This window comes from Megasphaera sp. UBA4382 (assembly GCF_002391155.1).
Taxonomy (GTDB): domain Bacteria; phylum Bacillota; class Negativicutes; order Veillonellales; family Megasphaeraceae; genus Megasphaera; species Megasphaera hexanoica.
In genome coordinates this window covers 1-57,671 of the sequence record NZ_DGRS01000064.1, presented here as the reverse complement: position 1 = coordinate 57,671, position 57,671 = coordinate 1, and the positions used below count along the sequence as shown (strand labels likewise).

Genomic DNA, 57,671 nt, shown 5'->3' with positions numbered 1-57,671 from the left:
AGACGCTGGCCTTTTTCATTGCACGTGCAGCAGGGGATAAGGCCCAGGTCGATTGTATGGGCGGCCATGACAGGACAGGTCGTATCCGGTGCCAGTATGCCATAGCGCCCGGGCTTCAGGTCGGACAGAGAGCGGATCTGCCGGACTTCCATCTTTCCCAAGGAAATACAATAGGGTACGCCGACTTCTTTTCCGTCGGAGAGCATCTGCGCAATCAGCGGCAGTGTCTGGATTTCTGATGGCGTACCGGCATAACAGAAAATACGCCGGGCCTGTCCGTATTCCGGCAGAGACAGTACATACTGGCGGATAGCGGCATCAGATTTCTGGCAATAGTCTTTTGGTAGTTGTGCCACCCGTTCTTTTACCTGCCGTCTGAGAGCCTTTTTTTCTTCACTCACGGTTCTTATCATGATGGGTTCCTCCTGTGCATTTTATATTCTATATAATATAGGATATCATATTTTTTCCGGAATACCGGCCAATCATTCCACATGTTCCCGCAGTTTTAGTATAAAAAATATTTTTTTCCCGTTCCGTTGCATATACAACGACATTTTTTTGTTTTTTCACTTATACTATAAGAGCAGTCAGGAACTGCCGCAATCAAGATTTTAATTTAGTATTGTATTTGAATAGATACTCAGGAGGTAATGATGATGGAAAATCAGATGTTTTGCTTTCAATGTGAACAAACGGCGCGGGGTACGGGATGTACCGGTTGTGCTGGTGTCTGTGGTAAATCCGCTGCCGAAGCGGGTCTGCAGGATGCTCTGACGGGCGCTCTCGTCGGTCTGGCACGTACCTGTCAGACTGCCGCTCCTACAGCCAAGACGTACCGTGCCATTCTCGAAGGCCTGTTCACGACGATCACTAACGTCAACTTCAACACGACGACGACCCAGGCCATGATTGATAAAATCCATGCGGAAGCCGCTGCCCTTTCGTCTACTCCCGCAGCTGACTACGACATGAACCAGATGTGGAACGCCGATGAAGATATCCGTTCCCTCAAATCCCTCATCCTGTTCGGCATGCGCGGCATGGCTGCTTATGCTTACCACGCTCTCATGCTCGGCAAATCGAGTGAAGAAGTCGATTCCTTCTTCGTCAAAGGCTTGTCGGCCATCGGCGAAGACTGGGGCATGGACGAACTCCTTCCGATTGTCATGGAAACAGGTAAAGTCAACCTGACCTGCATGGCCCTCCTCGACGAAGCCAACACGACGACTTATGGCACACCGGTTCCGACAACGGTTCCCCTGACCGTAGAAAAAGGCCCGTTCATCGTCGTCACCGGCCACGACCTGAAAGACCTGGAACTCCTCCTCAAACAGACCGAAGGCAAAGGCATCAATATTTACACTCACGGTGAAATGCTCCCGGCCCATGCATATCCGGAACTAAAAAAATACAAACACCTCAAAGGCAACTTCGGTACGGCCTGGCAGAATCAGCAGAAAGAATTCGACGGCGTTCCCGGCGCATTCCTGTTCACGACAAACTGCCTCATGCCGCCCCGCAAATCCTACATCGACCGCGTCTTCACGACAGAAGTCGTTTCCTTTGACGGCGTAACTCACATCGGCGAAGACAAAGACTTCACGCCGGTCATCGAAAAAGCTCTGGCACTCGGCGGCTACAGCGAAGACCAGCACTTCACCGGCATTAATGGTGGCAGCACTGTAACGACTGGTTTCGGTCATGGAACAGTCCTCTCCGTAGCCGATAAAGTCATCGACGCTGTCAAAGCTGGCGCTATCAAACACTTCTTCCTCGTCGGCGGCTGCGACGGTGCCCGCCCCGGCCGTAACTACTACACGGAATTCGTCAAACAGACCCCGGCTGATACGGTCGTCCTCACCCTGGCCTGCGGCAAATACCGCTTCAATGACCTCGACCTCGGCACCATCGGCGGCTTGCCGCGCATCATGGATATGGGCCAGTGCAATGACGCTTACAGCGCTATCCAGGTAGCTGTCGCTTTGGCAAAAGCCTTCGATTGCGGCGTCAATGACCTGCCTTTGTCCATGGTCCTCTCCTGGTACGAACAGAAAGCCGTCTGCATCCTTCTGACGCTTCTCTCCCTGGGCATCAAGAACATCTACCTCGGACCGACACTGCCGGCATTCGTCTCCAAGAATGTCCTCAACTACCTCGTAGAAAATTTCCAGATTTCTCCGACCAGCACGCCGGAAGAAGATCTGAAGAAAATCTTAGGATAATCTCCCCTATCCGAAACAATCCACCTCTCCTATATACGAAAAGGACTGCCCCCCCAGGCAGTCCTTTTTGTGTTTGAAGTTTGAAGTGTATCGCCGGCGTGGCATCAGAAGGCAAATACAAATTCCGCCCGTGTCTGTTCTTCCGGATCGGCAGCGTTCTTCTTATTATCTTTCCATTTGGAAGCGAAGGTCTGATATACGTTGAACTGGGCGTTTTTGGCTACGACGTAGCTGCCGCCGACACCCCACGATTCGATGTTTCCCAAAGCTTTTTTATCAAAGCGCCAGCTGTTCGTCGAGCCGCCGAGGTACGCACCGTCTTCAACGTTGAGGTATTCTACCCAGGCACTCCATGTACCCGGCTGGGATTTGATGGCTTTGCCATAGGTCAGCTGGGCAATCCAGAGGTTGCCATTGTCGTCATTATTGATGGTCTTGTATCCGTTTGTCAGGTTGACCTTTTCATAGTTGACGAGGAGATTCCATTTGCTTCCGAAATTGTAGGATACGTAAGCGCCCCAGAGGTCATCGCCCATGAAGGAATCACCTCTATTTTTACCACCGGCACGGCTAAAGTCGTTGTAGTATACGCCGACTTTGGAACCATTGCCGAAGAAGCCTTCGATTTCGCCATAGCCGGTCTTTACGCCATCGATTCCCTTATCATCATCACCAGCAAAGGTCTTATCCAAGCCGTTGATTTTAAATTTACCATAGCCGGCAGTGACGGCAAAATTGTCGTTCTTGTATTGTAACTGAGCACGGTCGAAGACATCGCCGTAGTTGAGGCCATAAGCATTACCCATGACATATTTATCCGTACGGCCGGCGTTGATTTTGAAATTCCCCAGTTTCGTTTCTACTTCTGCCCGGTCGGTATAAACGTCACCATTGTCACTGCTGGCCGTTTCATTATCCGAGAAAGCAATGGAGTCTGTGCTGAGGCCGTATTTGACCGTCGTTTTGTCATTGACTTTGGCCGTTGCGCGGAGTCGTACACGATAATCCCAGGAATCATCATTTTCCTTACTGCCCTGCTGATAACGGTAACGGATACGGGCATCACCAGTCAGTTTGACGTTGCCCACTTTCTTTTCCAAATTGGAAACGCGGACGCCGAGGCTGTTGAGTTCATCGGCATATTCGTCAGCCAGTTTATTGATGAGGGCACGCTGTTCGACCGAGGCTTTGTCCATGTGAGCCATAGCCTTGGCAGTCATTTCGGCTGCTTCGTACCGGGTAATATTGCGTTCCCCCTGGAAATACGAGCCATCGACACCCTGGATAACGCCGGCATCAGCCAGTTCGACGACCGACTTATAAGCCCAACTATCAGTCGGTACATCGACAAAGGGATTGGCGGCAAAGGCGCTGGCTGCGCCCAGTGTTAGAACGGCTGCAAAGGCAGCGGCAATTTTAGATTTCATCATGATAGATTCCTCTCTTTCCCAAAAACAACAGGCAGGATCATTGCCCAGGAGAGGCACGCATGACTCAGGCGAGTTTTCCTCGTTTCCTCTCTGAATCTACATTTCGCGCTCTCACAGCAGTCCCGCGCAGACGGATATCCGCCTGCACCGCTAGTATAGAGGAAATGTTTCCTCCTTGTCAAAATACCTATAATCCGCATAAATACGCCACTTATCGAGTCTTTTTACAGAGTGCTTACCCATATTTTTCTCTTTCCATCCCCAATTTTTACACGGCCTTAGCCCTACTGCTTTTGTATCGTATTAAAAGACAAATTATATTTTGCTGTTTTATTACCCGTGCGTAACGGTTTGTTTACAGCCCAGAGGTAAGGTTATGACAGAAATCAATTTTGGTAACTGTCGTTACCTTACAGGAGGCATGTTCAACATGAAAATACATCATCCACGAACCTGGAAAAACCACGCAGCCGTACTCATGGCTGTCACCGCACTCTGTACAGCTGCCGCACCATTCACGGCCCTGGCCGCCGGTCCTGTCACAGCTAGTGAAGTCAATATTTCCATAAAAGGCGGCACACGGGGTCTTACCGAATCGGGCATCACGCCGCGGTGCCGATGGCTGGAGTGAAGGAGCGGCTGGCGATACGAATTCCGTCGCTATGGGCGGTGGGCAGGTCGGTTCCATGAGTACGCCAGCTTCCGTATGGGGCCAGAACAGCGTCGCCGTCGGTGCCGGGGCTTCTGTCGATGTCTCGACCAGCCAGAACGATTTCAATTCTGCCAATGCAACGGCTATTGGCGCTGGATCCAGTGTCTCGGCCATGCAGGGCACGGCCGTCGGCTATGGCAGCAAAGTAACAGGGGCCCAGGGGACGGCTATGGGTGAACAGAGTTCTGCCGAAGCTGAAGGTGCTGCTGCATTCGGCGAAGGCAGTCACGCTAAAGCTACTAAGTCAACGGCCATCGGTACAGGAGCAAACGTCGGTGATGGGGCTAATAACTCCGTTGCCATCGGTGCTGGCAGTACCGTATATAGTTCTGATTTGAAATCTACAGACAAAAACGGCGTCGTCTCCCTCGGCACCGGCAATGCCGAACGACGCATCATCCACGTTGCCGACGGTGTAAACGATAGCGATGCCGCCACGGTCGGCCAGCTTGCCAAAGCCACAGAAAAGAGCAATGCAGCCGTAACCGCCAATGCGAAAAAAATTGGCTCGGCGAACCTTTCCAATGGTTCGGCTGACCTCACGGAAGGTATCAATACTAATACGGCATCAATTCAGCAGAACAGCACTGCCATCCAGGAAAATACCAGTGCTATCCAGCAAAACAGCAACGCCATTACGTCACTGAATACGCACGTACGCAGCCTCGGTCAGGAAATCGACAGTGTCGGCGCCTTATCTGCCGCTCTGGCCGGTCTTCATCCCATCGATTACGATGGCAGCGGTTCCCGTTTCCAGATCAGCGCTGCGGCTGGTACCTATGATGGCAAGCAGGCCGTTGCTCTCGGTGGTTTCTATCATGTAAACCGCGATGTCATGTTCTCTCTCGGTGCCTCCAGTACCTTCGGCAATGACCGCAAGGCCGCCGGCAATTTCGGCGTTACCTTCCGCGTCGGCCCCGGTGCTTCCCAATCTCCATCCCAGACTTCCAGCGACGTAGAAGAACTCAGGGCCGAAGTCGAAGCCCTGAAAGCGGAAATCCAGGCTCTCAAAGCCCGATAATCCCTGCGGCAGACAAACCGGCTTTTTACCGAATCCCTCTGCTATGACACATCGGAGTCATTCGCCGTACTAACTATATCCTGACCGGTCTGCCACGCAGATTGCATACAAAAGGGACTGCCGCAACAGGATCAAAAAGATTCTGTTATGGCAGTCCCTTTAAAATGCCCATCTTAAAACAGAGGATATCCCATTACGCATTTGGGGCGTAATGGAATATCCTCTGTCTGTATTATCAGTTCACATTACCGGGCATTGGCTTTGCCACGGAAAATCGTACCGCGGCTGGCATCGACGGTCACGACTTCGCCATTTTCCAGGACATCGGCGGCATGTTCTGCCCCGACAATGGTGGGGATGCCGAAGGTGATGGCTACAATAGCCGATTCACTCGTAAGGCCCGCTTCTTCCGATACGATAGCGCTGGCCCGTTTCATATAGTCTACGTATTCCGCACTGGCCGAACGCATGACCAGGATGGCGCCGTCGGTGAAATGAGCCTTCAGATCATCGAGACTCCCGGCTACGCATACGGGGCCTATAGCCGAATTGCGGCCGATGCCGGTACCGCGGAGAAGGACATCTCCTACGACCTGGACGCGCACCATGTTGGTCGATCCGGCTTTGGCCACAGGAACACCTGCCGTGAGGACGACGAGATCGCCCGCATTGATAAGGCCGGCGTCAAGAGCGGCATAAATGGCATTATCGACGACTTCATCAGTCGTATTGCTTTCTTTCCCCAGGATGGCCTGGACGCCCCAGTTCATCTGCAGGCGGCGTACGATGTTTTCATGCGGCGAAACGGCAATAATCGGGCATGCCGGACGGTACTTGGCTACCATCTGGGCCGTGCCGCCCCGTTCGGTCGAGGCAATGATGGCCGCCGCATGAAGGTCTTCGGCGATTTTAACCGTCGCCTTGCCGATGGATTCGGTCGTCGTCGCCGGGGCCTTATTTCCTTCCTGATGAGCCTGCGGCGGGAACTGGCTTTCCGTAAAGACCGCCACCCGGGCCATGGTCTGGACAGCTTCTACGGGATACAGGCCGCCCGCTGTTTCACCGCTGAGCATGACTGCATCGGTCCCGTCGAGGATGGCATTGGCTACGTCACTCGTTTCGGCCCGGGTCGGACGGGGATTGTTGCACATGGATTCCAACATCTGCGTTGCCGTAATGACCGGTTTGCCGGCCGCCTGGCATTTGCGGATCAGGAGTTTCTGCAGCGTCGGCACTTCTTCCGCCGGTACTTCCACACCCAGATCGCCGCGGGCTACCATGATGCCATCGCTCATACTGATGATTTCATCGATATTGTTGACCGCAGCCTTGCATTCGATTTTGGAAATAATCTTCATATGGCTGTCGTGATTTTCCAGAATCTTGCGGATGGTCAGCACGTCTTTGCCACGCTGGATGAAAGAAGCGGCAATCCAGTCCATATTCATGTGGATGCCAAATTCGATATCGGCTGCATCACTTTCCGATACGGCCGGCAAATTGATGGGAATCCCCGGTACGGCAACGCGCTTGCGGTCACTCATCTTGCCGCTGTTGAGGATTTTCGTGTGGATGTCTTCGCCTTCAACGGACGTGACTTCCAGATTGACCAGGCCGTCCGACAGGAGGATATGGTCACCGGGTTTGACATCCTGGGGCAATTCTTTATAGTTCATAGAGGCGATAGTTTCATCACCTTCTACGTCACGGGCCGTCAGGGTAAAGTCATGACCGGCTTCCATCATGATAGAGCCATTTTTAAACTTGCCCAGACGGATTTCCGGACCTTTTGTATCGAGCAGAAGGGCAATGGGCGTGCCTAATTTCCGGGAAACGGCACGGACCATTTCAATGCGTTTTTTATGTTCTTCATGGCTGCCATGAGAGAAATTAAACCGGGCTACATTCATGCCGGCACGGACCATGCCTTCCAGGATGTCCGGCGTATTTGAACTGGGACCCAGGGTACATACGATTTTTGTTCGTTTCATCAGTTATGCTCCTTTTACAGGTTAAACAAATCAGGCTTTTCATCCAGTGCCGAAAGCAGGATACGGGCACTGGTCACATTGGTAGCAACAGGCACAGAATGGACATCGCAGAGGCGCAGGAACGCCGACACATCCGGTTCATGAGGCTGGGCTGTCAGGGGATCGCGCAGAAAGACGACGCCGAGTACTTCATCGGAAGCGATCATGCCGCCGATCTGCTGGTCGCCGCCCATCGGGCCGGGCTGCATCTGTTTCACTGTAAGTCCCGTTTCGTTTTCAATGCGCCGTCCCGTTTCACCGGTTCCTACGAGGGGATACCGGGATAATACGTTTTTAAACTGTGTTGCCAGTTTGACAATGGCATCTTTCTTGGCATCATGAGCGATGAGTGCAATGTAGGTTCGCATAAAATACCTCCTTGTATAAACTCCATACTGTGTCTGCGTAAGTGCTGTTGCATTTTTGTTCCCAGTGGTACAAAATTTGTCCCACTTGGGGAACATACCATAAAATCTATGGCATGCTCTTCTCCTGTGATTGTATCGTATCACCTGCGATAATGCAAGGGAAAACGATGTCTTTCCCCTGCATTATCTATGTGGACAGGTATTTTACCAAAGTTTTACCCGGTCTTTTTCGGCAATATACATGCCGTCTCCGTCAGTAATGCCATAGGCACCGTAAAACCCGTCCGTAGACGACAGGGAACCATTGACCCGGGCCCGCCCTTCCGGATGGGGATCGAGCATAAGCAGCTGATGGAGAAGCTGATCTGTATACTTGGAGGCGAAAATAGACGCGAAATTACGATACAGGTCCTGGAGGACCGTCTTGTCGCCTGCGGCAATTTCCGTCGCGGCTGAAAGGCCGCCGCAATCGGCGATGGCCTCATTCATGACGAGCTTGCCGTTTTCATACCGCCCCGGTGCCAGCTCATAGCGGCTGTAATAAGGGGCAAAGGCGGCAGCCCGCTTCTGGAAGGCGTCATAGTCGGCTTTCGTCCACCAATCACGGACATTCCCGTCTTTATCGGTATGACTGCCATTTGGGTCAAAAGCATGGGATATTTCATGGCCGATGACGACGCCAATACCTCCCAGATTCGCCCCCCGCGAAGCACGGTCATCGTAGAATGGGGGCTGGAGGATCCCTGCGGGGATGGTGATGCTGTTATTGTCAGAAATATACGCTGCATTGACATCCTGCGGATCGAAGGCGTACCACTTATCGGGGTTGAAATCCGTACCTATCAGTTTCTCTTCCTCCCGGGCGGCCCAGGCATTGCTGGCCAGGATATTGCTGAGCAGGTCACCTCCTTCAGATTCGGGGATGACGACGTGCATATCTTCAATGGTCGGTTTGTCATCGGCTGCCGGACCTCCGACGAAGACGCGCAGGGCATCGAGCTTTTCTATGGCCTGTGCTCTCGTACGGGGACTCATCCAGGTATTGGCTGCCAGACGGGAGCGATAGACCTTCCGCACTTCATCGATCATGGCCCGCACGTCCTGCACCATATGAGGGGTGCAGCGTTTTTTCAGGTAAATCTGTCCTAATTCGTAGGGCAGCATGTCCTGCAGCAGATAGGAAGCACGTTCCCGTTCCGTCCGGTTCTGTTTGATGCCATAGCGCTGGTTATAATAGGCTTTCGTTATGTCGCGCAGGGGGATGTCGGCAAAAGGCGCCAGCATGTCGTAAGTGCGGGCAATGAAATAATTCCGCATCAGTTCCAGGTTCTCTTCTGTATAGGCTGCATCAATCTGACAGAGATAATCCGGATTGGAAAGGAAAAAGACTTTTTCCCGGGAAAGGCCCCAGTCTTTCAGCAGGCGTTTCCCATCCAGGTGAGGCGTCATTTCCAGGAATTCCTTGCGCGTTACCATCTGGTTCATCACCATAATATCATTTTTTTCCTCGCTGGTCAGCATATGCGGTGCCAGGGACTTTTCATAGGCCAGGATAGCTTCTGCCATCGTATCGGCTTTGTCTTTGGCCGACCCATCTTCCTGGAGCAGCCGGGATATATATTCCGTATGACGTTTCCATGCACCCGGCTGGGGCTCCTTTTCCAGGTCGTAGCGCGACAGGAAAGGATTATTGGGTTCAAAGCGGGCCACATAGCGCCGGCTGTCGGGCAGGCGCTGTTCGTCCATGCTCATGAGCACGTTGATGCCATATTTCTGATGGAGTTCTCCTACTGCCTCCGTCAGTTCCTGTGGTGTCTTAGCTGCTTTGACAGGAGCCAATATATCCCGGATGTGCTGCCGGGCTGTGGCATTGCGCGTTTCCTGGTCGGTAATGCACTGGTACAGGTCGGCGATTTTCTGTTCCGGCGTACCCTTGGCATAGGTTCCCTGATGGCTGGCAATATCTTCTATTTCCTTAGTCATGAATTCCTTATTTTCCAGATTCCGTTCGTGGAACCAGGACCACGAGGCTTCCGTCGGCTTGATCTGTTTTTCTCTCAGCGTCTTTTCATTGACCGCCTGATAAAAATCGTCTTTTTCACTGGCTGCCAGGACAACCGCCGGGGAAGAAAAGATTCCCAGTACGGCCGTCAGGGCCAGAGCGGCGCATAAGGCGGCTGTTTTCTTTGCTATCACGTCGCACGTCTCCTTTCGTCGTATGCCGGATTATTTCTTCAGTGCCGGGTCGGGTACACCATTGGCCGCAAAGGCAGCCGCCCGGTCACGGCAGGTCCCGCAGACGCCGCAGGGCATATCTCCCCCTTCATAGCAGCTCCAGGTCAGTTCGTAGGGAGCTCCGAGGCGCAGTCCTTCTTTGACGACGCCGGCCTTATTCCACGCAAGGAGCGGCGCTTCCAGATGGCAGGTGTGGCCGGACCCTTCATAAATAGCCGTATTCATGGCCTGTTCAAATTCCGGCGTGCAGTCCGGATAGGCCCGGCCGGCAGCATCGTCGGCATGGGCGCCGTAGTAGATGACTTCGGCATGGACACTGACCGCAACGGCGGCGGCAAAGGAAAGGAACAGGCCGTTGCGGAAGGGGACGTATGTTTCTACCGTACCTTCCCCGCCAGCCTGGGCCAGCTGTTCGGCATAGGACATATGGGCAATCTCCTTATCGTTATTGCGTTCCAGGAGCGGGCAGTCACTGTGCACGAAAGCCTGGGCCAGATTGATTTCTTCCTGCTGTACGCCATAATAGGCTGCCACTTTGCGGGCCGCCTGTAGTTCCTTTTCATGGCGCTGTCCATAATACGCCGTCAGAGCCAGTACATTTTCTTTTTTATATTTTTCTACGGCCATAGCCAGACACGTCGTCGAGTCTACGCCGCCACTGAGTAATACGACACATTTCATTTATATCATCCTCCTCTTCGGACTAACATATATATTATACTACATTATAGTACGCCGCTAAAACGGTATGAAAGGATTTTCTTACAGCCCCTGTCCCGTTCGTGTTATAATGAATGCATCCTAACAAAGGAGCCGGTACGTATGATTAAAGCATTGATTCTCCTATATATAATCTGGGGCTACAACTGGGTCGTCATGAAAGTATCGACGGCCTATTTCCCGCCCGTCCTGTTCGTTGCCTGCCGGGCCCTGATGGCAGCCGCCGTGCTGCTTCTGGTCTGCGCGTTCCGCCACACGTTCTGGCCGGAGCGAAAATACTGGCCCTGGATATTTCTCACGGGAGTTTCCCAGATTGTCCTGAATAATGCGGCTATGCAGATTGGCATCGTCACTCTTTCGGCAGGGCTCGTGGCCGTACTCAATTACACCATGCCCGTATTCATGGCCATCCTGGCCCATTTCTTTCTGAATGAACGCCTGACGAAGCGCAAATGCTTTGGCATTTTCCTCTCCATGGCCGGGCTCTGCCTGCTCATGAATATCCATTTCGACAATCACATCGGCGCCATGCTCATCGTCCTCGGCAGTGCTCTGGGATGGGCTGTATCGGGCGTTATCCTCAAGCTGAAACTCGGCGGCTGCGATATGATAACCTGCACGGCCTGGCAGATGGCCCTGGGCGGCATAGTACTCGCCTTCTGGGCAACCGGGAGCGGTCAGACCACCGTCATCTGGAACCTGACCAGTGTATCGGCACTCTTATATAACGTACTTCTGGCCGGTGCCGCCGGATTCTTCCTCTGGAACTACATCCTGCAGCATATGGAAGCGTCCAAAGCCGGCACGGCCATCCTCGTCGTACCGGCTATCGGTGTACTGAGCGGCATCCTCTTCCTGGGAGAAATGCTCACCTGGAACATCGCCCTGGGCATGATTCTCATCCTCGCCGGCGTCGTCATCATCGTCAGGAAGCACAGCAGCCACATCCTGCACCGATAGGGCCTGTTGTCATAAGCCGGTGTCGTAAAAGCGGCAGTCAGCCGGCATCCACGGTACGAAAAAGGCGCTGCATGCTAGCGGAAATGCTTCATGCAGCGCCTTTTCTTTATACGTCAGGCTGTGCCTGTGGCTTATTTATTTTTCTTGGCCAGTGCTTCTTTACCGGCTTTCAGTGTTTCAATGATCTTATCGACATCGTAGACAGTACCTTTCCATGTGCCGCCGCTGACATCCTGCAGGGCTGCCCAGAGACGGGTATCATCAGGCAGATCGTCGTCTTCGTGGATGGCCGGGTTCGTTTCCCGTTCAGCCAGTACTTTGGCGCCTTCTTCATAGGTCAGCTTGTGGTCTTTCGTGCCGATGAAGTTCAGGCTGCCTTTGAGGTTTACCGTATCGACGATGATTTCTACGACATCGCCGTCACGGAGTTTGCCGATAGGACCGCCAGCCAGTGCTTCCGGACCTACGTGGCCGAAGCATGCACCTGTCGATACGCCGGAAAAACGGGCATCGGTGATGAGGGCTACGTGTTTGCCGAAGGACAGATGTTTCAGAGCGGAAGTCAGCTGATATGTTTCTTCCATGCCGGTACCCATCGGACCGCCAGCCATGACTACCATGATGTCGCCAGCTTCTACGCCGCCGTTCTTAAGGGCTGTAATGGCAGCTTTTTCAGACGGATAGCATTTGACCGGAGCTGTATGACGATATACGTGATCGTCGTCGATGACAGACGGATCAATAGCTGTCGATTTAACAACCGAGCCTTCGGGAGCGATGTTGCCGGTCGGGAAGGTAATGGTCGAACCGATACCTTTGGCTTTTGCCTGTTCCGGGCTGAAGATAACGTCGTCAACGTTGAGGTTATCCAGTTCTTTCAGGCGCTTCTGGCAGGATACACGGCGCTGGGACTGTTCCCACCAGTCGAGGTTTTCACCGAGGGTGCTGCCCGTAACGGTCATGACATCTTCGTGGAGCAGGCCCATCTTGCGCAGGTGGAGCATGACTTCCGGAACACCGCCAGCCATGAATACGTCAACGGTCGGATAGTTGATCGGGCCCATAGGCAGAACGCTGACCAGACGGGGAACTTCTTTGTTGATCCGTGCCCAGTCATGAACGGTCGGTACGTGGCAGCCAGCCATGAAAGCAATAGCCGGGAGATGGAGCAGAAGGTTGGTCGAACCGCCGAAAGCGGCATGGATAACCATGGCGTTTTCGATGGCTTTATCGGTAATGATATCTTTCGTCGTAATGCCGGCTTTATAAAGATCCATAGCGGCAACGGCCGATTTTTTCGCCATGTCGTACCAGATGGGTTCACCCGACGGGGACAGGGCAGCGTGAGGCAGGCAGAAACCAAGGCCTTCGGCTACGACCTGGCTCGTGCCGGCTGTACCGAGGAACTGACAGCCGCCGCCACCACTGGCACAGGCGATGCAGCCCAGACGGCAGGCACGGTCGAAGGACAGTTCTTTATTGGCATAGCGTACGCTGATAGTCTGTACGGTGCCGAGGTCTTCCCCGTCATTTGGCATAAGGGTAGCGCCGCCGGGAATCAGGATCGTCGGCAGGTCATGCATGTTGGCCAGGGCCATCATCATGGCCGGCAGGCCTTTATCGCAGGAAGCGACACCGATGACGGCTTTGCGGGTCGGAAGGGACCGGATGAGGCGGCGCATGACCATAGAAGCGTCATTACGGTACGGCAGGGAATCGAACATGCCCGTCGTGCCCTGTGTACGGCCATCGCAGGGGTCGGTGACAAAGGCAGCCGTCGGTACATAGCCCATATCTTTTAATGTATCAGCCGCTTCTTTTAAGAGGCCGTCCAGTTCGAAGTGACCGGGATGGAGACCGACGGCAACGGTCGTGCCATCGTCTTTTTTGAGACCGCCATAGGTGCTGATCATCATAACATCGCCATTGGCCAGTGTCTTGGGGTCCCAGCCCATGCCGGCATCAATGGTCATGCCAAAAATATTGCCGCTCGGGGAATTACGCAGTGTTTCCGGAGTCAAAGGCAATACGCCATCTGGTCCATCTGCATGTGTGCGCGAACGGAGAATTAAGTCTGATGCATCGTTAGCATATAATTCTTTTACTGACATTCTAATCTCTCCTTTTCTTACAAAACATCCACTAGATAATTATTTAAATATGAAAATCAATCTGGAACTGTAGTATACCAGTTTGGATTGACAAAAGCCAAACTAAAACCTGGTGAATGTACGTTCATAGTAACGTAAAAATCCGCCTCTGTCAATGAATCAGAGCTTGCAATTATAGGTGTATTCCGCTTCAATTATGCATATTTTGCATAAAAAAGCCGTCTGATTCATTGCTGCTATGAATCAGACGGCAGGAGCGTACCTTATATTATTTTGTTTCTTTCTTGACAGCCTGTTTGTTGTTGCGTTTCATGAGGTTTTCCAGATCAATGCCATCGATGAAGGCCTGGAGTTTTTTCACCGTCGGCGGTCTCTTGGAGAAATGCATGCAGTATTCGCTGACGGGAACCCCCTGGAGGTTGAGAGCCTTCTTGGCAACCTGCGGGAACGGCGTCTTGGACGAATAGATGTACATCAGTCCATTGACTTTTTCCTGACAGTCAAACATGTATTCCCAGTTCTTTTCATTAATGGCCCGGCACCATTCGGAGCAGAGTTTCGGAGCAAAGTTGGACAGGCCGCCGATACAGCCGTTGCCGCCGCTGAGCATGATGTGGACGAGGTTTTCATCATAGCCGGAGTAAACGATGAAGTCAGGGAATTCATCTTTCGTGACTTCAATCAGTTTACGCGTATGGGAAAAGAGTTCAATCGTATCTTTATAGCCGACAAGGTTTTTATGTTTGCGGAGCAGATTAAGAGTGATTTCCGGTGTCACGTCATCGCCCGTTGCGCCGGGATAGTTGTAAATGAAGACCTTGCCCCGGACCTGGGGAAGAACTGTATCATAATAGGCTTCAATATCTTCTGCGCTGAGCGGGAAATAATAGGGGCAGACAATCATGACGGCGTCAGCGCCGGCATCGCAGGCATAGTTGGAAAGTTCTACCGTATCGCGGACGCTCATGCAGCCCGTACCGATCATGCATTTTACTTTCCCTTTGATATAGGGCACGGCAATGTCGATAAGGCGTTTCTTCTGTTCCATAGACATGGCAAAAAATTCACCCGTGCTGCCCATAACGACGATGCCGTCTACACCGCCTTTGATGAGGAAATCATAGACCATTTCATTGCCTTTCTGGTCTATATTGCCCACGCGGTCAAAAATAGTGACGACAGGCGTTAAATATTCTGCTTTTTTCATGTATATCCCAATCCCTTCTGCACAGTAGCCTTTTTCGTATATACTAACTTGGTCGTTATTACGAACCATGCATTTATTCTACATGAAATTCTCTGAATGTCAAGACTAAAAATGCAACATCTTCCGTGTATCCTGCATACAACTATATTCTTTTTTTCACATAAAAAGTCCCATTTTTACGGAAATAAAAAAATATAGAGTATGCTGTTTCCAACAACATACTCTGCACATATATAATAGATATTTTATTTTTTATTCATGAGTGGCAACAAAACCCGGGCATCTGCCACTGTATCGATATCGGAGAGCTCCGTTTCTGATGCATCATATACCCAGCATTGCTTCCCGTATTTTTTCAATAGAACGCCGGCGCCGCAGTCACCGCGGAGGGACATAAGTTCCTGCCGGAACGTACTTCTGAAAACGGCCGGATTTCCTACAATACCCGAGGTCCGCATAGCGCCAACCGGCTGTCCTGAATGAACATATCCCGTCAAAAAGCTGGCTATAGTTTGTGCCCGCAGCAGAGGCCGGTCAGCCACAAAAAAGCCATAGGCATCGCTGTCAAGAGCGGCGGTACCAATACGGACCGAAGTGGCTATGCCCTCTTGACTGGCACCGTTGGGATACACCAGTGCTCCTCGTTCCCGGCACCACTGGCGCAATTCTTCATAGGGTGAAACGACAACGATATCACACCCTATCCCCTCTTGCCGCACAAATTCCATCCCCTCCCGGAGCTGGAGAAACCCATGCTGATACAAGGGTCTTCCGACAAAAGGAATAAGCAGTTTATTTCTTCCAAACCGGCGCCCCTGCCCGGAAGCCATATATACCAGGCTTATATGCACGGAACCCCTTCCTTTCCGGCAAAGGACGTGATGAGCCCTGCAGGAAGATCCATTTCCTGGAAAATCAGGCTGGCAGCGATGCGATGCTGTGGCGTGTCGGCCTGATTCAGTACGGGAAGGACCGGGATATCCCATGCCATGCCGGAAAGGCAGCAGTTCTGCCAGAGCCGGGCAAACAAGCTGATAGACAGCGGTACGGTCCCGTCAGCCGCTTCCTGCGGAAAGGTCCGTCCAAACCGCCGTGCCGCATCAGCCGCCTCATCCCAGCGGAAGCAGACAGCCTGCAAGGACCGTCCCAGTGCCGACAGGCCGGCAATGGACAGTACGGCGTCACACCGGGCGGGAAGGACCGGCTCGTTCACCCCCGGCACTTTAAAAGGAAGGCGCCGCGATCCATCGGCTTCGACGAGGACGACATCGGCATGGCGCGCCGCTGTATGATAGGCCGCATCACCGATATACGAAATCTTGCCGCCATCACAGGGAAGCCCCGCCACGGCAATACCCGTTTCCCGCATCTGCCGGACGATTGCGGCGGCATCATCGGTCAGCACGCCATACCGTTCGGGCTGATACATATGGGTCGTCGTCACGACGAGGACGCGTTTGCCTCTGTCCATCAATTCTCGTGCCAGAGCGGCAATACAGGTCGTTTTGCCGCCGGCACCGGTAACGGCCAGTACGACCGGGACATCAGTCCGTGCCAGTTCCGGCAGGATACGGCCTATGCCCTCCCACAGGGTGGATACATGTTCATCCGAATCTTTTTTATATACGACAATGTTCATTCCTATACGCTCTCCAGACTTTGGCATCCTCTTTTTCACGGCCTTCACGGCGGGCCCGGACAGCAATGAGTTCGGCAGCGATACTGACGGCGATTTCTTCCGGTGTCGCCGCCGAAATGGGCAGGCCTATAGGCGCGTGGCAGGCGTCGATGGTATCTGCAGGAAATCCGTCAGCTAATAGTTTGGAACGGACGAAAGCTAATTTTGCCCGGCTGCCGATGACCCCGATGTAACAGGGATGGCAGGAAAGGGCATATTTTTGTGCGTCATAGTCCCCCAGATGGCCACGGGTCATAATGCAGACATAATCGTCGCCTGATACCGGGACATAGTCTGCCAGGTGATGGAAATCAGCTGTAATCCGCGCGGCCGCATCAGGAAAACGGCTGGCAGATACAAATTCGCCCCGGTCTTCGACAACAGTACAGGAAAATCCCAGCCCTGTCAAGAGTGGAACCAGTGCTTTCGCCACATGACCGCCCCCGAAAACGATGACCCGCCGGGGATAGGCCAGTATTTCTTTATACAAGAGATGGCCTGGAAGGGATACTATGCCCGGTACGGAGCTTTTCTGACCCGGTTCTTCATGAAATTGCTGCAAATAGCGGTCATGTCCACAATATATCGGTCCATCATCTGTAAAAAGGGCCATGCCCCAATGCGCCGGATCAGTCAGATCCAAGAAGAGCCGGCAGGCATGCTGCCCCGACAGGCACTGCACCACCCGGGCCATCAGGGGCATCAGGGACGAGACAGCCGGATCAAAATACTGACAGAATACGCGCAGTTCACCACCGCATACGGCCCCGATATCTGCTACAGGATCCTTGTGCAGGACCAGTGGCAGTATAAATGACGTTTTTTCTTTCAGAGCCTTCCTGCCCGCTTCACAGGCCAGGTGTTCCTGATAGCCTCCGCCGACCGTTCCCGGCGCCGAGCCGTCTTCCAGAATCAGCTGGTGGCTGCCGGTGCCGCGGGGAGTCGAACCAACCGTATCAATAATCGTCAGTAACACGGCACTGCGCCCGGAAGAAAGTTCTTCGAATAGTTTGGAAAAAAGAGATTTCATCGTATACAGGGTTCCTTTCTTTATGCATGCAGAAGCAGTATATCACGGGAAGATACGCCCAGAGACAATACCCGTGGCGGTTCATGACTTGTTTTATCTACCTGCCACCAGAGAGACGGCGTATTCTCTTTCTGATTCCGGTAGCGGAATTGTACCAGCCAGGAAAAGGGCTGTTCCAGAATCGTCTCTACCGTAACAGCCTGACCGTTTTCTTCCCGGCCCGGCACAAACGACCGTTCTCCTATGGCTACAGCACACAGGCCCGGCGGGACAGGGCGTTCCGGGTGAAAACGGAGATTCCAGTCCGGCACGACTACTTCATTTCCCAGAAGGCGGGCCGGCGCAATATTCCGGCACCCCGTCAGGATAGCCGCCGCCCTGGTAGGCGGCGCGGAAAAGATGTCCTGTACCTTCCCGGACGAATCGACACGGCCGTCTTCCAGAACGATTATATGCCGGCATAACTGATAGGCTTCGTCCCGGTTATGGGTGACGATCAGGACATCTTTGTCATAGTACGTCAGCAGCTGCTTCAATTCGGCCAGCAGCTGCTCCCTGAGCCATGTATCGAGGGCGCTGAACGGTTCATCGAGAAGGAGGATATCCGGTTCATTGATGAGGCAGCGCGCCAGGGCCGTCCGCTGCTGCTGCCCTCCCGAAAGCTGTCCTGGCTTACGGTCCGAAAGGCCGGTCAGGTGCATCCGTCCGATCATATCATCGACCCGCCGCTGCCGCTCCCGTTTATCCTTGAGATAGCGGATACCACTATAGATATTTTCCTCTACCGTCATATGGGGGAACAGTGCGTAATTCTGGAACAGATAGCCTACATGACGGTCCTGAACGCGCATATCCGTGCGGGAACGGGAATCGAACAGGACGCGGCCGTTGAGCACGATCCGCCCGGCATCGGGTCTTTCGATACCGGCAATGCACTGCAGGGTCTTGCTCTTGCCGCTTCCGGAAGCGCCGAGGATGCCGAGGACACCGCCCCTTGTTTCAAAACGGACAGACAGGGTAAAGGCGCCCAGCTTCTTTTCTATATGGACAGACAGGCTCATAGAAGGCGTCTCCTTTCACGGCCTCTTTTTTCATATACGTTGATGGTGAACAGCACGACCGCACTGATAGCGATATTGATGAGGACCCAGATAAATGCGTGGTATTCATCATTGGTACGCCAGAGCTGATAGACCGTCGTAGAAATCATCGCCGTATTGTGAGGGATGTATCCGATGAGCATGGTCGTCGCCCCATATTCTCCCAGTGCCCTGGCAAAGGCCAGCACCGTCCCGGCGATGATACCCTGACGGCAGCAGGGCATACGGATGTGCCAGAAAATATACGTATCGGACAGGCCCAGTGTCCGGCCGCTCCAGGCCAGTGTCTCATCAAAACTTTCAAAGGCCCCGCGGGCCGTGCGGTACATGAGGGGAAAGGCCACTACTGACGAAGCGAGGACACCGCCGTACCAGGTCATGACAAAGCGGATGCCTATATCATTTAGGAACATACCGACAGGATGCTTCAGGCCGAAGATGAGAAGGAGCAGCCAGCCACAGACCGTCGGTGGCAGTACCAGAGGCAGCGTGAGGACGACATCGAGAATTCCCTTTAAGACACGGGGCAGACGGGCCACGTAATAAGCCAGGCAGATACCGCTGAAAAAGACGAGGACGCAGGAAATGCCGGCAATGCGCAGGCTGTTCCACAGAGGATACCAGTCCATCATACCGCTTCCTTACGAGACGGGACTAAAGCCGACGCTCTTAAAAATCCGCATGGCCCCATCCCCTTTCAGATAGTCCAGGAAGGCCCGGGCTTCCTGTTGATGCTGGCTGTGTTTCATAACTGCTGCCGGATAAATGACCTGTCCGCACATGTCTTTCGTCGCTTCATCGACCGGTTTCAGGCGGGCACTAAAAGCATCGGTCGCATAAATGACGCCACAGTCGGCACTGCCTTCCCTGACCTGGGTCGTCACTTCCTTGACATTGGAACCATACGTGATGCGGCCGGCACGGGCAATAGCCGTTTCATCGAGGCCATAGAATGTCAGGATCTTTTGCGTATACTGGCCAACGGGCACATCACTGTTGCCCATGACCAGACGGATAGAGCCTTCTTTCAATTTAGCAGCCATGTCATTGAAATTCTGAATGCCTCCGGGATTTTCTTCGGGCGTGACCAGGACAACTTTGTTTTCCAGAAGATCGACCCGGCTGTCGCTCTTGACGTAATCGAGCCCATCGGGATTGGCTTTTTTATCCCGGGAACCATCGAGCTGGTTCATCTGCTTCTGGGCAGCCGAGATGAACAAATCGCAGTCTGCCCCATTCTGAATCTGCGTCTTCAGGGTACCTGATGAATCAAAATTAAAGGAAATGTCCACATCGGGATGTTCCTGTTCGTACTCTTGGGCAATCTGATTCATCGTTTCCGTCATGCTCGCCGCGGCAAACACCGTAAGATGAACCTTATCCTTTTCTCCCGACGCCGTTTCTTTCTGCCCGGTTCCGCATCCGGCCAGGGCAAATACCAACGTTCCTGCCATAATCGCTGCCATTATTTTTTTCCACATACGGTGTCTTATCTCCTTTTTCATCGGTAATCACAGGGTCATGTACGGGCACAGTCCCCGCCTTCGCCGCGCAGCAGGTCGAGACCGTGGGGAATGGTATCCAGAAAGACATCCATACATTCCTGACAGGCTTTTTCACTGCCCGGCAGGTTGATGATCAACGTCCGTTTGCGGATAACGCTGACTGCCCGGGACAGCATGGCCCGCGGCGTAATCTTCAGTGAGGCCGCCCGCATGGCTTCGGCAATCCCCGGCACCATACGGTCGGCGACGGCTGCCGTCGCTTCCGGCGTGACATCGCGGAGGGAAAATCCCGTACCGCCCGTCGTCAGAATGAGATCTACCTGGCGCTGGTCTGCCAGCCGGCAAAGCTGCTGCCTGAGGGGTGCTGCTTCATCGGGAAGAAGCAGCGTTTCCACGACATCATATCCTGATTCCTTCAGTCTGGCCACAATGGCCGGCCCGCTCGTATCCTGGCGTTTTCCCCGACATCCTTTATCGGACAGGGTAATGACCGCCGCCTGATAGGGACGCCGCTCCCGGCGCTCTGCTATGACCAGCTCGTCACCGGCCCGCAGGATGCCTCCACGGACGACCCGGGCAAACACGCCCTCCCGGGGCATGATACAGTCACCTACGGCCTGATAAATCGCACAGTGCTGATGGCATTCCTTGCCCACCTGTGTCAGCTCAAGCAGGACATCGCCGCTTGTAAACAGCGTCCCTACGGGAAGAGCGGAAAAGTCAAAGCCGCGGACGACGAGATTTTCCCCGAAGGCCCCGCTCTGCACATCGGCCCCACGGGCACGGAATGCGTCAATCCGGTCTGCCGAAAGCAGGCTGACCTGGCGGTGCCAGTGGCCGGCATGGGCATCGCCCCGGATTCCCCAGTCAGCGACCAATTCTGCCGACTCTACGGGCTGTTTCTGCGTTCCCCGTACTGTACTAATACATATGGCTTCTATGCGTCCCATCTTATCCTCCAATCTGATTCATCGTTTTATGTTCTGTAATCCGGCTGGCGTCAGAAAACTGGTGCCGTTCCGGTTTTGCCAGTACGGCTCTGGTCACGGCCTGCCGCAGCCGCGCCTGCCGGCCGGAAAGTCCGCTCCGGATAATTTCTCTGACAGATATGCCCTGTTCATAGCACAGACAGGGTTTCAATACGCCCGTACTGGTCAGGCGCAACCGGTTGCAGCTATGACAGAACTGGTGCGTATTGGCTCCGATGAAGCCGATATGTCCCGTAAGAGAAGCACTGCCATAATAGACGGCCGGCCCGTTGCCATGGTGGCGGCAGGGGGACAGATCGGGCCAGACCTGTTTCAGCCGGGAAAAAGCTTCGCCAACAGGGACCCCCTTCATCTGCCGGCCACAGCCGATTGGCATGAGCTCAATGAACCGTACGTCCAGCGGCCAGTCACGGGCCAGTTCCGCCAGAGGCAGGATCTGGGACACCGTTTCCTCCAATAACACCGCATTCACCTTAATTCTGACTGGCCGTGTCAGTGCCTGCTGCAGGGCGGATAGAACTACATCGAGCTTCCCGCCGCCGGTCAGGTTCGCATACTGACTGGCCGAAAGCGTATCCAGACTGACATTGATACTGCTCACTCCGGCCTGACAGAGAACAGGAAGGGCCTTATTCAGGAGCTGACCATTGGTGGTCAGTGTCACATCACAGACGCCCGGCAGCGCCGTGAGTTTTGATATAAAGGAAAGGGCTCCCTTTCGCACGAGCGGTTCGCCGCCGGTCACTTTAAAACGATTGATGCCCAGTGAAACAGCAGCGTTACAAATTTCCAATATTTCTTCATAACGCAGGATTTCATCGTGCCCGACAGACGGCACGTCAGAGGGCATGCAATAGCGGCAGCGCAGATTGCAGCGGTCCGTCAGGGAAATACGCAGATAATCGATAGTACGGCCCCAGGTATCACGCATGTGGGTCGTCTCCTTTCCCATAGATAAAATGGCCGCTTTTGCCACCTTTCTTCTCTATCAGATGAACCTGTTCGATGTGCATATTTTTATCGACGGCTTTGCACATGTCATACACGGTAAGCAGGGCAATAGAAACACCTGTAAGCGCTTCCATTTCGACACCTGTCCGGCCCTGGCAGCGTACCAGACAGCGGGCCTCGATGGCACGGTCTTCCGGTACGGGAGAAAAGGTTACGGCACACTTGGTCAGTGCCAGGATATGGCACAGGGGAACGAGATCACTCGTTCTTTTTGCACCCATGATGCCGGCAATCTGGGCCACCGTAAGTACATCGCCTTTTTTCATAGTACCGGCCTGTACCATGGAAAAGCAGGTATCGCTCATATAAATCCGCCCAACGGCTACGGCTTCCCGTGCCGTTATCTCCTTCTGGCCCACGTCTACCATGCGGGCATTCCCTGCTTCATCAATATGAGAAAACTGTTCCATTCTTTCCTCCTATTTGCCAAATCCACAGTTCGGGAAGGTACAGACCGGGCAGTTCAGGCAGTATCCGCCTTCTCCCAGAGATGCCAGCCGGTCTGCCGTAATGGGGACGCCGGCAATAAGGGATGGCAGGACGAGGTCGAAAATAGTCCGCCGGGCGTACATGACACATCCCGGCAATCCCACGACAGGCCGGCCGTCTGCCATATAGGACAGGAGGAACATCGCTCCTGGCAGGACCGGCGCCCCGTAAGAGACGATGCGGGCTCCCGTGTTTTTGATGGCCAGCGGCGTCTGATCATCGGGATCGACACTCATCCCACCCGTGCAGAGAACCATGTCCAGGTGCTGTTCCAGCATGCCGTTGATAGCCCGGGTAATAGCCGCCGGATCGTCATCGAGAATGTCGTGGGCTGCCATCACCGCCCCGAATTCTGCCATTTTGGAAACGATGACATCGGTAAACGTATCTTTGATACGGCCGTGGAACACTTCACTTCCTGTCGTCACGACGCCATAGCGGATGTTCCGGAAGGGGACGACCTGCATCAGCGGTTGGGAGCCGGCTGCCTGTTTTGCCGCCTCCATTTTTTCCTTTTCAATGACCAGCGGAATGATCCGCGTCCCGGCCAGACGTTCTCCTTTTTTAACGGCAAATCCACCATGCCGGGTGGCAATCATCATCTGCCCCAGGGCATTGACCCTGTACAGGCCCTGCGTATCGACGAGAAACAGACCGTCACAGTCCGCCGTCAGTTCTATTTTGCCTTCTTTAGGCTCTCCGGCCGCAATATGACGGCCCTGACAGATATCCCGCAGGATGATAGCCGCATCATTTTCATGAAGCATATGTTCATTATTTTCCCAGATATAAATCTGTTCTTTTCCCACCGACAGCAGAACGGGAATGTCTTCCGGCTGGATAATATGCCCCTTGCGAAAGACGGGACCCTTGCTCACGCCACGGATGATCTGTGTAATATCATGACAGAGCACCTGCCCAACGGCATCGACGGTACGCATTTTTTTCATCAGTTCTGCACTCCTTTTTTCTTCTGATCCATCAGGACAGCCGTCAGTACGGCACCGCCCAGGCACCGGGCTTTATCTGAAATGGTGAAGCAGTTTTTCAGTTCTTCCTTCCGGGGATCGATATCGGCAGTCTTAAACCCTGGCGTAACGGGATACCCGTCCCGGATCAGCCCCCGTACCAGACCGGTCAGGCTGGCCCGGATGAGCGTCCCTTCCGTACAGATAGAAACGGTATCCTGTGGGGTCCCGGTGATGATGGCTACGGGATCGCCCTGTTCCACCATATCGCCAATCCGCACCAGTCCATACACATATCCTGAGGCCGGGCTGTGCATTACCCGTTCTTTCCCATATCCGGCAATGATGCCGGGAATTCCCGTATTGGCAGCAGCCGTTCCATCGGTGATGATCCGCCCCAGATTATGCCCCCGCTTCGTTTCAATGACGTAGTCCACATCGCACCCAGCCGTAAATCCCGGACCGAGTCCGATGACACAGGGTGCCATGTCCCGCGTCGTGCCCAGGTTCTTTTTAGCGAGGATTGCATCGACGACGACAGCCGGCTTAAGATCGGCAATCGCCTTTCCTTCCGGATCAATCATAAGGGGAATCTGATTTTTTTCCCAGGCCTGCTGCACGTCTTCATAGGTATGGCAGCGGACAGCCGTCATATCTTCTACCGTACAGCGGCCATCATACACGGCCTCTGACAAGGCTACCTGACGACGGATGGCTGACGGCGCGGCCACTTCCAGGGATACTACGGGGAAACCGGCCCGCCATAACGCTTGTATGACACCAGTGGCCAGATCCCCTCCCCCACGGACGATAATACAATTATGTTGTTTCATGACCTAACTCCTTTAACCAGGTAATTTCACCGGGATTAAATGAACGCTCAAACTCCTGTCTCGCCGTTTCGTTTACTTTCTCCTCCAATTTTTCATACCGCTGGAGAAGAATTTCCGCAGCCTTCGTCAGACGGCTGTGCCCTCCATGGCTGCCGCCGGCCTGTCGTTCCGTCAGAGGAAATCCCCAGATTTCTTCGGCCGCCCGCACGACCGTCCAGGCTTTGCTGTAAGACATGTGCATGGCCTGGGCAGCTCCCTGCAGCGACCCGGTGCGCCGCACACCGGAAAGCAATTCGGCTACACCGGGACCAAAGGCTTTTTCATCGGTCATCATGCGGACCGTGACCTTGCACCGCAGTCTCTTATCCTGATCTCTGTTCATGACGGTCTGCTCCTTTCAGGCGATATGTTTATGTGCGAATAACGCAGGGAGAAAGAAAACCGGCTTGCTGGAACTGCCGGTTTCTTTTTATTTTTTATTATAAGCGATAGCATCCCATCTGAAAAGTACGGCCGGTTTATTTTTTTGCCTGTTTTCTGGCATAGGGCGTGCCTTTCAGGGGAAGTTCCGTCTGAAACTCACCATTCCAGCGGTAGTACGCTCCTGCTACAGCTGGTGCCGTCGGAATAGATGTGATTTCACCGACGCCGATAGCACCGTACGATACGTCTACCCCTTTCTTTTCCAGGGGAATCGCTTCTACGACAGGTGCCTTGTCGGCACGGAATAATCCCAGTGTCCCGTACTTAGCCGTCGGCCTGCCGTGATCAAGAGGATACTGCTCCGTCAGGGCATAGCCACAGCCCATGACGGTACCGCCTTCAATCTGCCCTTCCAGACTCCGGGGATTGACTACTTTTCCTACGTCATGACAGGCTACCATCTTTTTAATCGTGCCATCTTCATTGAGGATACATACGTGAGTCGCATAACCGTAGGCGACGTGGGATACGGGATGTTCCTTGCCGGACGTCCCCATGGCGTCGGTTTTACCATAGTATTCGCCATAGTATTCCGTCCCGTCCAATAATGCCAGGTCTTCTGCCGTAAAGCGTACAGCTGCTGTTTCCGGCGATTCTTCTTCGACCATGACATCTTCCAGATAGGCACTGGGCGTACGGCTTGCTGCATAGGTCAGCCCTTTTCGGGCAAACAAAGCCCGGCGCAAGGCCTTGGCAGCCCGGCGGCCCGCTTCTCCCGTGAGAGTCGTCTGCCGCGATCCGGAAGTCGTTCCCGCATCAGGTGCCGTTGCCGTGCTGGGATTATGCCAGCAAATGTGGCTGACCGGAGCGCCGGCCGCCTGGGACACGATCTGTGTCAGGACCGTACCGACACCCTGTCCAATACAGGAAGCACCGGCATGGATATGGATCTTACCACCTTCCACGACGAGACGGCAGCGGCCATAATCGGGCAATCCTACGCCGACGCCGGCGTTTTTGAGGGCACAGGCTATGCCCACATAGGGACCGCTGTGATAATACGTGTCCTTTACGGCTTCCAGTGTCTCTGCCAGTCCCGTCGCCGGATCGGCAATCTGCCCGTTCGGCAGCACCTGGCCGGGACGGATGGCATTGCGGTAGCGGATTTCCCAGGGATCAATTCCTACCATTTCCGCCAAAAGGTCGAGATTCCGTTCCGTTGCAAAAATCGTCTGGGTCACACCAAAACCGCGGAACGCTCCTGCCGGCGGGTTATTGGTATATACGGCGGTCCCGTCGATATCGATAATCTGGTAGTTATACGGGCCGGCCGCATGGGTGCAGGCCCGCTGCAATACCGGACCACCCAGAGAAGCATAGGCACCATTGTCGGTCACGGCTACCAGTTTCATGGCCGTCAGTCTGCCCTGTTCATCACAGGCTGTTGTCAGGTCCATGCTGAATTGATGGCGTTTGGGATGGATGAGGATGCTTTCCTGCCGGGTCAGTTTGCATTTGACAATCCGCTTCGTCTTGTAGGCAATGAGCGCTGCCAGATGCTGGACCGTCACATCTTCCTTCCCGCCGAAGCCACCGCCGACGAGCTTGTTCTCAACGATGACTTTTTCCTGGGGAAGTCCCAGGAGGAGCGCCGTTTCCCGCCGCGTGTCATAGGGGCTCTGATCGGTCGAATAGATATAGACGCCATCGTCAAAGGGCATGGCTACGGCACATTCCGGTTCCAGGAAAGCATGTTCCGTCCAGGGCGTTTCATAATGGCGGGTCACTTTATATTTAGAGGCCGCAATGACCGCGTCGGCATCGCCGCGCACCAGATGTTCGTGGACGAGGATATTGGACCCGTGGGACGGATGGACCAGCGGAGCTCCCTCTGCCAGTGCTTCAACTGCCGATGTAACGGGCTGTAACTCTTCATATTCTACCTCTACGAGCTTTTTGGCTTCAGCCAGGATATCCGGTGTTTCCGCCGCCACCAGGGCAATGGCATCACCGAGGAAATGGGTCGTCTTTCCGACGCCGATAAGAGTATCCCAGTCGGTCTTCAGGTGTCCGACTTTGACAGAACCGGGAATATCATCGGCCGTCAGGACACAGATGACACCGGGCAGGGCCTTTGCCTTTTCCGTATGGATGGCTTTGACGACGGCCCGGGGATACTGGCTGCGTACGGCACTGCCATAACACATGCCCGGCAGATCGACTTCGTCTATATCGTCTACATACTGTCCCGTTCCCAGTACTTTTCCCTTGACATCGATGCGGTGGCAGGCTGAACCGACTTGGGGATATTCGTCTTCTGCCGGTACGGGAGTTCCCTTATCCAGCATATCCGCAGCCAGAGCGATGGCGTCGATGATTTTTTTATAACCCGTGCAGCGACAGATATTATTGCGGATAGCCGCGGCTATCTCTACCCTGTTCGGCCGGGGATTGGCATCGATGAGCGCTTTGCCGCACATGACCATGCCCGGGATACAGAAGCCGCACTGCACGGCGCCAGCTTCTCCAAAGGCATAGACGAATACATCTTTTTCCCGCTGTGACAGTCCTTCCACCGTCAGGATACGTTTGCCGGCCATCCGGCCTGCTTTCTGTACGCAGGTTTTCGTCGCTTTCCCGTCGATGACGACGGTACACGTGCCGCAGGCACCTTCACTGCAGCCATCTTTTACCGATTTCAGCCGCAAATCATTGCGCAGAATATCCATCAGCTTCCGTTCCGGATCAACCTCAATTTCTCTGTTGTTAATCCACAATTTACATGTCCTATCCATAACAGTCCTCTTTCCGCCCCTTCAGGCTTTCAGTGATATGTCTGTCATGGCTGCCATTTCGCCCAAAAGCGGGAAAGCTCCAGGCGGGGGAAAATACCAGACAGGAACATACGAATTCATATAAAATTTATGGTTGCCATTTAGAATAACCATATCCCATAAACAAAATACCTAGTACAAGAAACAAATCTCCCATTAAAATTACGGTGTGATCCAGGGACAAACAAGTCATAAAAGAACCAATCCCTAAAACAATAGTACCCGTCACAGAAGCTATTTTATATCGTAATAAAGAGCCCATTTTAATTACCTCCTGTGCCATTTTCCATTATGTTTGTTTCATTTTCCGCTATAGTAACACGTTTATGGCTAAGTAACATTCCCGATGCATAAATACAAGCACCTAATATAAGGCCATTTAAAGAAAGAAGGCCTACCGGAAAAACATATAAAATTACCAGAGTAACCAACCATGACAACCAGGGAATACAATTCCAATCCTGAAAAGAAGCTGCATGGAATGGGATGTATTTACCTTTATGCACAATATAGTAATCTGCTAAAATAATCCCACATAAAGGTGGTACAATAACTCCTAATACATTAAGGAATGTAAAAAGCATGGATATTTTATATGGCTGCGTCAATGTGGCTGCTGCAGAAATAATAATAAGCCCTGCCAGCATTTTATTACGATCCATATTAAAAGCATTGGCTAAATTTAAAGATGTAGAATAAAGATTTGCTGCATTAGTTGTAAAAATATTTGTTGTTAGGAGCAAAATACTGGGAAATACCAGCCCAAAGCCCAACAAAATGACAACCAAATCACTATCGTTCATAGCAATAGATGATGCTGCTCCACAAATAATCATTAATGTATTACCGCCTAAAAGTCCAATTATACTGGCAATAATGACATCTTTTGCACTTTTCCCATATCTCATAATATCGGCAATACACGTTGCTGTGGAAAGAATCCACGTTCCAATAACAATAGTAATGCCCGATAATAATTCAATAGCTACTTCAGGTTCATACATCCATAATGCCTGCAAACCTCCAATAGAATAGATGGAACGGATGGCTGTGCCCAAAGACAAGAATACAATGGACGGGATGGCAATGTATCCAAAAATAGTTATGGCCTTAATACCCAGGACTGCAAAGATACCCATTACAATAGCACTGGACATCATTGCAATTCCTTCGCCTATTGTTCCTAAATCAAACACCTGGGCAATAAAGTGTCCGTATAAAGAAGCCTGTATAGTGTACCATCCTAAGTTTACGACGGGGACAAAAAGAGAAGCAAGTTTGGATCCTTTATTCCCAAAACTATATCGGGTTAATAAAGCAAAAGTAAGGCCTGTTCTATAAGCAATAACGCTGACAAGGGCGGCAATAACACACAAAAACAAATTTCCTAATACCATTGCAATAATTAGTTCTGTAAAATTGAGTCCCGATGCCAGCCCTCCACCGGCCATCATACTTGTAACCAAAAAGACAAAACCAGTCCAAACAATCGTTAAACTGAAACAAGATTTACGTGCGGAGCATGGCACTGCACAACGGGAATATTCAGAATCTGCTTGAATCCTCTTTTTATCCATTGGTTCTTCCTCCCTAATAAAAATTTATATTACCAATATCCATTGTGAACTTCTGCAATTTTTTTCGCCAGTGAAGGAAATGGCCCTATGACTGTAATATCTTTCTGCCCGGCTGCAAAGATTTTTCGACATGGTAAATTAAATGTGGGATTTTGCTCATTGGAACCGGTCATAGCCAACAGCTCTTTTTCTTCTAATCCATATACCACAGTCCCTATATTAGCCCAATACATCGCCCCTGCACACATACTGCAGGGTTCTACCGTAGTATACAATGTACAGTTCCATAAGAAAGCTTTGTCATATTTCATGGATGCTTTTTCTACCAATTGTGTTTCTGCATGACCCGTACATTTATGTTGTGTAATTTCCACATTAATCTGTTTTAACAGAATCTCACCATCTGGTCCTACCAGCAGTGCTCCAAAAGGAGTATTGCCGGCAGCACGGGATTCTTTAGAAATTTCTATCGCTTTTTCCAAATAATATTCATGAGAATGTTTCATAACTATCTCCTTTTATTCTCTTACAATGTCTTCATAGGCAATGGTGCGTTTGCGGTGCAGCAGGGTTCCATAGCCTTTCTGGCCTGTAAACGTATTGTCCCTGGCTATGATCTGACCGCGGAGCATGACAAGATCGATGGCACAATCGGTGGTCATGCCGTCATACGGAGAATAGCCGCAGGTTGTATGCAGCGTATCCCTGCCAAAGGTGTGTGTTTTCGCCGGATTGATGAGGATGACGTCGGCATCACTGCCCGGCATGAGAGTCCCTTTCTTCGGGTAGAGTCCGAATATTTTTGCCGCATTAGTACTGGTAGTCTGTACGAATCGTTCCAGTGAAATCCGTCCTTTCAGGACGCCTTCGCTGAACAGGAGCGGCATCCGTTCTTCCACGCCGGAAACGCCACCGGGACAATTCCGGAAATCAGCAACATTTTCCAGTTTTTCCTTTTCCGTAAAGGGGCAGTGATCGGTGGCGATGACCTGTACCGATCCGTCGCGCAGTCCCTGCCAGATGGCTTCATTATCTTCTTTCTTGCGCAGTGGTGGCGCCATCATGTATTTGATGCCTTCTTCGGGACCGCCATCGCGGAATTTATCTTCTGTCAGGAGCAGGTACTGAGGGCACGTTTCAACATAAATATTCTTCTGCCCTTCCCTGCGGGCCAGCCGTACCTGATCCAGGCTTTCATGAGCCGAGAGATGGACTACGTATACCGGTGCATCTCCGTCGGCACGGGCGACGGAAAGGAGCATATTGACACTTTCCGCTTCGGCAATGTTGGGACGCGTCAGGGCCTGCCCGATGGGCAGCAATTCATCAGGCTTTAGTTCCTTGCGCAGCGTATTGGTAATGGTGTCATTTTCTGCATGAACCGTGAGCAGACCGTGGTGCTCTTTCATGACCCGCAGGATAGGCATGAGCTGGGGTTCTGTAATGGGAAATCCGTATGTCGTATAGGCTTTGAAGCTGGGGAAGCCTTCATCGATGATATATCCCAGTTCCTTGAGTATATCGGCATCGACATGCTGGAATACGCCATGGAAACTGTAATCTACCGGGCAGTCTGCCGCCAGTTTCCGGTAGACGTCGAACTGATGATGAAGCGAACATCCTACAGGGCCAAAGGCCATATGGTCGATAATCGTCGTCGTCCCTCCGCATGCAGCGGCGATACCGCCTGTATAGAAGGTATCGCAGGCCCGGTATTTGGGAGACTGCTGCAAATCCATGTGGGTATGAGGGTCGATGCCGCCCGGGCAGACGTACATACCATCGGCATCGATGACTTCTTCTGAACCGTGATAGATTCCCTTTCCCAGTTCTTCTATGATACCGCCGTTAATTTTCAAATCGGTCCTGACGTGCTGTCCTTCGAGACAAACTATTCCGTTTTTGATGACGTATTGCATGATGAATTACCTCCCAACTTGCAAACCAGGGCGTAGGTAATACAAGCGCCGAGTGTACCAAATACATAGGCATTATTAAAGAGCGGGCTCAGGGCCGGTACCCATTTGCCGGCAAATATGATCGCCGTAAAGATGAGCATGATGACGATAGCCCGGATGTTCCATCCATTAGAATAGAAATATTTGCCCGGTCCTTCAATATAAGCATCGACAATGCTCAGGTCTGTGTGATATTCAAAGAGATAGGCGGCAATGTAAATGCCCGAAATCGGTCCAATCAGTGCGCCCAGGAGCTGGGTGACATCAAAAATCAGATGATAGGCACTGGAAAGAGAATTCCACGGCTGGGCAAACAGGGACAGGAAGGCGACGAAGATAGCCACTTTCCGGTAGCTGAACCGGCCTTTGACATAAGAAGCGACGATGTTGACCGGTGGAATCAGGTTGCCGGCAACGTTGGTCGTCAGGATGGCCATGATAATGAACAGGGAGAAGATAAGCCGGATAATCGGGCTGGGGAAGCAGCCGACGAGGACGGCCGGTTCCCAGATTTCTTTACCGAAGGCCAGCCAGGCACCAGCTGTACCGCAGATGCCGACAAAGGCAATATATCCGGTCATGACTGGGGCGCTGATGATCTGGCCGACAATCTGGGCTCTCTGATTGACGCAGCTTCTCGTAAAGTCCGGCATGGACAGGGCAATACCGCCATCGAAGGCGATCATAGCGGAAAGGGCCGGCCAGAACAGCGTCCAGAAATCCGTATCGCCGCGGGCCTGCACGACCTGGGCACTGAGCAGCGTATCGAGGCTCCATCCGGCCGTCGATAACCCCCAGACGATGACGATCAGGCTCATGGCAATGAGGGCCGGGGCTGAAATACCTTCCAGGATTTTGACGGCTTTATTGCCGGACGCGGCAATGTAGACGTTGAGTGCCCAGAAGATGAGGAAGGAAATAAAGAGTCCCGGAAATCCCAAATCACCCCAGGCAGGAAAAACAGTAGAAATAATAATACTCGTCGCCTGGCCGCCAATCCATGCCTGGACGCCGAACCAGAAAATGCCGAGGATGCCACGGATGATAGCCGGCACGCATAATCCATTCTGACCAAAAATCGCCTTGCCCAGCATGGCATAGTTCATGCCGTATTTGACGCCGTAGTGGCCGATGATCATGGCGACGGCCATGACCAGCGTATGACCCAGGACGATGGTAAGCAGTGCTTCATACCAGGTCATGCCGGCCACGAGGAGGCCGCTGGCTACCTGATAAACGGCAACGGATACGATAATGCCGATCCAGAGATTGGCCATATCCTTCATATGCCAGTCCCGTTTTTCCCGGGGAATCGGTTTCGTCGCATCACTGTAAAAATTTTTGTGAGCCTGAATTTCCTTCACTCCGGCATCGGTCAGGCTGACAATGCCATCGTTTTCTTCCTGATAGGGATTCATAAAAATCGCCTCCGAAAACATATACACTTTTTTGCGCATATACTATATCGCAATTAGAAAAGGATAAACGAGATATCACCGCGCTTACCATAACACATAGGAATAATCATGGAATAATGTATCGATCAATTTCCGTACGGGCTCTTCCAATACAGATGTACCCGATTCACCAACGGTATACTCTGTTGCCATACCGTCCAGGCGGACGAGGAAACGGCCGGTCTCAGGCTGAATCAGGAGGATGCCCGGATTGGTGCTGTCATCCATATCGGCCTGCGTCCGGAATATCGTCAGTTTATCTTTATACGGAGCCCCCTGCCAGGGACAGAAAGAACGGCAATTCCCACATTCATTGCAGAGAGCATCGAGATGAACGATCTGATGGTGCATGAGTCCCGGAACCTGTACTACCATATTGGCCCGGTTAGGACAGACTTCCGTACAGACTTCGCAGATAGCATCACACTGCAGGCAGCGCCCGTCACATCCGGTTCCGGGAACCATTTTGAGCTGTCCCCGCTGGGCATAAACAGTCTCTCCGTCTGCGGCCAGTTCCGTAGCGACACTGACGGGCATGTGCAGGATGTTTTCAGCTGCCCGCTTTCCATCGGCAATACATTCTACGACAGACGTCGTCTTTCCATAGTGACCGTCCCCGATGACAATCAGTCCCGGAATATCTGCCGGTCTGGCAGCGCCCACAAGTCCCCTGACGCCACAGGCCGCCAGCACATAATCAAAATCAGCCAGCTCATCGTACTGCCCGATGCCGTGATCCGTTTCGATATGGACGCCCATTTTTTCAACAAGGGAAATATCCTTATCAATCGCATCGGCTGTAATCTGTCCTTTTTTATCACAGAGGAAGGAGCGGACCATGCCGCCGGCCGCATCATTTTTTTCAAAAACCGTGACATCGACGCCACCACGGGCCAGGAAATACGCGGCTGACAGCCCCGCCGGGCCTGCACCGATAACAGCCGCCTTTTTGCCGTTTCCTGCTGGCGGCACGAGTTCTGCCATGACGGCGTCGTATCCGTTTTCTGCCGCTATGAGCTTATTACGCCGTATTTCCACCGGACTTTCATAGAAATTGCGGGTACAGCTGTTCATGCATGTATGATAACAAATCGTGCCGGTGATAAAAGGCAGGGGATTCTTTTCCAGGATGACTTCCAACGCTTCCTTGTATTTACCTTCCCTGACGAGAGTCATATAAGCCGGGATGTCCTGATGGATGGGACAGGTATCGCTGCAGGGAGCCATAAAGCAGTCCATGACCGGCAGAGGCTGGTCATTCTTGCGTTCCTGGCGCACCCGGGGCATCGGTCTGTAATACGCATCTTTCCGGGCGCGGTCCAGAATATTTCGGATCTTTTCTCCATCGACACCGCAGAAAGAAGGTGCATCGTCTCTGTGGAACCCGCCCGCTATCTGGGACAGTCGTTCATAGCCGCCAGGTTTTAACAGGGTAGTTGCCACCGTAACCGGCCAGATACCGGTGTCTACAATATTCTTTATATTGAAGGCATCAGCACCGCCGCTGTAGGAAATACGCAGGCTGCCAGAAAAATCATCTGTCAGCTTTTTCGCTACATTCATGGAAAGGAAGAACAGAGGCTTGCCGGACATGTACATTTCTTCGCCCGGTAATTCTCCCCCTTTGATGTCCACGGGAAACGTATTAGTCAGTTTAACACCGAACAGGAGTCCTTTATCTTTTCCCAGTTTCTGCAGGCGCTGCAGCATCGGTACGGCATCGCTATAAGCCAGGTCATCCTGGAAATGACGGTCCGTAAAGGCCATGTGGGTATATCCCAGTTCATCCATCGTTTTACGGACGAACTCATATCCCAGAAGTGTCGGGTTGCATTTGACGAACGTATTGAGATGTTTTTCCGTCAGGAGATAGGTCGCAATCCGTTCGATTTCTTCCGGCGGACAGCCATGCATGGTGGAAACGGTCACGGAATTGCAGATAGTTCCGGGAATCGCCTGTACGTCTTCGGCCGTCAGATTCTGGAACAAATGGATATGACCCAGGAGCCAGTCCCGGCATTCCTGAAAGATTGCCGTCTGGGATGCCTCTTTTAATCCTTCAATGAACGCATCAATCTTAGGGCTGCTGATTCCTTCCAGATTATATCCGACAGACATATTGAACTGGAACCCATCCACAGATCCCAGGCCGTATTCTTTGGCCAGGACATGGAGGAGGAACCAGGCTTTGACATATTCTTCAAAGGCCTTGGGCACTGTCAGTTCGGTAGACCATTCAACATTGTAGCATTCATCGTCGGCGTGGATACACGGTTTAGCCACAGGCAGGTCTTCCCCGTCGAGAGTCTGTACCGTTTTGAGTTCGAAGAAACGGGCACCTGCCGCATAGGCCGCGGCTATATTCTGGGCCAACTGTGTATGGGGGCCGGCCGCCGGACCGAACGGTGTTTCCAGTTTGCGGTCAAATATCGTATAGGTACGGGACGGATCAGCCTTATATAAATGATGTACGCCGTACACAGTTTTAACATGACGCTCTCCCAAGAGCCATTTCATAAGATGTTCAAAGGGCAGTGAATACATTCTGTCGCTCATCGTCTTTCTCCTTTCGTTGTCATCCATTGATCCGCCGGGCAAGTTCAGCTGCCCCCGTGCGGATTTTATCCATCATTTCCTGTTCATCACAAACGAGTAACTCTCTGTCCTTCATGAGGACTCTGCCACTAGCTATGGTCGTCACGACATGGCGGCCGTTCATCCCAAAGAGGATGTGACTGTTGACATTGTCTGCCGTAAGCGGTGTCGGCGGTATGTAATCGACGACAATGGCATCGGCCGCCGCGCCTTCTTGTAAGACGCCAAGAGGCCGTTTAAAATACCGGGATGCGATTTTCGGATTGTTTTCAAACAACATCTGTGGCACTTCTGTCCAGGCTGCATTGGCATCACAAAGATGATGTTTGTGCAGTACATTAGCCACTTTGTACGATTCAATCATATCGTGAGTGTACCCATCCGTACCCAGACCGGTCAGGACGCCGCGATGTACCAGTTCCATCGTCGGCGGGCATCCGCAGGCATTTCCCATGTTAGATTCGGGATTGTGCACCACCATCGTATCCGTATATTTCAGAAGGTCCATTTCATGAGGATTGATATAAATGCAATGCCCCAGCAGGCTGTGCGGTCCCAGGACATCCCAGTCATAGAGCCGGTCCACAATGCGTTTGCCATATTTTTTCAGGCAGTCCTGCAAATCTTCAATACCTTCTGCCACGTGGATATGGTATCCTGCCCCGGATGGTTTATGATTTGCTGCCAGTTCCATCGTCTCGTCACTGATGGTGAACTGGGCATGCATTCCCATCATGCCGGCGAGCATGTCTGTCGTATCTTTCTGGGCATACCGGATCCAGGCTTCATTTTCCAGCACCGCTTCTTTTGCCTTGTCCCTGCCGTCCCGGTCGGAAATTTCATAGCACAGGCAGGAGCGGACGCCCATCTTCCGTGCTGCATCGCCAATCGTAAACAGACTGTCCTTGATTTCACCATAACTGGCGTGGTGGTCAAAAATCGTCGTCACGCCGTTTTTGATGCATTCCATATACGTTTCTACGGCACTCAGCCAGGTCAGGTCATTGGTCAGATGCCGGTCGATATTCCACCAGAGACCATCGAGAATGTCGAGGAATCCCCTGGGCGCATATCCATTGATAGCCAGGCCGCGGGCCATGGCACTGTAAATGTGCTCATGGGCATTGATAAAAGCCGGCATGATCAGTCCGCCATGGGCATCTATATAGTCAGCCTGTTCATACTTCTGCCGCATCGCCGGCAGCGGTCCGATATCACAGATGATACCGCCGTCCATAACTACGGCTCCATCATGAATCAGTCCACGTTCTTTCGTACGCGTCACAACCGTACCATTTCCAAGAAGTAACATATCGTATCCTCCATTCCGGCTGCCCGGCATCCCTTTATCCGGACAGCTCTTGTATTCTATATGCATTTTTATAATAGTACATTTGCCGTTCCCGTATCTAAAAACATATTAGCATTTTATTTGTATGTGTGTCAAATATTTTTTAGATTATCTAACATTTATTTAGTAATCTGTATAATTCACACGAAATCATGCATTTAGGGCATAAAAAAGCACGGCCTGGACGGAGCGATAGTCCGGCGCCAGTGCCGTGCAATGATATTATTGATATTTTCTGCCATAGGCGGCCCATCCGTAGGGAATAGACAAAAAGAAAACCGCCCCGGCTATATTTCCCAGTGTCACCCAGAATAGATTATACCCGTATCCGGCCAGGGTAATATCCGGCGCAGCCGGCAGCAGCATCGCCAGCGTCATGACAGTCATGTTGGCAATACAGTGTTCAAACCCCAGTGTATAAAATACGTACAGGCACCAAAACGTCATAATCAATTTACCTGCATCGGAATGACAGCGGAAACTGCTCCAGATGGCCAGGCAGACGAGGATATTGCAGAGGATGCCCCGGAAAAAAAGCTCCAGCGGCGGCAGGCTCATTTTCATGACTGCTGCTTCGGTAATCGCCTCCGCCGTCGTGCCCGTATCATAACCGGCACCATAAAACAGCAGGGATAATATAACCGCTCCCAGCCAGTTTCCGCCGTAACAGACCGCCCAGAGGCAAAGGACATCTTTAATAGAAATCAATTTACGCCTCAGGCCATTGTACAGGACAAAGGCATTTCCCGTAAACATTTCTGCTCCGCAAATGATGACCAGGCTCAGGGCAACGCCAAAAGATGCTCCCATAATGATATGCCGTGCCGGCCAGTCTCCCAAAAAACCGCTGATCGTATAGGTCAGCAATATACCAAATCCCAAATAGGCTCCGCCCAGAAGGGAAGCCATCACGTATCCTATAGGATTGTCTTTTAAAAACCGTACCTTAGCTGCCGCACTTTTTGCTGAGGCATCATACGTTTCCTGAAACACCGTATCACCTTCACACCATCAAGATAGTTTTATTATACCACAACCGCATCAGTTTACACGGTCAAAAAGTGCCCCTTTGCGGCCGGAACCATAACGGGACACCTTTGTCTTTTCTTATTTGATTTCTTTAGGTATGAGGAGATTGAGCGTAATAGCTATAAGGGATGCCGCTACGACAGGAGCCTTGCCAAAAATCGTCGTCACCCAGGCCGGGAACAGCGCTAATGTGGCCGGCGCTGCCGAAAGGCCCATTCCCATAGCCACGGCTAGTCCGATAATAGCCGTATTGCGCGGACTGGTCCCTTCTGAAAGGGCCAGTTTGATACCGGTCATGGCAATAGAGGCAAATACAGATACGGTCGCCCCGCCGAGGACTGCATAGGGAATCGTCGTCAGGAGCGCAGAAAATTTCGGGAAAAGGCCGGCAATGAGAATAATGAAGGCTGCCATGCCCAGGACGTGACGATTGATGACCCGCGTCGTCGTAACGATGCCGACATTCTGTCCATAGGTAGACGTAGGCAGGAACCCAAAGAAGGCCCCCAGGATGTTCGTCGCGCCCAGCCCCAGCAATGCTCCGTGCAGTTCCTGCGTTTCTGGCAGGCGGTTCATGGCCCCCGATGTAGTTGCCGAAAAGTCACCGATAGCCTGGATAGAATTGATGACGAACAGTATGGCGATAGCGACGATGGCTGACACATCAAATTCTATGCCGAAGTGCATGATCCGCGGCACCTCAAAATAACCGGCGTTGGCTACGTTGGTAAAATCTACCATGCCCAGTACGAGAGAAAGGATGTACCCGGCTCCCATACCGACGAGAATGGATGCCAGTTTCAGGCTTCCTTTGCCGAAATGGGTGAAAAAGGTGACGACGCCCAGCGTAAATAAGGCCACGACCCAGTTCTGCCATTGGCCATAGGTCGGTTGTCCGATTCCGCCGGCCATATAATTAATAGCGATAGGATATAATGAGAGTCCGACTGTAAAAACGACCGTTCCGGCTACGAGAGGAGGAAAGAAATGGCGGATCCGGCGGATGCAAAGCCCCACCAGGATTGCGACCAAGCCACCGACGACCTGTGCGCCGAAGATAGCAGCAATACCAAATTCTTCTGTAATAGCCTGCATACTCGGTACGTAGGCGAAACTGACGCCAAAGATGACAGGCAGTCCCGCTCCCAGATGAATCCCGCTGCGCGGTCCGATGGGAAATAACTGCAATGCTGTGCCAATAGCTGCCGCAATAAGGGATGCCTGAATCAGAATGACACTGTCTGCCGGCGACAAATGAGCGACACCGGCAATGATAATGGCCGGCGTGACACAACCGACAATCATGGCAATGACATGCTGCAGGGCAATAGGCAGAGCAACGCGGAAAGGCGGCCTGCCGTTGAGTTCGAATAAGGAGAGTGCACGCTTTTTAGAGTCCGGTTCTGGCATGATAGTCCGCCCTCCTTATCCCATATGGATATGCGTACCCGTTTTTCCAAGAATGCCGTCTTTTGCCTTTTCCAAAAGAGTGATAAGGGCCGTACGACCTGGTTTGGATTCGGCAAAACGGACAGCCGCTTGTACTTTGGGCAGCATGGAACCAGGAGCAAACTGGCCTTCCTGTATATAGCGGCGCGCATCGGTTGTCGTCAGATCGTCCAGCCATTGTTCGTCCGGTTTTCCAAATTGGATTGCCACTTTTTCAACGGCTGTGAGGATAATCAGATAATCGGCATCAAGATTTTCTGCCATAAGTTCACTGGCAAAATCTTTATCGATGACGGCGCTGGCACCTTTCAGGTGATTTCCCCGGCACATGACAGGAATCCCGCCACCACCACAGGCAATGACGACCTGCCCCGATTCGACGAGAGTCCGGATTGCCCCAATTTCAATGATTTCCTGTGGCTGGGGAGAGGCAACGACGCGGCGGTAGCCGCGGCCGGCGTCTTCTTTCATGATATAACCGTAATGTTGTTCTGCGAAATCAGCCTGTTCTTTTGTCATAAAATGACCAATCGGTTTGGATGGATGCTCAAAGGCCGGATCCTTTTCGTCAACCCGTACCTGAGTCACCATAGTAGCAACCGGAATATCTTTGATTCCCCGGTTATGTAATTCTTCCCGTAAGGCATTCTGCAGGTCATAGCCAATATAAGCCTGGCTCATGGCGACACAGACTGACAGCGGCGTATTGGGCTGGGCCGGGTTTTCACGACTGAGTGCTGCCATGGCATTATTGATCATCCCGACCTGCGGGCCATTGCCATGAGATACAATGACTTCACAGTTTTCTTCAATAAGATCGACGATTGCCTTGGCTGTAATCTTGACAGCCTTCATCTGTTCGGGGAGCGTATTTCCCAGGGCATTGCCGCCCAGGGCGATGACGATCCGTTTCTTTTTCTGTTCCATATCGTTCCTTCCTTTATATATAAAAGTATCACACCGGTATATTCTTCACTTCCTATGGGGCCTCAGGCCTGAAGCGGAATTTGTACACTTCGCTTTACGCCTGATGCCCAATAGGACAGCCTGAAAAGACAGATGAGGTGCCGGTCCCGGATGGATCGGCACCTCATCAGGCTCACAAAGCAACAAACAGGCTTATTTCATTTTTCTCGGCGTATTGCGTTTTGCCAGTGCTTCCAACGTTTCTACAGGATTCTGGAATTTGGCAAGCATAATCATAGCGGCAATGATGTACGGTTTGTAACTGGCTTCTTTGTAAAGAGGATCGCGATAACGGTCGAATACGGACGCTTCGACTTCCCCATCTTTGCAGCTGACGCCGTTGATATCGGCAGGCAGGCAGTGCAGATAGAGGGCCTTGCCGTCTTTGGTCGTCTTCATGAGGTCTTCCGTGCAGCACCAGTCTTTATGCTGTGCATTCTGGGCCAGCAGTTCTTTTTCCAGGGCATCGATACCGGCCTGATCTCCATCGGCATAGAGTTTCGTCCGTTTTTCCATGGCTTTGAAAGGAGCCCAGCTCTTGGGATATACGACATCGGCATCTTTGAATGCGTCGGCCATGTCATTGGTTACACGGAACGAACCGCCAGAAGCCTGGGCATTTTTCTTAGCCACTTCTTCTACTTCCGGCATGACTTCATAACCTTCCGGATGAGCCAGCACGACGTCCATGCCGAGACGGGTCATGAGGCCGATGACACCCTGCGGTACCGAAAGAGGTTTGCCATAGGACGGAGAGTAGGCCCAGGTCATGGCAATTTTCTTGCCTTTCAGATTCTGGATACCGCCAAAGGTATTGATGATGTGGGCAGCATCTGCCATGCACTGCGTCGGATGATCGATATCACACTGGAGGTTGACCAGCGTCGGTTTCTGTTCGAGGATGCCGTCTTTATACCCCTGGGTAACGGATTTGACGACTTCTTCCTGATATGCATGGCCTTTGCCGATATACATATCATCACGGATACCGATGACATCGGCCATGAAGGAAATCATATTAGCCGTTTCGCGGACGGTTTCGCCATGGGCAATCTGGCTCTTCTTTTCATCCAGATCCTGTACCTGCAGGCCAAGGAGGTTGCAGGCCGATGCAAAGGAGAAGCGGGTACGGGTCGAGTTGTCCCGGAAAATGGAGATTCCCAGGCCACTTTCAAACACGCGGGTAGAAATATTGTGCTGACGCATATAGCGGAGCGCGTCGGCAAGGACCCAGACGGCTTTCAGTTCGTCATCGGTCTTGTTCCAGGTGAGGAAAAAGTCGTTTTCATACATATCCTTGAAATTGAGGGCTTTAAGCTGGTCTAAATAATACTGCAAGTTCTTTTCCATAATGATACTCTCCTTTTGGCAAATACTATAATAATAGACACTGTATAGTATACATCAATTAGTCTTTGGTGTAGACACTGGGAAGGGCTGCATAAAGAGCGGCGCAAGTGACGAGATCCTGTTTCCATGTCTTTTCATTAGGCGCATGAGCCTGTGCTTCTGCGCCAGGGCCGAAGCCGATGACGGGGATGCCGTTGCGGCCCATAATGGTGACACCGTTCGTCGAGAAGGTCCATTTATCGGTCAGTGGGCGTGCTTTCCGTTCTGCTTCCGTTTCAGCCGAGCCGATACGCGTCGTGCCGAAGAGGTTCGTATAGGCTTCTTCCATGGCTTTGGTCACCTTGTGGTCTTTAGGGATGACCCAGGTCGGGAAATAGCATTCAATAGGATAAGTCAGGCCCGTATAGCTCGGGCGGGAGTATTCATACATGCTGACTTTGACATCATCACCGTATTTTTTGACGCTGGGCAGTGCCCGGATTTCATCGAGGCAGCTCTGCCATGTTTCACCAGCGGTCATACGGCGGTCCAGCGATACGGCGCAGGAGTCAGCAACAGCACAGCGGCTTGGCGATGTGTAGAAAATCTGGGAGCACGTAACAGTGCCACGGCCGAGGAAATTAGCTTCTTCGTATTCAGGATTGTACTTTTTGTCGAGCATTTTGACCAGGCCTTTGATTTCTGTACTGTCAGCAGCGTCGTTTTCGTTGAGAGCCCGTACGTCCTGAAGGATATCGGCCATCTTATAGATAGCATTATCACCGCGTTCGGGAGCGCTGCCGTGGCAGGATACGCCCTGGACATCGATGCGGATTTCCATACGGCCCCGCTGGCCACGATAAATGCCGCCATCTGTCGGTTCAGTCGATACGACAAATTCCGGGCGGACGCCGTCTTCTTTGATAATATACTGCCAGCAGAGACCATCGCAGTCTTCTTCCTGTACAGTACCGGTAACGAGAACGGTGTATTTATCAGACAGGAGACCCAGGTCTTTCATGATACGGGCGCCATAGACAGCCGATACAATACCACCGCACTGGTCAGATGTACCACGGCCACCGATTTCCGTTTCCGTTTCAAAACCCTTGTACGGATCAAATTCCCAGTTGTCCTTGTTGCCAATGCCTACCGTATCGATATGGGCATCAAATGCGATGAGTGTCTTGCCGCTGCCCATGTAACCGAGGACATTGCCCATGGGGTCGATTTCTACTTTATCGAAATCAAGAGCCCGCATTTCCTGTGCTATCCGGTCGATATGAGCTTTTTCATCGCAGCTTTCACCGGGATACTGTACGATTTCCCGTAAGAATTTTGTCATGTTTTTTTCGTAGCCCTTTGCGGCTTCTTTGATTTTGCTGTAATCCAGTGCCATGTTGTACTGCTCCTTTTCATGAAAATATAGGTACTATCCTGTATACTATGTTTCACTCGTTATTTATCGAGGCCTTTCCAGACAATGTTTTTATACCGCTGTGGATCCGTATCACCTTCGGTGGAGAAGACCAGGACATTGGCTGTTTCATCCAGTCCCAGTTCTTTGCGGACATCGGCACAGTCATCGCTGGTCATGAGAACCGACAAAGCTCCAAAGGGAGCTGCGCCGGACTCACCGGATGTGATGGCCGGATCGCCTTTAATCGGGGCTCCCAGCATGCGCATCCCCTGGGCTGCCACCCAGTCAGGCGCTGCAACGAACATCTTGACGTGATTCTTGAGGATATCCCAGGAAATAGTATTGGGTTCCCCGCAGGCAAGCCCTGCCATAATGGTCTGCATGTCCCCATCGACGATGCGCGGTTTGCCATCACCGGCTGCGGCACCTTTGTAAAGGCAGGCCGCTGCTTCGGCTTCGACGACGACGAATACGGGCGGATTATCTTTATAGAGGTTGGAGAAGAATCCGACGACAGCACCGGCCAGCGAACCGACACCAGCCTGGACGAATACGTGGGTCGGCCGGTCTATTCCCTGTTCATTTAACTGCTGGGCAGCTTCCATGGCCATTGTGCCATAACCCTGCATGATCCACGAAGGGATTTCTTCATATCCGTCCCATGCCGTATCCTGTACGATGACGCCCCGCGGCGTTTCGGATGCTTCTTTTGCAGCCTGACGTACACAGTCGTCGTAATTGAGATCAAGGATATCGACTTTGGCACCGAGTTTCCTGATATTTTCCAACCGGGTCTGTGTCGTCCCCTTCGGCATATGTACGACAGCGTTCTGACGCAGTTTATTCGCTGCCCAGGCTACGCCCCGGCCGTGATTTCCGTCTGTTGCCGTAAAGAACGTGGCCGTGCCAAATTCATCGTGGAGCTTATCTGATGTCAGTACATCGTAGGGCAGTTCCGATACATCTTTTCCCGTTTCTTTGGCAATATATTTTGCCATGGAATAGGACCCGCCCAATACTTTGAATGCGTTGAGGCCGAAACGGTACGATTCATCTTTGACGAAAAGAGAACCGAGGCCGAAATATGCAGCCATCTTAGGAAGTTTCGTCAGCGGCGTTTCCTTATACTGGGGAAAGCTCTGATGAAAGGTCCGTGCTTTTTTGACTTCTTCAACGGACATAATGGGAAGATTTTTATCTTCCGTCTTGGGCATGTGGTTCATGACCCATTTCATGGTATCTGCCATGGTATTCATCCTCCTTGTCGTGCTATCTGTTCCTGAAAGCCCATTTCTTTTACTAAAAATATTTTTGCTCATCAAAAAGTTTTTGTATACTTAGAAGTATATCATGATTTTCCATTTTTGCAAGATGTTAGCTAAATTTTTTTTAGGTTAAATATATTTTTTTGTCGCATTTAGACAATGTATCCATGATTTTTTATCAAGACCCGGCCTGACCGGGCATCCGTATGAGTACCGTGGTCCACAGTCAATGCGCCATTTACATAGACCTGTTCTATGCCTTCCGGAAATTGGACAGGTTCAGTAAAGGTCGCCCTGTCCCGGATAGTGCCGTCCTTAAAAATTATCAGGTCTGCTGCCTTTCCGGCGGCCAGCACGCCCCGGTCACGCAGGCGGAATGCCGATGCCGCTTTTCCTGTCATCTTGTGTATTGCTTCTTCCAGTGAAAAGACCGGATTTTCCCTTACATATTTACGCAGCACATAGGGAAACGCGCCATACAGGCGCGGATGAGGATGACTGCCATACAGGCCGTCTGTACTCAGATTCATTTCCGGCCGTTTCATGAACTGCAATACGTGATTTTCCTGACAATAAAAATCAATCATCCGTACATCATTTTTTTCTTCATACAGTAAATCAAAGGCTGCGTTATACGGATCTTTTCCTCGTTTTTCTCCCAGTTCGATGAGATTAAGGCCGACGGCATCCTGATTTTTTTCGCTCCCGACGCTGGAAACATAAATCTGGTCGGGACCGGCAAAATCGATGAAGTCATCCCAGCCGGGAATACCCTTCTGGATGTCAGCAATCATTTTCTGCCGCAGCGTCCGATCAGAGAGGCGCCGGAGTACGCAATCGGTACCGCCTTCCATGACCCACGGCGGCAGAATGGCGCTCATCATCGTACTGCCTGCCGTATAAGGCGTCTGGTCAAAACTGATATTTATCCCCTCGGCTTCAGCTTCATCGAGAAGGCGGAGTACCTGGGGGATATACTGCCAGTTTTTCCGGCCACAGACTTTAAAATGGGAAATATGAAGATGGACGCCGGACTGACGGGCAATGTCGATGATTTCTTTCATAGAGGCGACAATCGTATCAGCCTCGCTCCGCTGATGGACGACAAAGCATCCCTGGTACTCTGCCACGACCCGGCACATGGCGATGAGTTCTTCTTTCCCGCCATAGACGCAGGGAAGGTAAATGAGACCAGAAGACAGACCTACAGCGCCGCCTTCCATTTCTCTCCGAGTGATATCGGCCATCTTCTGCAATTCTGCATCTGATGGCTGCCGGTTTTCAAGTCCCATCGCTTCCATCCGGATATTGCCGTGTGGTACGAGATAGCATTCGTTGATTCCCGGCCGCGCAGCCCGTACCCGGTTCAGATACCCGGCTGTCGTATGGTAGTGCCAGTCTATGCGCTCTGAATCCTCACCGATACCGGCCAGGTTATGACGCCACGTCGCAATGTAGGTTTCCGGCAGAGGGGCGACGGATATGCCATCCTGTCCCAGAATTTCTGTCGTTACCCCCTGCATGACCTTCGGCAGGACGCGGCTGTCCTGCAGTACTTCGATATCACTATGGCTGTGGGTATCAATGAATCCTGGTGCTACGATACACCCCGATGCATCAACATAGGACATTCCTTCAGACGGCGCTATGTGACCGATTGCCCCAATACGATCCCCATCGATGAGAACATCCGCTTTATACCGTTCCGTTCCCGTACCATCTACAATAGTCCCATTTTGAATGAGAATACTCATACACATGCGCCCCCTTTACCTGGCAGGAACCGTTCCTGCAACAGGGCCCCCATTACTGCCACATAGCAGGTAACAGCGCCGGTAAGCTGGGAAAGTTCTATGTATTCATCTACTGTATGAGCCAGGTCTTCCCGGCTGGGTCCCAGTCCGATTGTGGGAATGTGGGCTTCACCAGCATAGTGGCTGCCATTGGTGCAAAAGTTATACTGGCGGATAGCCGGTGTGAATCCGGCCTGTTTCATCGCGTCAGCTGCTGCCTGAACAAAGTCAGCCTGTTTATCGTACAGCCAGCCCGGGAAAAAACGTTCTCCTTCTATATCTGCACCAGTATAGCACCGTTCCCTGCCTACGGCATAAGACAAGTGGTAAGACGCTTCCCCATCCTCTTCCATCAAGGTGTGGAGTGCCTGTTTCAGCGGTGCCAGGACGGATTCCTTTGTTTCCCCTGTCAGCAGACGACGGTCGTACGTAGCCCGGCAGTAATCGGGAACGACCGAAGCCCCGGGATAAGGTGAAGATTTGATATCAGTCAATTCCAGGATTCCTTTTCCCAGTACGGGATGAACGGGAGCCGGTACCTGCTGCAGACATGCAATAGCCTTACACATTTTGTATACAGCATTGACGCCTTTTTCCGGATTGGCAGAATGACAAGACTTCCCTTTTGATTCAAGGACAATTTCAGCCCGCCCGCGCTGGCCTACTTTAAGATCGAGGCCGGAAGCTTCTCCGATGATGACATAGTCGGGACGGATGGCCTGACTGATGGCGCGGGCTGCGACGCCTTCAAAGCATTCTTCATGAACGACGGCAGCGATATACAGGGTACCGGCAAACTTCTTTTTTGTCTGTCTGGCAAACTGTACTGCCCCGACCGTCATGGCGGCCAGTGCGCCTTTCATATCGCTGGCACCACGACCATACAGACGGTTTCCATGTATATCTCCGGCAAAGGGAGGGTAGGTCCAGGCTGTTTCATCTTCAACGGGAACCGTGTCGATATGGCCATCAAAGAGTACGACTGGTCCCGGCCGGTCTCCCTTGATAGAAGCCAGCGTATTCCCATAGTCATCTACCTGAATCGTATCAAATACACCTTGCTCTTTCATATACGTCTGCAGTACGAGACTAGCGCCTTTTTCCTGTCCGGACAAGCTTGGCTGGCGGATCAGTGCCTGACACAGTTTCCGGACTTCTTCACAAGATATGGTTTCCACGCCACATTCCTCCTTTATGTTATCAATGCAGCCAGGGGATATTCCCCTTTCTTCTTTGTTATGGTACGCATAATCTAACTTTTTGTCAATATTTTATATAAAAACTAAAAAATATTTTTGTATTTATCTTGACAAATATCTAAAAGATACGTATTATTATATGCATTACAGTAATACTATTTTAGAGAAGGATGATTTATATGAATACATTAGTGCAAAAAACAGGGCGGGCCGCCCGTCTGGCCATCCAGGCAATCTATACCATCAATAGTCTTCTGGCACTTCCAGCGACTCATCAGAACTAATGACATGTATCATGCCCAAAGGGGGCTGTCGCATACCGTACGGCATGTGACAGCCCCCTTTCTGTCCCTAAACGGGTGCATCATCATCATTACTGCTGTCAATATAACTGTACAGCGTATACTTGGAGATGCCAAAGTATTTGGAAATTTTATCCCCCGCTTTGGTAATCAGCAGGGCTCCATGGTCATTGAGGAATTTAATCGCCCGGATTTTATCATCGCGCGTCATGAGCGGCACAGGTTTTCCTACCTGACGGGTCGATTCTTCAATAAGTTCCTGCAGAAGTTCCGTTACATTGTGCGGAATACTGCCCGTTTCACCCTTCTGCGACGTAATAGATACCAGCGGGTTAATGGCATTGCTGACCATCATCAATTCAGTAATATCAAAATTGAGAGAAAAAATACCGATGATTTTCTGCTGTTCATCACGGATGTAAATAGTCGTCGATTTCAGGATACGCCCATCCTTTGTCTTTGTCAGGTAACTGCCATCGGTGTGCAGTTTTTCCGGTTTGCCGCTCAATGCCTCCAGAACAGCCATAGACGGACCATCTCCTACTTTCCGGTGCGTAACATGCCCATTTTCAATGGCAACAATGGAATGTTCCGCATTGTCCCCACTGAGGTCATGGACGACGACTTCACAGCTGGGCCCGAACTGCTGTGCAATACCCCGGGCTAATTGTTTCAAAAAAGTAAGCATATTTTCTTTCATCGGTCAACGACTCCGTTTCCTAATATACACGAGCAAAAATTTGTTTTTCAGTCATGACAAATTTTCATTATCACCTTAATTTACTATACCATATTCTGCTCCGTAAAAGCAAAGTAAAATCGCATAAAACCGAAAAAGAACTACTTTACAGCCGAATCAGGATTCGTGTTCATCATAAGCCAGTTCTGTCGTTTTTTCTTTCGGCGGCATCAATTTGGAGAAAATGATAAATGCTATGAAGCTCACAACCAGACCCGGCAGGATAGGCTGGCCGAACTTAATACCAAAAATGACACCGTGGGTAAACTGTTCCAGATACACGACGACAATCGTACCGGCAATAAGTGATGCCATCGTCCCTGCAAGAGATGCGCCTTTCCAGTATAAACCGATGACATATGGGAAGAAAGCACCGGCTGCACGGAGCGAGAAGGAAAACATAAGAATCGTAATAATGCTCGATGTATTGAATAATGCAACGAGCAGGGAAAGCAATCCTGCCAGGACCATGACAATCTTGGCAACTTTCATAACCTCTTCATCGGTCGCTTCCGTTTTAATGTACTGGCGATAAATATCATTGGCAAAAATAGATCCGGCTCCCAGAAGGTCCGAACTGGCACTAGACATCGTTGCCGAAATGACACCAGCAAAGAGGATGCCACAAACGAGAGGCGGCATAGCCGCTACGGCCAGAACCGGCAGGGCATAGCGTGAACCGACACTTTGGAACTGGGTCGCATCAAAGATGCCCATATTAATGAGAGCCAATACGATGACGCCCAGAGTCGCCGGAATAAATCCATAGATGAAATTGATGATAGCAGCCATGACAGACCCTTTCTGGGCAGTCCGACCATCACGGGCTGCATAATACCGTGATACTGCTTCTTGTCCTACCGTAAAGGTAGTAATATACATGACAGTCAGGGCAATGACATCGATGACACTGTAACCGGAAAAAAGATCCAGTGATTCTGCCGGTACATTGGCCACGACATTATCCCATCCTCCTGCCAGATTGAGAGCGTAAGGAAGAGCTACGGCCATACCAAATACGATGAAAAAGACCTGTACAAAATCGGTAAGCGTAACAGACCAGAGACCTCCCATGACAGAATAAATCGTAACGATGACACAAATAGCGATGACGGAGACTTTAAAGCTGATACCCATCATCGTCGAGAGAATGACGGCTGATGCAATCATTTGCCCTGCCGTCAGGCCAATAAGGGGCAGAAACATGACGATAGCCGTAATGATGCCCGGAAGCCGGCCATAGCGGCGGCGGAAATATTCCGGTACGGTCTTGACTGTCGATGCCCGGAATTTTGGAGCCAGGAAAGTCAGGATGACAAAGGCGAAACCCATGGCAATGACATACCAGGCCGCGCTGATACCGTATTTTCCCATCCCCTGCTGGACAACGCCCAGCGAACTGCCACCACCGATTTCCGTGGCAGCCAGCGTCCCTGCCATCAGAATGGGTCCCAGACGGCGGCCGGCAACCATAAAGTCCGCATTGCCGGAAATCATGTGCTTGGAGTACCAGCCGATGAAAAGCATAAATGCCATGTATGCTATGACAACGGCGGCTACAATAATAGATCCACTCATACAAATCCCTCCTTAATGATATGATAGTAACAAGTAGTGGTTATATTTTTATCATATCTATAAACTAAATTTTTGTCAATTATTCAAAATATTTTTCATCTCCCATTTTTCTTTTATAACCGATGCATCTTGCATTTCTTCTTTCTCTTTCGTATGATATACCTATCAATATGAAAAGGAGACGATATGGTATGAGTTATCAGGCAGCATTCATGTATATTGCCCCGGGAAATGATCCGGAAAAGCAGAAAGCCGTCATCCCTGGACCCGGTCTCGACCTGACCGTAGTCGGTGTCAAATCCTATGAAGAAGCCGTCAAAGAAGCAAAAAAACTGGTAGAAAACGGAGTAGGTGCCATTGAATTATGCGGTGGCTTCGGCGTAGAAGGGACGGCCATGATCAAGCAGGCCGTTGCCGGCAAGGCCTCAATCGGCGTCGTCCGCTTTGATATCCATCCTGGCATGGGCAATAAGAGCGGTGATTCATTTTTCATCAAGAAATAACAATACAGTGGCAAGCAATACATAGTATTAAAAAAGCGGTGTGTACAAATCATTGTACACACCGCTGTGTTTATGTCATTCTATTGTTACTTGACAATAACCGACACGCCATCGGGAATGACCGTAACTTTCGGGTCAGCCACACCTTTTGCCGCCAGAAGCTTCTTCGCCATAGCAAAGGCTTCGTCAATATTCGCCGCATATTTCAGATGCATAGCTTCTACCATATCTTTAGGGGCATCGGTTACCATTATGATATCAAAATGGAGCAATAAACGCAATAGTATCTGCGATTCCCACTGGTCAAAGATCGTTTCATTCCGATCGCGGGCCAGTATTTCATCCATGGCCTTCTGCAGATCATCGGCCTGTTTCAGCGTATTGAAGAAATCTTCACCGCCGTGTCCGTCACTGCAGCTGGAGCAGTCGATAATGACGCCGCCATCTTTACAGGTTGCTTCTGCCGCCGTCATGCCTTTGACAGACTGGTAGATATTCTGATCGAGAGGATAACCGCCATTCGTCGTTACGACAATATCAGCCGGAACCGGTTTGACACCGGCCAGTTTCATTTCAAATTCTACCCCTTTATAATGGGCCTCTTCCCGGTCACCGGCAAAGGCGGCGATGACTTTTTTATCGGCATCGATGACGACGTTGCAGATAAATGCCAGTTTAGCCGCTTTAGCTGCATAAAGCATATCTTTATGGATGGGATTGCCTTCGAGAATGCCTGTACGGGCATAGGGGCTGTTAATGAATTCCGAGCAGTGGTTAGCCAGGACCGTAATCTTGCTGGCAATACCTGGCAGAACAGATTTCCGGCCACCGGACATGCCGGCAAAGAAATGCGGTTCGATGAATCCTTCTGAAATCAGGAGATCCGTATTAACAGCCGCCTTGTTGATCAGGCATTCTCCACCGGAAGGCAGCGTACCGATGCTGACCATGTCGTCGTCATTACGGCTGACGTGAATGATGAACTTTTCCTTTTCAGCGATTTCTTTTCCGTATTTGGCAACCAGTTCTTCATGAGTAGTCGGACGATGCATCCCTGTTGCAACCAGAATGGTAATATCAATATCCGGATTGCCCTTGCGCAATTCTGCCAGCAGCTGTGGCATGATGACATGGCTCGGTACCGGACGGGTATGGTCACTGGAAATAATGGTACACGTCTTTTTCCCTTTGGCCAGTTCGCTCAGACGAGGACTGCCAATCGGATTAGCCAGTGCATCCGCAACGAGTTCTTCTTCTGATTTGGGCGCTTTATATTCATGGGCATGTGAAAGCAGTACACCTGCTACTTGTTCATCAGGCAGTTCAAAATGAATATGTCCCTTACCAAAAGGGATGGAAAATTTCTGCATATATATCCCAGCCTTTCTGTGTTATGAACGAAACATGACGCCTTACCACATATTCTGCCGGTACAGCAAAGAGGCTGTCACTACAAGAACAGCCTCTTTACATCAACAGAGTATCAGATTTCAGACGATACATTCAAAGAATTCTGCATCTTTTTCGGCTGTACCGGCAGACGGTATGATTATTCTTCTACAGGAACTTCGTCGTTAATGCTGATTACTTTGCCCGGATTCATGATATTCTTCGGATCCAGTGCTTTCTTCACGGCTTTCATCAGTTTGACTTCTACAGGGTTCGTGTATTTTTCAAGGAGAGCTTCCCGTTTATAGCCAATGCCGTGTTCACCGGAGAGGCGGCCACCCAGGCTGTATACGAGAGCGTAGATTTCGCCCTGGATTTTCGGCAGCATTTCTTCCCATTCTTCCTGAGTGCGGTCATCTTTCAGAATATCAATATGGACGTTGCCATCGCCGCAGTGGCCGGCGCAGTGCATAGCGACATCGTATTTTTCGGAAAGGCGGGAAATCTGCTGTACAGCACCGGGGATTTCCGTCATAGGAACGACGATATCTTCCATGGAGAATACGAGGCTGCGGGCACGGTCGGCTTCCAGATATGCTTTACGGGATTTCCAGATAACTTTCGGGTCAGCGACGAGGGAGTCGATGGCTTTATTTTCTTCTGCAATTTCAACGATTTTTTCTGTCTGTTCATCGAGAACGTCTTCATTGTCACCGGCAATCTGAATGATGATATAGTTACCATTGTCAGAATGAGGCAGTTTTTCATCGAGGAATACTTCTACCTGTTTAATAGAGGCATTGTCCATGAATTCTACGCAGACCGGAGTAATGCCAGCATTCATGACTTTCGGTGTCAGGGCGATAGCATCGTCGAGATTGTCGAATATGAGCAGCAGGTCAGCCTGATATTTAGGCAGGGAAACGAGTTTCAGATAAATCTTGGTAATGATGCCCAGCGTCCCTTCAGAACCGATATAGAGGTGCATGAGCATATAACCCGTTGCATTTTTACGGAATTTACCGCCCAGTGTGACTACTTCGCCCTGCGGGGTAACGACTTCAATGCCCATGACCTGGTCACGGGTTACACCGTATTTAACGGCCCGGTTGCCGCCGGCATTGGTTGCTACGTTACCGCCGATGAAGCAGGAGTCCCCGCTGCAGGGGTCGCCGCCATAAAACAGGCCTTCTTTTTGTACTTCTTCCTGCAAGACAGCCGTCGTAACGCCCGGTTCTGTGACGCATACCATGTTCTGTTTATCGATTTCAAGGATTTTGTTCATCCGTTCGATAGAGATGATGACACCGCCGAATGTGGCGACGGCACCGGCAGCCAAGCCTGTACCAGCAGCACGGGGAACCATGACCGTGTCGTTGTCATAGCAGAGCTTTACGACTTTGGCTACTTCTTCCGTATTAGCCGGCAGGACGACGACCTGCGGTTCTCTCATATAATGAGGATCCGTTACTTCGTCATGGGAATACGGTTCCAGTTTGTCTTTATCGGTATATACATACTTTTCACCAACGATAGCCTTTAACTGTTCAATAAGTTCCGGTGTAACAATACCTTTAGCCATAATAAAATTCCTCCTCTAAATACAAAACACTTTACATGTTGTATAAAACCGGCAGAAAACCGGTGCATAGCCACTAATTACATTACAAAGTCAGGAAACTGGGGATGATAAATGTCAGGATACCGGCAATGACCAGCAGACACAGGCAGTATCCGGCTGTCCCGCGCATAATTTCCCCTTCTTTTCCTTCTGCCAGAGCTCCGACAGCACCGACGCCGAGAGCAATGCTCTGGGGTGACAGCATCTTGCCTATACAACCACCAAGCGAGCTGGCACCGGCCATCCATGCCGGGCTCATGTCCAGAGTGGACGCAACAGAAGTCTGGAGCGGTCCGAATAGTACGTTGGCATTGGTGCAGGATCCGGTAATGAAAGCACCGATAGCACCCACAAAGGGAGCAAATACAGGATATGCATTGCCTGTCGCAAAGACCAAAGCATCGGCAATCTCCTTAGTCATACCGGAATACGTCATGACCTTGGCTACGATAACGACAGTGATAATCGTCAGGAATGTATATCTCAGGCCGACAAAGTTATCAACAAATACGCTCCATATCTTTCCAAAAGAAGCCCCCTGGATTTTACCACCAATGATAGACGCAATCAAAATCATGATACCTGGCGTTGCCACCCAGACGAATGTATACGGTTTGGCACCAGCACCGGCATAGATAGGAACAGATGTCTTGATGGAAGCCAACGGATCGTTGATGAACGGAATGAGTTTGGATGTAAACACGAGGAGCACGAAAATCAAAATGAAAATCATTGCCGCCCGGACACCTTCGCCGAAGGAAACAGGCTGGATATCTTCTGTCTTTACATCCAGTTTATAGTCGGGATCATCGATCTTGACGGCCCGAGAATACAGTACGATGACCGCCATGATAATTACAGAGGACACCATGACCGGGAGCTCTGCCCCGATAGTCATAGAAATCAGCAATTCAGGGATTGCCAGTGCCAGGCCGGAAAGCAGTGTGATAATGCCGACACCTTTCAGGGCTTTCACCCCGCCACCGATGCAGATGACCATTAAAAACGGGGCAATCAGATCGGGAATAAAGGATACAACCGAAACGTTCGTTGCCAGCGTGACGGCATCGATGCCGGTTATAGCAGCCATTGTCGATGTCGGAATGCCAATAGAGCCAAAAGATGGTGCTACGGCATTAGAAATAAGGCAGGCAATGATCGTCCGTATGGGCGGATATCCCAGAGCAACCAGCATAGCCGCCGGGATAGCTACGGCCGTACCAAATCCGGCCATCCCTTCCATGAAAGTCCCAAAGCCCCAGGCAATGAGCAGAAACAGCACACGTTTATCTTCACTAACCGTAGTCAGCATCTGCTTAATTGTATCAAAACTGCCTGTAGCAACTGTCAGTTTATAAGCAAATAAAGCCATAATGATGACAAGTAAAATCGGCCACACCGCCAGGGCTACCCCTTCCAGTGCCGCAGAAACAGCAATGCCCACAGGCATATCAAAGGCAAAGACAGCAATGACAAATGCAATGATTGCCGCAATCGGGCACGCTTTCCACCCAGCCATCTTCAAAAATCCCAATGCTACAATCAGAAATAGTATCGGGAGCAAAGCAAGCAGAACCATTCAAACCACCCTTTCATCAAACACCATGTTTCATGCCCCTAACAGGCAGGTGGCTCATTCATAGCCAGAATCATGAATAAGACCAGTTCTTTTGTGATTATCTCCGGAGTCAATCTCATGATTTAATTATACAACGGAGACGCAGGTAAGTAAATTACATTTATACATATAATCTATATGTATTTCACAACGCATCAATGCCTAAATTGATAATTCTGCATGATTGTTTTATTAATTTAATTTATTATATATTTTTTTTAATATTATTAATATCGTTCAACAGTTCACATACATGCTATGATTTTTTATAATACCTAAATGGAATTATGTATTATTCCGTTTAGGTATATAACATAAAAATAACCGGTTTACAAAACACATTTTGTAAACCGGTTGTCCTATATGCGGTGTTAACGTTTAACTTTAACTACAAGTTCTTGTTTTTTTCAGCAGACGCAATAACGGCATTCATCGCCGCAGCACGGAACCCACTTTCTTCCAGAACGCGTACAGCTTCGATAGTCGTACCGCCGGGAGAACAGACATCATCTTTCAGCTTGCCCGGATGTTCCCCTGTTTCAAGGACCATCTTTGCCGCTCCCAGAACAGTCTGCGCGGCAAAAGTATATGCCATAGGCCGGAACATTCCTTCCCGCACCCCGGCATCAGCCAGCGCTTCAATGAACATATACACAAAAGCCGGACCACTCCCGCTCAGGCCACAGACAGCATCGATAAGCCGTTCTTCCACGACTTCGGCCTTGCCGAAACTGCGGAAAATAGCGACGGAATCATCCTTTTCATCATCTGTTACAGCTTCATTAAAACAAAGGGCCGCCATACCTTCTCCTACCATAGAAGGCGTGTTTGGCATGACGCGGACGATTTTTGTTCCTGCCGGCATGGCATCAGCCAGGCGCTGCAGGGTAAGGCCGGCAGCGATGGAAATCATCACTTTGTCCGGTGTTACTGCCTGATAAATGTCCTTCAGGACACCGGGCATAATAAACGGCTTGACCGCCAGGATGACCGCCTGGGACTGCTGCACTAATCCGGCAGCCGAATCAACGACAGCGGCACCGGTTTCATCAGCCAGGCGCTGGGCCTTTTCCGTATGGATATTGTACAATATGAGCTGTTTCCCTTCGATCAGGCCGGACCGGACCAGCCCCATAGCAATGGCCCGTCCCATATTCCCTGTCCCGATAATGCCGATTGTTTCAAACATAGGATATCCCTCCCCTATACAGCAAACGATTACTGCACAATGCCAGCTGCATCGACAGCCGCCTTTACCTTGGCTGCCAGACCGGCAATCTTCTTTTTGGATACAGAGCAGACGGCCAGGCGGATACCTTTTTTCAGCGGAACAAGGTAAATATGTTCTTTTTCAAGGGCGGCACATACCTTATCCGAACCAATCATGGGAATAGTAATGAAGAAACCTGACAGATATGGCAGGATTTTCAGACCACAGTCAGCCGCTTCTTTCATAAATATGTCTGCCCGTTCTTTAATCATCTGGAAATACTGTGCCCGTTCTGCATCAAGGCGGGCTACTTTTTCCGGATCTTTCGTAATTTCTATCATCGTCCACATAGCAGAGCTGGTCGGATTGGACCAGGTAGCACGGGCGGTGTACTTATTAATAGCCGTAAATTCATCAGCTACGTCTTCACTGGAGGTGATTCCGATCATCGCACCCATACGCTGGCCATACAGGGTAAAGCCCTTAGAACAGGTATATGCGACGATAGGAAGGATATTAGCCGGCAGATTCCCAAACTTTTTGAAGAAACGGCGGCATTCCTGTTTTTCCCCACTGTAGTCGAGATACGCTACATCAGAAACGAGGATAATATTTTTATCTTTTCCTTCGACAGCTGATTTAATAAAAGAAAGGACGGCATCCCATTCATCCAGATTCAGTCCGAATCCTGTAGGATTATTGGCAGGAGAATTAAGGATAATGACTGTATTATGCTGTTTATTGACGAGGTCCTGCAGATTTTCAGAAAAACTCTTCATATTGAATTTTCCATCATCCGTCAGCAGTTCAAATTCGCGGAGGACGCGGTTGTCGTCACGGATAATATTGCGGTATGCTCCCCAACACCAATCTGTCGTGAGTACTTCATCACCCGGTTCAGAATAATTGTGAACTGCCGTATGGATAGCGCCGGAGCCGCCAGGTGTGGCAATAGCGCGGATATACCCTTCCGGGCGGGAATCACAGAAGCACTGGTCGATAGCCGCATCGAGATATTCCGGGAAGCCCGGAATCGGTGCATAGGCTACAATCTGATTTGGTGTCAGTTGTTTCAATGTATCCTTTACAATCTGCAGTACGACGAGATCGCCATTTTCATCAATAATGGAACCAATCGTACCGTTTATAACAGCATCAGCCCCATTTTTCTTGACATCTTCTGTGCAACGTGCCGCAGCGGCCATAATAGCATCAGCAGCAAACTTACCTTTTGCATGATTAGCAGCAACACTCATACCCATGTAAAATCAACTCCCCTTTTTTAGTTACCTATTCATTTATACCACATATGCATGGGACTGACAAGAAAAGGGTAACCGTTTTACATATGTATTTTGAATACAAAATCCCTACTAGCAACTTACTAATCACTAACCACAAAAAAAAGCACTAGCATAAGCTAGTGCTTTTTTCCACAATCAGC

At 51.1% G+C, this 57,671-nt stretch carries 48 protein-coding genes (1 of these 48 running past the window's edge); 5 read left to right on the top strand and 43 right to left on the bottom strand.

What is annotated here, in order from left to right; genetic code table 11:
- On the bottom strand, positions 1-413 hold the 5' portion of the coding sequence (locus B4H10_RS07850; RefSeq protein ID WP_292018593.1) for a 5-formyltetrahydrofolate cyclo-ligase. The gene continues 172 nt to the left of window position 1, outside the view; only the first 413 of its 585 coding nucleotides appear in the window; the start codon lies at positions 411-413; the stop codon falls past the left edge of the window.
- Between the two features lie 240 nt (positions 414-653).
- Between B4H10_RS07850 and hcp the strand changes: the two genes are divergently transcribed.
- Positions 654-2,225 carry a hydroxylamine reductase gene (gene hcp, locus B4H10_RS07845; RefSeq protein ID WP_170087084.1) on the top strand — a complete coding sequence of 524 codons (1,572 nt, stop codon included), beginning with the start codon at positions 654-656 and terminating at the stop codon, positions 2,223-2,225.
- Between the two features lie 104 nt (positions 2,226-2,329).
- Here hcp and B4H10_RS07840 read toward each other — a convergent pair whose 3' ends face one another.
- Positions 2,330-3,652 carry an S-layer homology domain-containing protein gene (locus tag B4H10_RS07840; protein WP_292018599.1) on the bottom strand — a complete coding sequence of 441 codons (1,323 nt, stop codon included), beginning with the start codon at positions 3,650-3,652 and terminating at the stop codon, positions 2,330-2,332.
- Between the two features lie 433 nt (positions 3,653-4,085).
- Between B4H10_RS07840 and B4H10_RS07835 the strand changes: the two genes are divergently transcribed.
- The gene (locus B4H10_RS07835; RefSeq protein ID WP_292016815.1) at positions 4,086-4,286 is read left to right on the top strand and encodes a hypothetical protein; all 201 of its coding nucleotides are present in this window, start codon (positions 4,086-4,088) and stop codon (positions 4,284-4,286) included.
- A gap of 55 nt (positions 4,287-4,341) precedes the next feature.
- Complete coding sequence (locus B4H10_RS07830) at positions 4,342-5,388, top strand: YadA-like family protein (RefSeq protein ID WP_292018592.1); 1,047 nt, start codon at positions 4,342-4,344, stop codon at positions 5,386-5,388.
- 245 nt (positions 5,389-5,633) lie between these two features.
- Here the strand turns inward: B4H10_RS07830 and pyk are convergent, their stop codons facing one another.
- The 4 genes from pyk to queC form a co-directional block, all read right to left on the bottom strand.
- Positions 5,634-7,379 carry a pyruvate kinase gene (gene pyk, locus B4H10_RS07825; protein ID WP_201784367.1) on the bottom strand — a complete coding sequence of 582 codons (1,746 nt, stop codon included), beginning with the start codon at positions 7,377-7,379 and terminating at the stop codon, positions 5,634-5,636.
- A gap of 14 nt (positions 7,380-7,393) precedes the next feature.
- Positions 7,394-7,786 carry a methylglyoxal synthase gene (gene mgsA / locus B4H10_RS07820; protein WP_059076445.1) on the bottom strand — a complete coding sequence of 131 codons (393 nt, stop codon included), beginning with the start codon at positions 7,784-7,786 and terminating at the stop codon, positions 7,394-7,396.
- Positions 7,787-7,990: 204 nt separating this feature from the next.
- Positions 7,991-9,982, bottom strand: coding sequence for a M13 family metallopeptidase (locus B4H10_RS07815; protein WP_292018591.1), 1,992 nt, complete (start codon positions 9,980-9,982; stop codon positions 7,991-7,993).
- Between the two features lie 30 nt (positions 9,983-10,012).
- Complete coding sequence (gene queC, locus B4H10_RS07810) at positions 10,013-10,702, bottom strand: 7-cyano-7-deazaguanine synthase QueC (RefSeq protein WP_059076444.1); 690 nt, start codon at positions 10,700-10,702, stop codon at positions 10,013-10,015.
- A gap of 141 nt (positions 10,703-10,843) precedes the next feature.
- On the opposite strand from queC, the gene B4H10_RS07805 reads away from it, so the two are divergent.
- Positions 10,844-11,701 (top strand): DMT family transporter, encoded by an 858-nt coding sequence (locus B4H10_RS07805; protein ID WP_292018590.1) that lies wholly within the window; start codon positions 10,844-10,846, stop codon positions 11,699-11,701.
- A gap of 131 nt (positions 11,702-11,832) precedes the next feature.
- On the opposite strand, the gene B4H10_RS07800 is transcribed toward B4H10_RS07805, so the two are convergent.
- The 32 genes from B4H10_RS07800 to B4H10_RS07645 all read right to left on the bottom strand — a co-directional run bounded on the left by B4H10_RS07800 (position 11,833) and on the right by B4H10_RS07645 (position 49,886).
- Positions 11,833-13,812: a YjhG/YagF family D-xylonate dehydratase gene (locus B4H10_RS07800; protein WP_075581658.1), complete on the bottom strand. Its 1,980-nt coding sequence runs from the start codon at positions 13,810-13,812 to the stop codon at positions 11,833-11,835.
- A 268-nt stretch (positions 13,813-14,080) separates the two neighbouring features.
- Positions 14,081-15,019 (bottom strand): dihydrodipicolinate synthase family protein, encoded by a 939-nt coding sequence (locus B4H10_RS07795; RefSeq protein ID WP_292016808.1) that lies wholly within the window; start codon positions 15,017-15,019, stop codon positions 14,081-14,083.
- A 245-nt stretch (positions 15,020-15,264) separates the two neighbouring features.
- On the bottom strand, positions 15,265-15,849 hold the full coding sequence (locus B4H10_RS07790; RefSeq protein WP_292018598.1) for a nucleotidyltransferase family protein: 585 nt from the start codon (positions 15,847-15,849) through the stop codon (positions 15,265-15,267).
- Positions 15,850-15,860: 11 nt separating this feature from the next.
- Entirely contained in the window at positions 15,861-16,658 is a 798-nt protein-coding gene (gene yqeC, locus B4H10_RS07785; RefSeq protein ID WP_292018589.1) for a selenium cofactor biosynthesis protein YqeC, read from the bottom strand.
- Positions 16,639-17,727 (bottom strand): XdhC family protein, encoded by a 1,089-nt coding sequence (locus B4H10_RS07780; protein ID WP_292018588.1) that lies wholly within the window; start codon positions 17,725-17,727, stop codon positions 16,639-16,641. The genes yqeC and B4H10_RS07780 overlap by 20 nt, the downstream gene beginning before the upstream one ends.
- A gap of 20 nt (positions 17,728-17,747) precedes the next feature.
- Entirely contained in the window at positions 17,748-18,788 is a 1,041-nt protein-coding gene (locus B4H10_RS07775; RefSeq protein ID WP_292018587.1) for a sulfate/molybdate ABC transporter ATP-binding protein, read from the bottom strand.
- On the bottom strand, positions 18,785-19,459 hold the full coding sequence (modB, locus tag B4H10_RS07770; RefSeq protein ID WP_292018586.1) for a molybdate ABC transporter permease subunit: 675 nt from the start codon (positions 19,457-19,459) through the stop codon (positions 18,785-18,787). Before modB ends, B4H10_RS07775 begins: the two co-directional genes overlap by 4 nt.
- Before the next feature lie 9 nt (positions 19,460-19,468).
- Positions 19,469-20,308, bottom strand: coding sequence for a molybdate ABC transporter substrate-binding protein (gene modA / locus B4H10_RS07765; protein ID WP_292018585.1), 840 nt, complete (start codon positions 20,306-20,308; stop codon positions 19,469-19,471).
- Between the two features lie 38 nt (positions 20,309-20,346).
- The gene (locus tag B4H10_RS07760) at positions 20,347-21,282 is read right to left on the bottom strand and encodes an MOSC domain-containing protein (RefSeq protein ID WP_292016802.1); all 936 of its coding nucleotides are present in this window, start codon (positions 21,280-21,282) and stop codon (positions 20,347-20,349) included.
- Between the two features lies 1 nt (position 21,283).
- Entirely contained in the window at positions 21,284-22,252 is a 969-nt protein-coding gene (moaA, locus tag B4H10_RS07755) for a GTP 3',8-cyclase MoaA (RefSeq protein ID WP_292018584.1), read from the bottom strand.
- Positions 22,245-22,742: a cyclic pyranopterin monophosphate synthase MoaC gene (gene moaC, locus B4H10_RS07750; protein ID WP_292018583.1), complete on the bottom strand. Its 498-nt coding sequence runs from the start codon at positions 22,740-22,742 to the stop codon at positions 22,245-22,247. Before moaC ends, moaA begins: the two co-directional genes overlap by 8 nt.
- A 9-nt stretch (positions 22,743-22,751) precedes the next feature.
- On the bottom strand, positions 22,752-23,771 hold the full coding sequence (locus B4H10_RS07745) for a molybdopterin-binding protein (RefSeq protein WP_292018582.1): 1,020 nt from the start codon (positions 23,769-23,771) through the stop codon (positions 22,752-22,754).
- Positions 23,771-24,622, bottom strand: coding sequence for a selenium-dependent molybdenum cofactor biosynthesis protein YqeB (yqeB, locus tag B4H10_RS07740; RefSeq protein WP_292018581.1), 852 nt, complete (start codon positions 24,620-24,622; stop codon positions 23,771-23,773). Before yqeB ends, B4H10_RS07745 begins: the two co-directional genes overlap by 1 nt.
- Positions 24,609-25,004 (bottom strand): winged helix-turn-helix domain-containing protein, encoded by a 396-nt coding sequence (locus B4H10_RS07735; RefSeq protein ID WP_292018580.1) that lies wholly within the window; start codon positions 25,002-25,004, stop codon positions 24,609-24,611. The genes yqeB and B4H10_RS07735 overlap by 14 nt, the downstream gene beginning before the upstream one ends.
- A 136-nt stretch (positions 25,005-25,140) precedes the next feature.
- Positions 25,141-27,840, bottom strand: a complete 2,700-nt coding sequence (xdh, locus tag B4H10_RS07730) for a selenium-dependent xanthine dehydrogenase (protein WP_292018579.1) — start codon at positions 27,838-27,840, stop codon at positions 25,141-25,143.
- Positions 27,841-27,967: 127 nt separating this feature from the next.
- On the bottom strand, positions 27,968-28,141 hold the full coding sequence (locus B4H10_RS07725) for a hypothetical protein (protein ID WP_170087070.1): 174 nt from the start codon (positions 28,139-28,141) through the stop codon (positions 27,968-27,970).
- A gap of 1 nt (position 28,142) precedes the next feature.
- Positions 28,143-29,456 (bottom strand): cytosine permease, encoded by a 1,314-nt coding sequence (locus tag B4H10_RS07720; RefSeq protein WP_113856456.1) that lies wholly within the window; start codon positions 29,454-29,456, stop codon positions 28,143-28,145.
- 29 nt (positions 29,457-29,485) lie between these two features.
- Entirely contained in the window at positions 29,486-29,962 is a 477-nt protein-coding gene (locus tag B4H10_RS07715) for a nucleoside deaminase (RefSeq protein ID WP_113856457.1), read from the bottom strand.
- Positions 29,963-29,974: 12 nt separating this feature from the next.
- The gene (hydA, locus tag B4H10_RS07710) at positions 29,975-31,375 is read right to left on the bottom strand and encodes a dihydropyrimidinase (RefSeq protein WP_292018578.1); all 1,401 of its coding nucleotides are present in this window, start codon (positions 31,373-31,375) and stop codon (positions 29,975-29,977) included.
- Positions 31,348-32,832: an NCS1 family nucleobase:cation symporter-1 gene (locus B4H10_RS07705; protein WP_170087068.1), complete on the bottom strand. Its 1,485-nt coding sequence runs from the start codon at positions 32,830-32,832 to the stop codon at positions 31,348-31,350. Before B4H10_RS07705 ends, hydA begins: the two co-directional genes overlap by 28 nt.
- A gap of 84 nt (positions 32,833-32,916) precedes the next feature.
- On the bottom strand, positions 32,917-35,427 hold the full coding sequence (gene ygfK / locus B4H10_RS07700) for a putative selenate reductase subunit YgfK (RefSeq protein WP_292018577.1): 2,511 nt from the start codon (positions 35,425-35,427) through the stop codon (positions 32,917-32,919).
- Between the two features lie 19 nt (positions 35,428-35,446).
- A complete protein-coding gene (gene ssnA, locus B4H10_RS07695; RefSeq protein ID WP_113856461.1) occupies positions 35,447-36,778 on the bottom strand; it encodes a putative aminohydrolase SsnA in 1,332 nt (443 codons plus the stop codon).
- Positions 36,779-37,039: 261 nt separating this feature from the next.
- Positions 37,040-37,810, bottom strand: coding sequence for a formate/nitrite transporter family protein (locus B4H10_RS07690; protein WP_059076423.1), 771 nt, complete (start codon positions 37,808-37,810; stop codon positions 37,040-37,042).
- Positions 37,811-37,924: 114 nt separating this feature from the next.
- Positions 37,925-39,256, bottom strand: coding sequence for a uracil-xanthine permease family protein (locus B4H10_RS07685; protein WP_292018576.1), 1,332 nt, complete (start codon positions 39,254-39,256; stop codon positions 37,925-37,927).
- Positions 39,257-39,271: 15 nt separating this feature from the next.
- Entirely contained in the window at positions 39,272-40,222 is a 951-nt protein-coding gene (gene arcC / locus B4H10_RS07680) for a carbamate kinase (protein ID WP_059076421.1), read from the bottom strand.
- 192 nt (positions 40,223-40,414) lie between these two features.
- The gene (ygeW, locus tag B4H10_RS07675) at positions 40,415-41,611 is read right to left on the bottom strand and encodes a knotted carbamoyltransferase YgeW (protein WP_113856464.1); all 1,197 of its coding nucleotides are present in this window, start codon (positions 41,609-41,611) and stop codon (positions 40,415-40,417) included.
- Positions 41,612-41,669: 58 nt separating this feature from the next.
- The gene (locus B4H10_RS07670) at positions 41,670-42,983 is read right to left on the bottom strand and encodes a YgeY family selenium metabolism-linked hydrolase (protein ID WP_200817445.1); all 1,314 of its coding nucleotides are present in this window, start codon (positions 42,981-42,983) and stop codon (positions 41,670-41,672) included.
- A 65-nt stretch (positions 42,984-43,048) separates the two neighbouring features.
- Positions 43,049-44,257: a diaminopropionate ammonia-lyase gene (dpaL, locus tag B4H10_RS07665; RefSeq protein ID WP_059076418.1), complete on the bottom strand. Its 1,209-nt coding sequence runs from the start codon at positions 44,255-44,257 to the stop codon at positions 43,049-43,051.
- A gap of 170 nt (positions 44,258-44,427) precedes the next feature.
- Positions 44,428-46,029 carry an N-acyl-D-amino-acid deacylase family protein gene (locus B4H10_RS07660; RefSeq protein WP_075581675.1) on the bottom strand — a complete coding sequence of 534 codons (1,602 nt, stop codon included), beginning with the start codon at positions 46,027-46,029 and terminating at the stop codon, positions 44,428-44,430.
- A complete protein-coding gene (locus tag B4H10_RS07655; protein ID WP_292018575.1) occupies positions 46,026-47,246 on the bottom strand; it encodes a YgeY family selenium metabolism-linked hydrolase in 1,221 nt (406 codons plus the stop codon). The genes B4H10_RS07660 and B4H10_RS07655 overlap by 4 nt, the downstream gene beginning before the upstream one ends.
- A gap of 372 nt (positions 47,247-47,618) precedes the next feature.
- Positions 47,619-48,269 (bottom strand): helix-turn-helix transcriptional regulator, encoded by a 651-nt coding sequence (locus B4H10_RS07650; RefSeq protein ID WP_059076416.1) that lies wholly within the window; start codon positions 48,267-48,269, stop codon positions 47,619-47,621.
- A gap of 156 nt (positions 48,270-48,425) precedes the next feature.
- Complete coding sequence (locus B4H10_RS07645; protein ID WP_059076415.1) at positions 48,426-49,886, bottom strand: sodium:solute symporter family protein; 1,461 nt, start codon at positions 49,884-49,886, stop codon at positions 48,426-48,428.
- 191 nt (positions 49,887-50,077) lie between these two features.
- Here B4H10_RS07645 and B4H10_RS07640 point away from each other — a divergent pair, with 191 nt between their 5' ends.
- On the top strand, positions 50,078-50,389 hold the full coding sequence (locus B4H10_RS07640; protein ID WP_059076414.1) for a DUF6506 family protein: 312 nt from the start codon (positions 50,078-50,080) through the stop codon (positions 50,387-50,389).
- Between the two features lie 86 nt (positions 50,390-50,475).
- Here B4H10_RS07640 and larA read toward each other — a convergent pair whose 3' ends face one another.
- The 5 genes from larA to B4H10_RS07615 all read right to left on the bottom strand — a co-directional run bounded on the left by larA (position 50,476) and on the right by B4H10_RS07615 (position 57,489).
- Positions 50,476-51,759 carry a nickel-dependent lactate racemase gene (larA, locus tag B4H10_RS07635; protein WP_292018574.1) on the bottom strand — a complete coding sequence of 428 codons (1,284 nt, stop codon included), beginning with the start codon at positions 51,757-51,759 and terminating at the stop codon, positions 50,476-50,478.
- A gap of 179 nt (positions 51,760-51,938) precedes the next feature.
- Positions 51,939-53,360 carry an FAD-binding oxidoreductase gene (locus B4H10_RS07630; RefSeq protein WP_292016787.1) on the bottom strand — a complete coding sequence of 474 codons (1,422 nt, stop codon included), beginning with the start codon at positions 53,358-53,360 and terminating at the stop codon, positions 51,939-51,941.
- A gap of 82 nt (positions 53,361-53,442) precedes the next feature.
- Complete coding sequence (locus tag B4H10_RS07625; protein ID WP_292018573.1) at positions 53,443-54,978, bottom strand: L-lactate permease; 1,536 nt, start codon at positions 54,976-54,978, stop codon at positions 53,443-53,445.
- 427 nt (positions 54,979-55,405) lie between these two features.
- Complete coding sequence (gene proC / locus B4H10_RS07620; protein ID WP_075581680.1) at positions 55,406-56,206, bottom strand: pyrroline-5-carboxylate reductase; 801 nt, start codon at positions 56,204-56,206, stop codon at positions 55,406-55,408.
- A gap of 29 nt (positions 56,207-56,235) precedes the next feature.
- A complete protein-coding gene (locus B4H10_RS07615) occupies positions 56,236-57,489 on the bottom strand; it encodes a pyridoxal phosphate-dependent aminotransferase (RefSeq protein ID WP_059076409.1) in 1,254 nt (417 codons plus the stop codon).
- Positions 57,490-57,671: the final 182 nt, after the last annotated feature.

Bases quoted from the DNA above. Each gene is read 5' to 3' on its own strand.
- hcp (WP_170087084.1), top strand. From the start codon at position 654: ATGATGATGGAAAATCAGATGTTTTGCTTTCAATGTGAACAAACGGCG.
- B4H10_RS07840 (WP_292018599.1), bottom strand. From the start codon at position 3,652: ATGAAATCTAAAATTGCCGCTGCCTTTGCAGCCGTTCTAACACTGGGC.
- B4H10_RS07835 (WP_292016815.1), top strand. From the start codon at position 4,086: ATGAAAATACATCATCCACGAACCTGGAAAAACCACGCAGCCGTACTC.
- B4H10_RS07830 (WP_292018592.1), top strand. From the start codon at position 4,342: ATGAGTACGCCAGCTTCCGTATGGGGCCAGAACAGCGTCGCCGTCGGT.
- pyk (WP_201784367.1), bottom strand. From the start codon at position 7,379: ATGAAACGAACAAAAATCGTATGTACCCTGGGTCCCAGTTCAAATACG.
- mgsA (WP_059076445.1), bottom strand. From the start codon at position 7,786: ATGCGAACCTACATTGCACTCATCGCTCATGATGCCAAGAAAGATGCC.
- queC (WP_059076444.1), bottom strand. From the start codon at position 10,702: ATGAAATGTGTCGTATTACTCAGTGGCGGCGTAGACTCGACGACGTGT.
- B4H10_RS07805 (WP_292018590.1), top strand. From the start codon at position 10,844: ATGATTAAAGCATTGATTCTCCTATATATAATCTGGGGCTACAACTGG.
- B4H10_RS07800 (WP_075581658.1), bottom strand. From the start codon at position 13,812: ATGTCAGTAAAAGAATTATATGCTAACGATGCATCAGACTTAATTCTC.
- B4H10_RS07795 (WP_292016808.1), bottom strand. From the start codon at position 15,019: ATGAAAAAAGCAGAATATTTAACGCCTGTCGTCACTATTTTTGACCGC.
- B4H10_RS07790 (WP_292018598.1), bottom strand. From the start codon at position 15,849: ATGGCTTCCGGGCAGGGGCGCCGGTTTGGAAGAAATAAACTGCTTATT.
- yqeC (WP_292018589.1), bottom strand. From the start codon at position 16,658: ATGAACATTGTCGTATATAAAAAAGATTCGGATGAACATGTATCCACC.
- B4H10_RS07780 (WP_292018588.1), bottom strand. From the start codon at position 17,727: ATGAAATCTCTTTTTTCCAAACTATTCGAAGAACTTTCTTCCGGGCGC.
- B4H10_RS07775 (WP_292018587.1), bottom strand. From the start codon at position 18,788: ATGAGCCTGTCTGTCCATATAGAAAAGAAGCTGGGCGCCTTTACCCTG.
- modB (WP_292018586.1), bottom strand. From the start codon at position 19,459: ATGATGGACTGGTATCCTCTGTGGAACAGCCTGCGCATTGCCGGCATT.
- modA (WP_292018585.1), bottom strand. From the start codon at position 20,308: ATGTGGAAAAAAATAATGGCAGCGATTATGGCAGGAACGTTGGTATTT.
- B4H10_RS07760 (WP_292016802.1), bottom strand. From the start codon at position 21,282: ATGGGACGCATAGAAGCCATATGTATTAGTACAGTACGGGGAACGCAG.
- moaA (WP_292018584.1), bottom strand. From the start codon at position 22,252: ATGCGTGATACCTGGGGCCGTACTATCGATTATCTGCGTATTTCCCTG.
- moaC (WP_292018583.1), bottom strand. From the start codon at position 22,742: ATGGAACAGTTTTCTCATATTGATGAAGCAGGGAATGCCCGCATGGTA.
- B4H10_RS07745 (WP_292018582.1), bottom strand. From the start codon at position 23,771: ATGAAAAAAATGCGTACCGTCGATGCCGTTGGGCAGGTGCTCTGTCAT.
- yqeB (WP_292018581.1), bottom strand. From the start codon at position 24,622: ATGAAACAACATAATTGTATTATCGTCCGTGGGGGAGGGGATCTGGCC.
- B4H10_RS07735 (WP_292018580.1), bottom strand. From the start codon at position 25,004: ATGAACAGAGATCAGGATAAGAGACTGCGGTGCAAGGTCACGGTCCGC.
- xdh (WP_292018579.1), bottom strand. From the start codon at position 27,840: ATGGATAGGACATGTAAATTGTGGATTAACAACAGAGAAATTGAGGTT.
- B4H10_RS07725 (WP_170087070.1), bottom strand. From the start codon at position 28,141: ATGGGCTCTTTATTACGATATAAAATAGCTTCTGTGACGGGTACTATT.
- B4H10_RS07720 (WP_113856456.1), bottom strand. From the start codon at position 29,456: ATGGATAAAAAGAGGATTCAAGCAGATTCTGAATATTCCCGTTGTGCA.
- B4H10_RS07715 (WP_113856457.1), bottom strand. From the start codon at position 29,962: ATGAAACATTCTCATGAATATTATTTGGAAAAAGCGATAGAAATTTCT.
- hydA (WP_292018578.1), bottom strand. From the start codon at position 31,375: ATGCAATACGTCATCAAAAACGGAATAGTTTGTCTCGAAGGACAGCAC.
- B4H10_RS07705 (WP_170087068.1), bottom strand. From the start codon at position 32,832: ATGAATCCCTATCAGGAAGAAAACGATGGCATTGTCAGCCTGACCGAT.
- ygfK (WP_292018577.1), bottom strand. From the start codon at position 35,427: ATGAGCGACAGAATGTATTCACTGCCCTTTGAACATCTTATGAAATGG.
- ssnA (WP_113856461.1), bottom strand. From the start codon at position 36,778: ATGTTACTTCTTGGAAATGGTACGGTTGTGACGCGTACGAAAGAACGT.
- B4H10_RS07685 (WP_292018576.1), bottom strand. From the start codon at position 39,256: ATGCCAGAACCGGACTCTAAAAAGCGTGCACTCTCCTTATTCGAACTC.
- arcC (WP_059076421.1), bottom strand. From the start codon at position 40,222: ATGGAACAGAAAAAGAAACGGATCGTCATCGCCCTGGGCGGCAATGCC.
- ygeW (WP_113856464.1), bottom strand. From the start codon at position 41,611: ATGGAAAAGAACTTGCAGTATTATTTAGACCAGCTTAAAGCCCTCAAT.
- dpaL (WP_059076418.1), bottom strand. From the start codon at position 44,257: ATGGCAGATACCATGAAATGGGTCATGAACCACATGCCCAAGACGGAA.
- B4H10_RS07660 (WP_075581675.1), bottom strand. From the start codon at position 46,029: ATGAGTATTCTCATTCAAAATGGGACTATTGTAGATGGTACGGGAACG.
- B4H10_RS07650 (WP_059076416.1), bottom strand. From the start codon at position 48,269: ATGAAAGAAAATATGCTTACTTTTTTGAAACAATTAGCCCGGGGTATT.
- B4H10_RS07645 (WP_059076415.1), bottom strand. From the start codon at position 49,886: ATGAGTGGATCTATTATTGTAGCCGCCGTTGTCATAGCATACATGGCA.
- B4H10_RS07640 (WP_059076414.1), top strand. From the start codon at position 50,078: ATGAGTTATCAGGCAGCATTCATGTATATTGCCCCGGGAAATGATCCG.
- larA (WP_292018574.1), bottom strand. From the start codon at position 51,759: ATGCAGAAATTTTCCATCCCTTTTGGTAAGGGACATATTCATTTTGAA.
- B4H10_RS07630 (WP_292016787.1), bottom strand. From the start codon at position 53,360: ATGGCTAAAGGTATTGTTACACCGGAACTTATTGAACAGTTAAAGGCT.
- B4H10_RS07625 (WP_292018573.1), bottom strand. From the start codon at position 54,978: ATGGTTCTGCTTGCTTTGCTCCCGATACTATTTCTGATTGTAGCATTG.
- proC (WP_075581680.1), bottom strand. From the start codon at position 56,206: ATGTTTGAAACAATCGGCATTATCGGGACAGGGAATATGGGACGGGCC.
- B4H10_RS07615 (WP_059076409.1), bottom strand. From the start codon at position 57,489: ATGGGTATGAGTGTTGCTGCTAATCATGCAAAAGGTAAGTTTGCTGCT.